The 57671-nt window shown below is 59.0% G+C and carries 44 protein-coding genes (2 of these 44 only partly in view); 10 read left to right on the top strand and 34 right to left on the bottom strand.

The features are described from left to right. The 9 genes from fdhD to G9408_RS15975 form a co-directional block, all read right to left on the bottom strand. Positions 1 to 1092, bottom strand: partial view of a formate dehydrogenase accessory sulfurtransferase FdhD gene (gene fdhD, locus G9408_RS16715; RefSeq protein WP_168454908.1) — the 5' portion only. Its footprint begins 225 nt before the window's first position; only the first 1092 of its 1317 coding nucleotides appear in the window; its start codon is at positions 1090 to 1092; the stop codon falls past the left edge of the window. Then, positions 1089 to 2600 carry an NADH-ubiquinone oxidoreductase-F iron-sulfur binding region domain-containing protein gene (locus G9408_RS16010; protein WP_168454907.1) on the bottom strand — a complete coding sequence of 504 codons (1512 nt, stop codon included), beginning with the start codon at positions 2598 to 2600 and terminating at the stop codon, positions 1089 to 1091. The genes fdhD and G9408_RS16010 overlap by 4 nt, the downstream gene beginning before the upstream one ends. After that, the gene (locus tag G9408_RS16005; protein WP_168454906.1) at positions 2597 to 3022 is read right to left on the bottom strand and encodes an NAD(P)H-dependent oxidoreductase subunit E; all 426 of its coding nucleotides are present in this window, start codon (positions 3020 to 3022) and stop codon (positions 2597 to 2599) included. Before G9408_RS16005 ends, G9408_RS16010 begins: the two co-directional genes overlap by 4 nt. Further along, the gene (gene fghA / locus G9408_RS16000; RefSeq protein ID WP_168454905.1) at positions 3019 to 3852 is read right to left on the bottom strand and encodes an S-formylglutathione hydrolase; all 834 of its coding nucleotides are present in this window, start codon (positions 3850 to 3852) and stop codon (positions 3019 to 3021) included. Before fghA ends, G9408_RS16005 begins: the two co-directional genes overlap by 4 nt. After that, the gene (locus tag G9408_RS15995; protein WP_168454904.1) at positions 3852 to 4964 is read right to left on the bottom strand and encodes an S-(hydroxymethyl)glutathione dehydrogenase/class III alcohol dehydrogenase; all 1113 of its coding nucleotides are present in this window, start codon (positions 4962 to 4964) and stop codon (positions 3852 to 3854) included. The genes fghA and G9408_RS15995 overlap by 1 nt, the downstream gene beginning before the upstream one ends. 92 nt (positions 4965 to 5056) lie before the next feature. Continuing rightward, positions 5057 to 6415 carry an MFS transporter gene (locus G9408_RS15990; RefSeq protein WP_168454903.1) on the bottom strand — a complete coding sequence of 453 codons (1359 nt, stop codon included), beginning with the start codon at positions 6413 to 6415 and terminating at the stop codon, positions 5057 to 5059. Positions 6416 to 6603: 188 nt separating this feature from the next. Continuing rightward, a complete protein-coding gene (locus G9408_RS15985) occupies positions 6604 to 7986 on the bottom strand; it encodes an alpha/beta fold hydrolase (RefSeq protein ID WP_168454902.1) in 1383 nt (460 codons plus the stop codon). Positions 7987 to 8180: 194 nt separating this feature from the next. Continuing rightward, positions 8181 to 10256 (bottom strand): CocE/NonD family hydrolase, encoded by a 2076-nt coding sequence (locus G9408_RS15980; RefSeq protein WP_168454901.1) that lies wholly within the window; start codon positions 10254 to 10256, stop codon positions 8181 to 8183. A gap of 106 nt (positions 10257 to 10362) precedes the next feature. Further along, positions 10363 to 12504 carry a CocE/NonD family hydrolase gene (locus G9408_RS15975; protein ID WP_168454900.1) on the bottom strand — a complete coding sequence of 714 codons (2142 nt, stop codon included), beginning with the start codon at positions 12502 to 12504 and terminating at the stop codon, positions 10363 to 10365. Positions 12505 to 12879: 375 nt separating this feature from the next. On the opposite strand from G9408_RS15975, the gene G9408_RS15970 reads away from it, so the two are divergent. Further along, positions 12880 to 13227, top strand: coding sequence for a hypothetical protein (locus tag G9408_RS15970; protein ID WP_168454899.1), 348 nt, complete (start codon positions 12880 to 12882; stop codon positions 13225 to 13227). Between the two features lie 23 nt (positions 13228 to 13250). On the opposite strand, the gene G9408_RS15965 is transcribed toward G9408_RS15970, so the two are convergent. The 3 genes from G9408_RS15965 to G9408_RS15955 all read right to left on the bottom strand — a co-directional run bounded on the left by G9408_RS15965 (position 13251) and on the right by G9408_RS15955 (position 18386). Next, positions 13251 to 14401, bottom strand: a protein-coding gene (locus G9408_RS15965) for an IS3 family transposase (RefSeq protein ID WP_168454898.1) whose coding sequence is annotated in 2 segments (ribosomal slippage) — positions 13251 to 14149 and positions 14149 to 14401 — 1152 coding nt in all. Because the reading frame shifts where the segments join, the coding sequence is not laid out codon by codon here. 146 nt (positions 14402 to 14547) lie between these two features. After that, positions 14548 to 15792, bottom strand: a complete 1245-nt coding sequence (locus G9408_RS15960) for a tetratricopeptide repeat-containing sulfotransferase family protein (RefSeq protein WP_168454897.1) — start codon at positions 15790 to 15792, stop codon at positions 14548 to 14550. Between the two features lie 122 nt (positions 15793 to 15914). After that, positions 15915 to 18386 (bottom strand): TonB-dependent receptor, encoded by a 2472-nt coding sequence (locus G9408_RS15955; protein ID WP_168454896.1) that lies wholly within the window; start codon positions 18384 to 18386, stop codon positions 15915 to 15917. On the opposite strand from G9408_RS15955, the gene G9408_RS15950 reads away from it, so the two are divergent. Further along, complete coding sequence (locus G9408_RS15950) at positions 18376 to 19665, top strand: aromatic ring-hydroxylating oxygenase subunit alpha (RefSeq protein WP_210423405.1); 1290 nt, start codon at positions 18376 to 18378, stop codon at positions 19663 to 19665. The genes G9408_RS15955 and G9408_RS15950 overlap by 11 nt on opposite strands. On the opposite strand, the gene G9408_RS15945 is transcribed toward G9408_RS15950, so the two are convergent. After that, positions 19659 to 20282: a TetR/AcrR family transcriptional regulator gene (locus G9408_RS15945; protein WP_168454895.1), complete on the bottom strand. Its 624-nt coding sequence runs from the start codon at positions 20280 to 20282 to the stop codon at positions 19659 to 19661. The two genes, G9408_RS15950 and G9408_RS15945, sit on opposite strands and share 7 nt — an antisense overlap. A gap of 311 nt (positions 20283 to 20593) precedes the next feature. On the opposite strand from G9408_RS15945, the gene purU reads away from it, so the two are divergent. Further along, positions 20594 to 21433 (top strand): formyltetrahydrofolate deformylase, encoded by an 840-nt coding sequence (purU, locus tag G9408_RS15940; RefSeq protein WP_408021886.1) that lies wholly within the window; start codon positions 20594 to 20596, stop codon positions 21431 to 21433. A gap of 78 nt (positions 21434 to 21511) precedes the next feature. On the opposite strand, the gene G9408_RS15935 is transcribed toward purU, so the two are convergent. The 7 genes from G9408_RS15935 to G9408_RS15905 form a co-directional block, all read right to left on the bottom strand. Further along, positions 21512 to 24241: a spermidine synthase gene (locus G9408_RS15935; protein ID WP_168454893.1), complete on the bottom strand. Its 2730-nt coding sequence runs from the start codon at positions 24239 to 24241 to the stop codon at positions 21512 to 21514. Between the two features lie 72 nt (positions 24242 to 24313). Continuing rightward, positions 24314 to 26635 carry a TonB-dependent receptor gene (locus G9408_RS15930; RefSeq protein ID WP_168454892.1) on the bottom strand — a complete coding sequence of 774 codons (2322 nt, stop codon included), beginning with the start codon at positions 26633 to 26635 and terminating at the stop codon, positions 24314 to 24316. A gap of 127 nt (positions 26636 to 26762) precedes the next feature. Further along, on the bottom strand, positions 26763 to 27227 hold the full coding sequence (locus G9408_RS15925) for a hypothetical protein (RefSeq protein ID WP_168454891.1): 465 nt from the start codon (positions 27225 to 27227) through the stop codon (positions 26763 to 26765). Next, positions 27217 to 29916 (bottom strand): 2Fe-2S iron-sulfur cluster-binding protein, encoded by a 2700-nt coding sequence (locus G9408_RS16710; protein ID WP_168454890.1) that lies wholly within the window; start codon positions 29914 to 29916, stop codon positions 27217 to 27219. The genes G9408_RS15925 and G9408_RS16710 overlap by 11 nt, the downstream gene beginning before the upstream one ends. Next, positions 29913 to 30176: a sarcosine oxidase subunit delta gene (locus tag G9408_RS15915; RefSeq protein WP_168454889.1), complete on the bottom strand. Its 264-nt coding sequence runs from the start codon at positions 30174 to 30176 to the stop codon at positions 29913 to 29915. Before G9408_RS15915 ends, G9408_RS16710 begins: the two co-directional genes overlap by 4 nt. A gap of 1 nt (position 30177) precedes the next feature. Further along, on the bottom strand, positions 30178 to 31431 hold the full coding sequence (locus G9408_RS15910) for a sarcosine oxidase subunit beta family protein (RefSeq protein WP_118074332.1): 1254 nt from the start codon (positions 31429 to 31431) through the stop codon (positions 30178 to 30180). Continuing rightward, a complete protein-coding gene (locus tag G9408_RS15905; protein WP_168454888.1) occupies positions 31428 to 33020 on the bottom strand; it encodes a phytoene desaturase family protein in 1593 nt (530 codons plus the stop codon). The genes G9408_RS15910 and G9408_RS15905 overlap by 4 nt, the downstream gene beginning before the upstream one ends. A 77-nt stretch (positions 33021 to 33097) precedes the next feature. On the opposite strand from G9408_RS15905, the gene G9408_RS15900 reads away from it, so the two are divergent. Both G9408_RS15900 and G9408_RS15895 read left to right on the top strand, forming a co-directional pair. After that, positions 33098 to 34249 carry an MFS transporter gene (locus tag G9408_RS15900; RefSeq protein WP_168454887.1) on the top strand — a complete coding sequence of 384 codons (1152 nt, stop codon included), beginning with the start codon at positions 33098 to 33100 and terminating at the stop codon, positions 34247 to 34249. A 309-nt stretch (positions 34250 to 34558) separates the two neighbouring features. Next, a complete protein-coding gene (locus G9408_RS15895; RefSeq protein ID WP_168454886.1) occupies positions 34559 to 35755 on the top strand; it encodes an MFS transporter in 1197 nt (398 codons plus the stop codon). Positions 35756 to 35811: 56 nt separating this feature from the next. Here G9408_RS15895 and G9408_RS15890 read toward each other — a convergent pair whose 3' ends face one another. Further along, positions 35812 to 36714: a LysR substrate-binding domain-containing protein gene (locus G9408_RS15890; RefSeq protein ID WP_168454885.1), complete on the bottom strand. Its 903-nt coding sequence runs from the start codon at positions 36712 to 36714 to the stop codon at positions 35812 to 35814. 198 nt (positions 36715 to 36912) lie between these two features. Between G9408_RS15890 and G9408_RS15885 the strand changes: the two genes are divergently transcribed. The 5 genes from G9408_RS15885 (at position 36913) to G9408_RS15865 (ending at position 43350) form a co-directional block, all read left to right on the top strand. After that, positions 36913 to 38268: a hydrolase gene (locus tag G9408_RS15885; protein ID WP_168454884.1), complete on the top strand. Its 1356-nt coding sequence runs from the start codon at positions 36913 to 36915 to the stop codon at positions 38266 to 38268. Positions 38269 to 38489: 221 nt separating this feature from the next. Beyond that, complete coding sequence (locus G9408_RS15880) at positions 38490 to 39701, top strand: aspartate aminotransferase family protein (RefSeq protein WP_210423404.1); 1212 nt, start codon at positions 38490 to 38492, stop codon at positions 39699 to 39701. After that, positions 39698 to 41140 (top strand): succinylglutamate-semialdehyde dehydrogenase, encoded by a 1443-nt coding sequence (gene astD, locus G9408_RS15875; protein ID WP_168454883.1) that lies wholly within the window; start codon positions 39698 to 39700, stop codon positions 41138 to 41140. The genes G9408_RS15880 and astD overlap by 4 nt, the downstream gene beginning before the upstream one ends. Beyond that, positions 41130 to 42419 (top strand): N-succinylarginine dihydrolase, encoded by a 1290-nt coding sequence (locus tag G9408_RS15870; RefSeq protein ID WP_168454882.1) that lies wholly within the window; start codon positions 41130 to 41132, stop codon positions 42417 to 42419. Before astD ends, G9408_RS15870 begins: the two co-directional genes overlap by 11 nt. Before the next feature lies 1 nt (position 42420). Beyond that, on the top strand, positions 42421 to 43350 hold the full coding sequence (locus G9408_RS15865; protein WP_168454881.1) for an arginine N-succinyltransferase: 930 nt from the start codon (positions 42421 to 42423) through the stop codon (positions 43348 to 43350). Positions 43351 to 43635: 285 nt separating this feature from the next. On the opposite strand, the gene G9408_RS15860 is transcribed toward G9408_RS15865, so the two are convergent. The 13 genes from G9408_RS15860 to G9408_RS15800 all read right to left on the bottom strand — a co-directional run. Next, positions 43636 to 44778: a hypothetical protein gene (locus G9408_RS15860; RefSeq protein ID WP_168454880.1), complete on the bottom strand. Its 1143-nt coding sequence runs from the start codon at positions 44776 to 44778 to the stop codon at positions 43636 to 43638. Continuing rightward, positions 44775 to 45926, bottom strand: a complete 1152-nt coding sequence (locus tag G9408_RS15855) for a linalool dehydratase/isomerase domain-containing protein (RefSeq protein ID WP_168454879.1) — start codon at positions 45924 to 45926, stop codon at positions 44775 to 44777. The genes G9408_RS15860 and G9408_RS15855 overlap by 4 nt, the downstream gene beginning before the upstream one ends. Positions 45927 to 46428: 502 nt before the next feature. Beyond that, positions 46429 to 47526 (bottom strand): cupin domain-containing protein, encoded by a 1098-nt coding sequence (locus G9408_RS15850; protein ID WP_168454878.1) that lies wholly within the window; start codon positions 47524 to 47526, stop codon positions 46429 to 46431. Positions 47527 to 47548: 22 nt separating this feature from the next. Further along, on the bottom strand, positions 47549 to 48196 hold the full coding sequence (gene maiA / locus G9408_RS15845; RefSeq protein ID WP_168454877.1) for a maleylacetoacetate isomerase: 648 nt from the start codon (positions 48194 to 48196) through the stop codon (positions 47549 to 47551). Further along, the gene (locus G9408_RS15840) at positions 48193 to 48891 is read right to left on the bottom strand and encodes a fumarylacetoacetate hydrolase family protein (protein ID WP_199558135.1); all 699 of its coding nucleotides are present in this window, start codon (positions 48889 to 48891) and stop codon (positions 48193 to 48195) included. The genes maiA and G9408_RS15840 overlap by 4 nt, the downstream gene beginning before the upstream one ends. Positions 48892 to 48941: 50 nt before the next feature. Then, entirely contained in the window at positions 48942 to 50141 is a 1200-nt protein-coding gene (locus G9408_RS15835) for an FAD-dependent monooxygenase (RefSeq protein WP_168454876.1), read from the bottom strand. A 79-nt stretch (positions 50142 to 50220) separates the two neighbouring features. Continuing rightward, positions 50221 to 51915, bottom strand: coding sequence for an aryl-sulfate sulfotransferase (locus tag G9408_RS15830; RefSeq protein WP_168454875.1), 1695 nt, complete (start codon positions 51913 to 51915; stop codon positions 50221 to 50223). A gap of 79 nt (positions 51916 to 51994) precedes the next feature. Next, positions 51995 to 52432: a VOC family protein gene (locus tag G9408_RS15825; protein WP_168454874.1), complete on the bottom strand. Its 438-nt coding sequence runs from the start codon at positions 52430 to 52432 to the stop codon at positions 51995 to 51997. Next, positions 52429 to 52671, bottom strand: a complete 243-nt coding sequence (locus G9408_RS15820) for a lipoyl domain-containing protein (protein WP_118074345.1) — start codon at positions 52669 to 52671, stop codon at positions 52429 to 52431. The genes G9408_RS15825 and G9408_RS15820 overlap by 4 nt, the downstream gene beginning before the upstream one ends. Then, complete coding sequence (locus tag G9408_RS15815; protein ID WP_168454873.1) at positions 52668 to 53651, bottom strand: alpha-ketoacid dehydrogenase subunit beta; 984 nt, start codon at positions 53649 to 53651, stop codon at positions 52668 to 52670. Before G9408_RS15815 ends, G9408_RS15820 begins: the two co-directional genes overlap by 4 nt. A gap of 2 nt (positions 53652 to 53653) precedes the next feature. Then, complete coding sequence (locus G9408_RS15810; RefSeq protein WP_328804488.1) at positions 53654 to 54646, bottom strand: thiamine pyrophosphate-dependent dehydrogenase E1 component subunit alpha; 993 nt, start codon at positions 54644 to 54646, stop codon at positions 53654 to 53656. Then, on the bottom strand, positions 54643 to 56034 hold the full coding sequence (locus G9408_RS15805) for an aldehyde dehydrogenase family protein (protein ID WP_328804494.1): 1392 nt from the start codon (positions 56032 to 56034) through the stop codon (positions 54643 to 54645). The genes G9408_RS15810 and G9408_RS15805 overlap by 4 nt, the downstream gene beginning before the upstream one ends. Before the next feature lie 32 nt (positions 56035 to 56066). Next, positions 56067 to 57671, bottom strand: the 3' portion of a protein-coding gene (locus G9408_RS15800; RefSeq protein ID WP_168454871.1) for a sulfatase-like hydrolase/transferase. Its footprint extends 12 nt past the window's final position; 1605 of the gene's 1617 nt are visible here — the last part of the coding sequence; its start codon lies beyond the right edge, outside the window; it ends in the stop codon at positions 56067 to 56069.

Genomic DNA, 57671 nt, shown 5'->3' with positions numbered 1-57671 from the left:
ATTGATCCGCTGCCGGGCCAAGGCGCCAAACAGCTTGTCGAGCGCATTGTGGCGCCCGACATCCTCACGCAGGCAGAGGATATAGCCCTCGCGGTCGCAGAACGCTGCGGCATGCATCGCTCCGGTGCGCAGGCCCTCGGTCTGATGGCGATCAAGCGCCAGCAAGGCCCGTTCGATAGCCGCAGGCGCGGGCGCAGGTGTCGGCGCGAGCCGAGCGAGCGGGCGCAGCACTTCCTCGAGGCTTTCGAGACCGCATAGCCCGCAGCTGCCCTCGCTGACGCGCATGCGCACCCGATCGTGCAGCGGCGCCGCGCGCTCGGGCGAGAGCGTGAGCCGCAGGATCACACCACGCTCGACGCGCGCGGTTGCCGCCTCGATGATCTCGTCCGCAGCAGTGATGAACCCTTCGGACAGCGCAAAACCCGCCGCGAAGTCCTCAAGGTCGCTCACCGATGCCATCATGACGGCATAGGCGACGCCGTTCACCTCGATCGCGACCGGCACTTCATCGGCAAGCGGCCGCAGGACCGGGCGACCGGGCATGCCGTCATAGGACACCTCAAGCGCCGCTGCCGTGCGCGAGGCAGAGGCCGCCAAGTCCTCGGGCCGGTTGATGTTGCGGATCGCCGGCACGCTGACCGGACGCGCAGCGACCGCCTCGGCGAAGGCGCGCATCGACCGGCTGCCCTCGCCCGCGACCCGTGAGGCAGCTTCCTCGGCGGCTGCGACAGGCCAAAGCCCGACAACCGGTTGCTCGGCCACATAGGCGGGCGCGGGTGCCAGACGGACGGCTATGTCGTGCGGCAAGTCGAGGCAGTCGACCCCGCAGGTAAGGACCGCAGAATAGCCCTCCTCGCGCCCGAATCGCAGCGCTGCCGCCACGCCGCCGAGCGGTCCGGCGCCCGCCTGCGGCCAGTCATCGATGTTGTGGCACTGCGCATTTGCACGCCCCACCACGATCACCGCGTCGCACTGCGCCTGCAACGCCGCGACGGCATGCTCTAGCAGGGTCGCGCCGCGGCTCATCGCCAGCGCCTTGTCGCTGCCGAAGCGCCGCGACTGCCCGCCTGCCAGCACCGCGCCAAGGATCATGTAAAATCCTCCGGCCAGTGCTTCAGCGCCGAACGGACGGGGTAAGGCGTGAAGCCGCCCAGCGCGCAGAGCGAGCCGAACTGCATCGTCTCGCACAGGTCTTCCAGCAGTTGCAGGTCTTCATCGCGGCTGCGGCGGTCCTTGCGGGCATTGTGCATCTGGGCGAGCGCCTCGACCGCATCGGCATCGCGGCCGCCCGCCCAGATCCGGTCGATCAGTTCGACGCCGCGGGTCGATCCGATCCGGCAGGGGGTGCACTTGCCGCAGCTTTCCGCCGCGCAGAACTGGAAGGCGAAGCGGGCGAGGGCACCCATGTTCGCCCGGTCGTCGAACACCACCACGCCGCCATGGCCGATCAGGGCATCGGCCCCGGCATAGGCTTCGTAATCGAAGGGCAGGTCGAACTGGCTGGGGTGGATATAGGCACCCAGCGGGCCGCCGACTTGCACCCCCTTGACCGGCCGGCCCGAAGCCGTGCCGCCACCGATATCATGGATCAATTCGTTGAGGGTGATGCCGAAGGCCGTCTCGAACAGGCCGCCGTGCCGGATATTGCCGGCCAGCTGGATCGGCATTGTGCCTTTCGAACGGTCAATACCCAGGCTGTCGTAGCGGCTCGCGCCGCCGGGCACCATGATGTGCGGTATAGCGGCCAGGGTGAGCACGTTGTGTACCACTGTAGGGCACCCGAACAGCCCTTCGTGTGCCGGTAGAGGGGGCTTGGCCCGCACCTCGCCGCGCTTGCCTTCGATCGAGTTGAGCAGGGCGGTTTCCTCACCGCAGACATAGGCCCCGGCACCTACCCGCACCTCGATCCGGAAGGGGGCAATATGCTCGCGGGCCAGTTCAATCGCGGCATTCAACTTGCTGATTGCATGCGGATATTCACTGCGGACATAGATGTAGCCCTGCTGCGCTCCGACGGCCTGGGCGGCAATCGCCATGCCTTCCAGCAACTGGAACGGATCGCCCTCCATCAGCATCCGGTCGGCAAAGGTGCCGCTATCGCCCTCGTCGGCGTTGCAAACCACGTATTTCCGGGGCCCCTGAGCCTCCAGCACGGTCCGCCACTTGATCCCCGCCGGGAACCCGGCACCCCCGCGACCGCGCAGGCCCGAGTGGGCAACCTCCGCGACAATCTCGGGCGAAGCCATTGATTTTACGCGCTTCAGCGCCGACCAGCCACCAGTGTCGGCATAGTCGTCCAGGCTCAACGGCCGCGTCTTTCCGGCGCGGGCAAAAGTCAGCCGCTGCTGCCGCTTGATGAAGGGATGGTCGGCAATCGCGCCGATCCGCTTGTCGGAAGTTCCGGCGAGCACTGCTGCAACATCCTCGGGAAACAGGGGTCCGAAGCCGATCCCATCGATCTCCGCCAGCGGCTCAAGCCAGTGCATGCCCCAGCTCGAAACCCGCTCGACCGTGCAGCTTGCCGCGACAAAGGCTGCCGCCACGGCATCCGCCCCGCAGGCCAGGGCCAGGGCGTCGTCGCTGATCCGCACCAGCGTCATGCCGATTGCACCAGCTTGACGAGCGCCGCCGTATTGAGCCGCGCATGCAGACGATCGCCGATCCGGGCCGCCGGACCAACGCTGCACAGGCCCAGGCAATAGACGGTTTTCAGCCGCACCCGCTCGCCAGCGGCAGCCTCGGCTGAAGCAACCAGTTCCTCCACCCCGCGCGCCTGACACGCTTCGGCACGGCACAGCTCGATGCAGGGGCGCGGATCGGGTTCGGCCGAAAAGTCGTGATAGAAACTGACCACGCCGTGCACTTCGGCCCGGCTGAGATTGAGTTCGTGGGCGATGACCCGCTCCGCCTCGGCATCGACGCAGCCGAATTCGCATTGGACATCATGCAGGATCAGCAGGAGCGGACCCTCGCGGCCCCGGTGGCTGACGCAGATTTCGACGATGCGCGCGGCCCGCGTCACGCCTTTAATCGCGCCGCATGCCAGCCGATGTGATCGGCCATGAAAGTGGAGATGAAGTAGTACGAATGATCGTAACCCGGCTGCATCCGGATTGTCGCCGGGATGCCGGCCTTGCGGCAGGCCATGACGAGCAGCCCGGTCTTGAGTTGTTCGTGTAGGAAATTGTCGGCATCACCCTGGTCGACCAGCAAATCGGGCAGGCGGGCGCCATCCTCGATCAGGGCGCAGGCATCGTACTCGCGCCAGGTTGACTTGTCGGGCCCCAGATAGCCGCCCAGCGCCTTTTCGCCCCAGGGGCAGTTCAGCGGGCTGACGATCGGAGAAAAGGCGCTGACCGAGCGAAAGCGATCGGGATTGCGCAAGCCGATGGTCAGCGCGCCGTGGCCACCCATCGAATGGCCGGTGATCCCCTGCCGCGCCATATCGACGGGGAAATCCCCCGCAACAAGTGCGGGCAATTCCTGCTCGATATAGCTGCGCATCCGGTAGTACGTTGCCCAAGGGCCCTGCACGGCATCGACATAGAACCCCGCGCCCTTGCCAAAGTCATAGTCTTCATCATCCGGCACCAGATCGCCGCGCGGGCTGGTATCCGGGGCCACGAAGATAACCCCGTGCTCCGCGCAGGCGGCGCGGAACTCGCCCTTTTCGGTCACATTGGCATGGGTACAGGTCAGGCCCGACAGATACCACAGCACCGGCAGCTTCTGCCCCGGTACGTGATCCGGCACGAAGACCGAAAAGGTCATCGGCGTGCCGGTCTCGGTCGACTGGTGGGTATAGACGCCCTGCGTGCCGCCATGGCTCCGCCAGGCCGCGACCTGTTCCATCAGAACACCACGACCGAGCGGATCGACTTGCCCGCGTGCATCAGGTCGAAGGCGGTGTTGATCTCTTCCAGCCCCATCACATGGGTGATCATCGGATCGATCTGGATCTTGCCCGCCATGTACATGTCGACGATCTTGGGCACATCGGTGCGGCCCTTGGCCCCGCCAAAGGCCGTGCCGCGCCAGTTACGTCCGGTCACGAGTTGGAACGGCCGGGTGGCGATTTCCTTGCCGGCCTCGGCCACGCCGATGATGATCGAGGTACCCCAGCCGCGATGGCAGGCTTCCAGCGCGGTGCGCATCACTTCGGTATTGCCGGTGGCATCGAAGGTATAGTCCGCGCCGCCATCGGTCATCAGCACGATCTTGGCGACCACGTCCTCGCGGCTCATGCCCTTGGAATTGAGGAAGTCGGTCATCCCGAACTTGCGGCCCCATTCCTCGCGGTCTGGGTTGATATCAACGCCGATGATCTTGTTCGCCCCGGCCAGCCGCGCGCCCTGGATCACGTTGAGACCGATGCCGCCGAGGCCGAAGACCACGACATTGTCACCGACCTGGACCTTGGCCGTGTTGATCACGGCGCCAACGCCGGTGGTCACTCCGCAGCCAATGTAGCACGAGGTCTGGAAGGGCGCGTCTTCGCGGATCTTGGCGACAGCGATTTCGGGCAGGACGGTGAAGTTCGAGAAGGTGCTGCAACCCATGTAGTGGAAGATGGTCTGGCCCTTGTAGCTGAACCGGCTGGTGCCATCGGGCATCAGCCCCTGGCCCTGGGTGGCGCGGATCGCGGTGCACAGGTTGGTCTTACCCGAGAGGCACGACTTACACTGGCGGCATTCGGGGGTGTAAAGCGGGATCACGTGATCGCCTGGCTTGACCGAAGTCACCCCGGCACCAACCTCACGCACCACGCCGGCGCCTTCGTGGCCCAGGATCGAGGGGAAGATCCCTTCGCTGTCGAACCCGTCGAGGGTGTAGGCATCGGTGTGGCACACCCCCGTCGCCATGATCTCGACCAGCACTTCACCAGCCTTGGGGCCTTCAAGGTCCACCTCGACAATCTCGAGCGGCTGTTTCGGCGCAAAGGCAACGGCGGCACGGGTCTTCATGTTGTACTCCTGAAACTTGAGAAGTCGAAACCAGATTGGCGGCGGCGATGATCACCATCGCGCTCGCTGTTATGCATTCCTGTCACTTACCGCTAATGCCCTGCAATAACGTCGCTTGTTTCGTGGCGTTCGCCTCTGACGAAGGTGAGTGCGACAATGCTTATCAAGGGCACAGCGGCAATTGCGAAGAAGAGGCTGCTTGGCGTCCAGTCTCGAGCCATCAGAGCACCTGTCACCAACGGACTTAAAATAGATCCGAGCCGACCGAAACTGAGAGCCCAGCCCACTCCGGTTGCACGCAATGGAGTGGGATAAAGTCCGGTCGTGTATGCGTTCAAACACAGTTGTGCAGCAAGTACGAAAACACCCGAAACGAGAGCCATCAGTAGAGCGAAGTCCGATGCTGCAAACATGCCAAGACCAGCAATGAAGACGATTGATCCGAAATTCACGGCAATCAGAACCGGGCGGGCACTCAGGCGATCACTCAGCAGGCCGAACGCAAGGCTGCCGAAGACACCACCGAGGTTGTGCAGCATCTGGGCATAGGCCCCCGTATCCTGGCTATGTCCGGCCTGTGTAAGCAGACTGGTGAGCCAACTTGCAAGGGCGAACAGGACGAACTGCGTCGCAAAGAACGTGATCCAGAGAAAGACAGTCTGCGATCCCCGATTGGCCTTGAACAGATCGGCGACGCTCCCCCGAGCCACTGCCTGTTCACCTGTCGTAAGCTGCGCGCCTGCGGTCACGCGCGCTGTCGCATTAGCCTTCGTGAGTAGTCCGATCGCACGTGCTCTGGCAGCAGTCGTGCCCTGCGCTGTGAGGTAGCGGGCGGACTCTGGAAGGAGCGCGAGGAGAGCGAAAACCAGGATTGCCGGCGCGATGCCTCCTGCGAAAAAGACACTTCGCCATCCGAAGTTGTTAATCAGGAATGGCGCCAGGAGACCGGCCAATGTGCCGCCCAGAGCGTGTCCGCTGAACATCACGACCAACAGGAAGCTGCGATGCCTTTTTGGCATGTATTCGGCAACCAGAGCAGCGCCCAGCGGGATGGTGCCGCCGATACCGAGGCCAGTCAGCAGCCGCAGTGCCTCCAACTGCTGAATATTCTTGGCGAAGGCCGAAGCGAGCGTTGCCAGGGTGACGATTACGAACATTATGATCATGACTGGTCGGCGACCAAACCGATCACCGAGCATACCCCCTATCGCCCCTCCAAGGGCCATGCCGACGAGCGAAGCCGCCAGAGCGGGCGCGAACGTCGGCAGGCTCAGGCCCCAGTCCCGTGCGACCGTCGGTGCGATCACGCCAAGTGCTGTCGTATCGAACCCGTCAACAATGGCCACTAACGTGCACAGCAGGATGAGTCCGAAATGGAAGGCGGAGAACGGCGCATTGTCTAGCACGTCGGAGACGGCTATCATTGGACGTTCGTCCTTATTGGAAGCCATTCAATCTCTCCCGGCTTGCCATCGTCGATCGCAAAAGCTGCAAGACCTCAATTCTGGTATACCAATATGCAGGCCTGCGCAATCCGCGCATTGATTCTCTGCCGATAATCGTAGGATTTTCGGCTCATAGTGCCTGCCCCCATAGGTCGTAGTATACCATGGGCCGCCTGCACCGTCTCTGCATAGACCTACTTTAGAACCCATCTGGTTTCGGGCAGCTCATCGACACATGCCCGATCCAGCGGATCAACCGGATTCTCGAAGAACTTGACGATCATACGACCTGCGCATTCGGAATGGTTCAGCAGAACGAAGTGAAAGGTCAGCGGAAACTCGACGATCCGGGCAGTGGTGAAGTTGCCTGCGGTCTCCTCGCTCTGGAACCGTGGAGTAACGAGGTCCAGTTGACCAGCAAGAAACAGAGCTGGCGTATCGGACCGGGCCACGGCAATCGTAGCAGGATCGCTCATACTGAAGCCCATTCTGGGGCAGAACCTGGCCCAATCATAGCTTTCGAACGCCGTCATCCTCGCGCCCGAAACCACTGCTGGCGCCAGTTTGCGGGTCGGGAAGGCGCCAGTGCCAGGGCGATCCATGCGGGGAAACTCGTCGCGGCAGACCGAACTCGGCCAGGTGAAGGCCGGATCCTTCCCACCGCTATTGGCTTCCGGGTTGGCGAGGCCCTGCCAAGCGAGCAGGTCGCCCTTGGCAGCGCGCTCTACCGCCAGCGGAATCTTGCCCCGCAGGTCCGGATGGGCCAGCGCCAGTCTGACCTGATCGAGGAATTCCACGTTGGAGACCTTGCGGCCCTCGATCACGCGGGGGCGGCGTTCAAGGCTGGAGGCTGCCTTGCCCAGATTGGCTTCGAACCGGGGGAATGCTGCGGCGCACTCCGGCGCGGCCGAGCATTCGTCGATCAGCTCGACAAGCGGCTGGACCACGAAGGCCTTGCCGAAGGAATTGGACTCCATGCCCGACATGCCGTCAAGCACGACGGCTCCGATGGCCTTGCCATCGATTACATTGAGGCGCTGCGCAATCGTGGTGCCATAAGAGACGCCATAGACGTTCCAGCGATCAATGCCGAGTGCAAGCCGCACGTCCCGCAGATCCTGCGCGGCCTCGTAAGCACCATAGGCATTGAGGTCCATCCGCTTGGTAAGGCTTTTGCGGCAAGTCTCGACCTTAGCCGGATCAACCTTGGGATCGGCTGCCTCCAGGCCTTCGGGGAATTCCGGGCACGACATGTCAGGCTTCCCCCACGGTGTCGATCCGCGATGATCGACATAGATCACCGCATCCTTGCGTGACAGGATTTGAGCCAAGCCCGGTTGCCTTTGCAGGTTCTTGAGGCCCGAGCCATTGCCCCCCATGACGAACAGGATCGGAGCGCGGCCCGCAACCAGCTGTTCAGGCTGGACTATGGCGAAGTGGACAGTCACCGTTCGGCCATTGGCCCTTTCCCGGTCCTCGGGAACCTCGATCTTGCCACACTGGACGCGCCCGGCAAGCGCCGGTGCGACCTCGATCGGGCAGGGAGCGGGTGCCACAGCACGCTGGGGAATAGTCATGGTCTCCGCGCTACTAAGCTGAGCGATTCCGGTTAGTGCGAGAGTCGCACCTCCGAACAACCAAGAGTTCCAGCGCAGAAAATTTCCCCTGGGCATCGACCTAAGCTCCCTATTATTTGTCGAATTGTCATGACGGTTTCACCAAAAAGGTGCCCTTCACAACCCACCGATTTCGATGAAAATATTGAATCCAGTCAGTTTCCGTTACGCGGGATACGATTGGACCATTGCCTCGCGAACAGAGCCTTATCGTTCAGCTTGGCCTCGATGCTTTCCTCGATGATAAATTCGCTGGGGGTGCTGGTCATCGTGGTTTTGACGCGTGCTTCCGTTTTCCATCCATCGCGCGACGAAGCATTCTCGGAGGTAAATGCAATGATGTAGGAATTGACATCTCCCTCCGTGATCGTGGCATCTAACGAAAGCCCTGAACCCAATTGCATTTTTATCGGCTCCAGATTTTGGAGATCCATTGGCAAGGCAACTTCCATAACCCCTTTGCGCTTCCCGGCTGCTCCCTCAATTCTTGCCAGCCTGCTCGTCGGCTTCATTTCCTGTGCAGGAGATCGTGCAGGATTGGGCAATGTCTTGATCGGCATATCCGGTTCGGTTGACCTGCCAATGCGTAGGGGCAACTCCAGATGGGTCACGCCAGTAACCAAGTGCAGCGCAACATCTTCGGGCGCGGGCCAAACAATTGGCCACTGGTTTTGGGATATCGAAAGGCGAAGCCGGGAGCCTTTTCTTATACGCCGGGAAGTATGCTTCAAAAGCACCTCGTGGGTCTGTTCGGTTCCTGGTGCAATAGGGACATAGGCTGTATGATCAGAGTTGTGCGCGAGATTGCGGAGGCCGTACGTCAACAGCCAAGATCGTCCGTCTGGCGTAACTTCGTTAAGTCGTACTGCGATCTTGGCAATGGGCTTGTCAGCGACGAAATGAAGTTTCAGTCTTGGCTGCCCAACAATATCAATGCCTTGTGTGAGCGGCGCTGTTTCGAATAGAATCGAAAAGTCGTCGTCAAATGATTGCTCGACAGGTGCCTGGGATGTCATGTCGATCGGAGACAGGACTGGTATAGCCGTACCTACAAGGACATTAGCGGGAATCTCGACTTTGCCTTTGGGCGAGCGCTTGCGGCTTAGTATTCCGCCCTGTCCCAATCGGTAAGAGGTCTTGCTGATCTGGGCAGACGGCCAGGCCTCATCCGCTACCCAACGGCCCGGAACGTCTTGGGGATAGCATTGTGCCACCGTTGCTTCGGCCACGAACGACCGCAACATCGGCTCTTTCATCAAGCCTGTGTCATGACCATTCAGCCAATGGTCCCACCAGCGCGCTTCCTCAACCGCCCAATCGAGCCGCGGTCCCGGATCGCCCTCCTGCGGCCAGTCATGACCCCATGGGCCGATTATGCCCTTCCGTGGGCAGTCAAGCCTCTCCAATATTCGAGGCACGGTATCAATGTAGGAATCCTCAAGTCCGCCGATTGCATAGACAGCGCATTTGACCTTTGAGTAATTCAAAAGAATTCTATTTCTCCAGTACTGATCAACCAGCTGGTGGCGCATCCATTCAGAAACCAGAGGAAGCTGTGCCTGCAATCGCTCAAGCCACATTGACTGCCAGACTTCGCCCACGAGCTCCGGATCGGGCGGCACCGTCATGACCTGTTTCCAGATTGTGCCCCAAACCACTTTTTCGTTGATGACGCATCCGCCCAGTGTATGGACATCGTCTGTATAGCCGTTTTCCGTGCCCATTGCGGCGATGATAGCCTTGAGCTCGGGAATATCTTTGCCTGCCGCCTGGTAGGCCGTGATCGCACCGTATGAAATGCCCCTCATCCCGACATTGCCATTGCACCAGGGCTGGCGTGCTATCCACTTTATCAAGGGTGTAACGTCAGCTTGTTCGGGCAAGTCATACTCGTTGACAATTATGCCGCCTGACTCACCAGTGCCGCGCACATCGACCCTCACTAGGGCGAAACCACGTGGGACCAACCACGATGCGGTTCGGTCGTCGACACGCCGATAATTTCTACGTTTGCCGTAACCAATATACTCGAGGATCGCTCCTACCGGGCGGGCATCAGCATCTTCGGGCAGGAAAATTCGCGCTGCCAGCTTCACCCCGTCAGGCATCTCGATCCAGGTATTCTCGATAACCTTCGGCTTGCGCGTGGCGGGTGGCACCCAGACCTGCGCATCGGCCCAGGCCGGCCGGTACCAGCCGCCAATCGCTGCCAGCGCACCGACCGCGGCCATGAAATCCCGCCTCGTTCCCCGCGTTCCCGTCATGCCCTTCTCCTCTGCCCTGTGCCTGTTCTCATTCTGCCGACGGGAATCACGCGGGTCCCCTCTCAGCGCCGGCCTACTGGAAGTCGCGCGGCACGCGTTCCTTCCATTCGCGTTCGCGCACAACCTTGCCGTCGCGCAGCAATTGCCTGAGGTGACGATAGTTGAACGCTTCCGCATCGCTGGAAATCTCGGTGGTGCCACGCCATTCGACGTCGTGGTCCTGCCACTTGGACTTCACGAACGCGCGCCCGACAAAGCGAGCTCGCGCCGGGTCGTCGTCGGCCACAGTGAACTCGACGGTCACGTCCTCGCCATTCGGGTCGCCCCATTGGAATCCCCGCGTAAGCGTAGTGGTGCGCGCTATGTCATCGCGGATGACCTGGCTCCTGACCGGGCCATTCCAGGTGCTTTCGGCACGCCCGGTCCCGGAATCCTCGGCTTCGGCAATCGAGATGTTGCGGCTGCCCATGGATGCGGCGGCCATCTGGGCAGCGGCCTGTGTCCCGGGCGTAATGACCGGGAGCGACAAGGTCGATCCGTCTTCGCCCACACCCAGCGTCATCAGCACCGGCTTGGCCGACGGCCAATAGGCCGGGAACAGCGCGTTGGAGACGGAAATGCGGATCCGGTGTCCCGGCTGGAAGATCCAGGACGTGAAGTGAAGCTTTACCTCCAGCGCGTAACTCTTGCCAGGCTCAAGCGCTTGGGGGTCGGTCGGGGAATTTCTGTAGGCGCCGTTGAGCGCCCCACCGGTAATGAGAGTGACCTTCCCATCGGGGGCGACGTCAGACAGCTTGACGAACCAGTTGGCGCGGTCGACGTCGACCGACGTCAAGAGATTGGCCAACGGCCTGCCCAGGATTTGCAATTCCTCGCCCAGCGGGGCGCTTTCGTAGACCAGCGCAGTTGCATCGCCCTCGCGCTGGTCAGGGGCGACGTCGATCCAGCCCAACCCCGCACTGACCCCGGTGCTTGCCTGCATGCGCAACTGATGGTTGGCCGATGGTCCAGCGACCGGCGCCAGAGCGCGGCTTTCGGTCAAGGCAAGGACCTGCGGCTTGATTGGCGCCTCGCTCCACCGCTCTATCGAGCGCCACTCTCCGGGAATCATCGAGCGCGTTATGTTCGGCTGATAGGGCCGTCGCATGAACACGGTAGCCTGCGGCTTTTTGAGCACGCCGTTCTTGTTGCCTTTGAGGAAGTGATCCCACCACTCGACGGTGATCCGGGCAAGTTCGGCCTTCGGTCCGGGGAAAGTGGCGCTGTGGTTCCAGGGGCCAACCACCGCGCGAACCGGGCCGCTCGATCGCTCAAGCGCCCGCAGGACCGCGTTCCTGTAGGGATCGTGCCACGCCCCGATCAGCATGGTCGGAACTTCGCCCGCGGTGGGGTTCACATCTCGGCGCAGATCGCGAAGCCAAAATTCACCATCGCGCTGCTGCCGCAGGAAAGTGAGGCTCATCGGCTGCTGGTCGAAGCGTTGCCGCAGCATCACTTCGTCGAACGGGTCCGTTCCGGGCGGCGGCTGCATCAGCATCGCGTCAGCGGCAACGGTGTAATCGTCGACGTGCATGACGCCGTCCGGAAAACGCACGTCTTCCGAATAGATGTTCTCTGTCCCCATGAAGGTCACGATTGCCTCGAGCGCCGGGGGACGCCTCGCGGCAGTCAACATCGCGGTGATACCGCTCCACGAGGTGCCGAACATGCCAATGCGGCCGGTGGACCAGGGCTGCTTTGCCAGCCAGCCAACGACCTCGTAGGCATCATCGAGTTCGATCGGGGAATATTCGCGATCAGGCATCACCCCTTCGCTCGCCCCGGTGCCACGCATGTGCAGATAGGCCACCACATAGCCCGCCTTCACATAATCCTCGTACCATTCATGGCCGAAGCTGTCGCAGGCGGTGGCGTACCCGTCCTCGGTCAAGAGTACGGGAAAGCGCTGTCCCGGGCGCGCGCCTGGAGGAGTCGCGACGCAGATTTCAAGCCTTGTGCCATCCTTCATCGCAATCTTTTGTCGCAAGATGCTAGCTTGCGGGGCATCTTTGGCACTGGCGTAGGACGTGGTAAGGATCGCAAACGCTGCCGCGAAACCTAGACTTAAACGACTCATTGTACGAGAAATGCGCGAAACCAGGCCGCCCGGTTTGATCTCGCGCTTCTGTAGCTTCTGATCGCCGTCACTTGCCCGGACAGCAATTTCTCCCGCCATTCTCCGTCCTCCACTCGGTGAGTGGCCGAATCATCCAGCCTTGACACTACCATACAGCTCTGTATTGTAATGCCAAGCGCGATGAATTCGGGTTTCGTCAATATCTCCGGGGCGCCGACCCAGAGCCTCCCACTGGCGTCAAATCTCAAAGACTCGGTGCAACGACCAAGCCACGCCCCGCAAGTACTCACCGCATCCGAAAGAGTTTGTTGAGTGCACAGAAGTTTTCGACGGGTCTCCTGCCTGATCGCCGGGGCGGTTGCTGTCTCCGTTGCTGGCGCTGCGTCGGGCGGAACCACGGCAGTTTCAGACGCCAGGCGCCTAACGTTGCAAAACGTCGGTGCTGAGAATACTGAGTATCGGGACCGCAGGGCCTTGAGACTCATCGTTTCTCCTGAAGCGGAAGCAGCTGATATCGACGCGACCTTCGCGGTGCTTCCCTATCCGCCGATCAGAGATTTTGTAATTGAGGCGGATGTAGCAGGCATGCCCGTATCCGCGGAAACCACCGCGAGAGGTTTTGTTGGTATTGCCTTCCACATCGCCGAAGATCGGAGCAGTTTCGAAGCCATCTACTTGAGGCCGACCAACGGCCGCGCCGAAGATCAGGTGCGCCGGAATCGCGCCATCCAGTACATCTCCCATCCAGACTATCCTTGGCACAGATTGAGGACTGAAGATCCGGGGCAGTTCGAGTCCTATGTGGATCTCGAGCCGGGGTGACGTGCTCCCCTGATTGTTACCAGTCAGAGGTAGAGTCCGGCTCCTTCATGATGGTTGGTTGATGGGATGGCAATGGTCCTGGGGGCATGCCCCCAGGACCATTGGCCGGCGATCTCGGCGGGGGTTTGCCCGCCCAGTTTCGAGTGCGGCCTGACGTGATTATAATCGTGCCGCCAAGCCATGAGCACGAAGCGGGCATGCGCCAGCGACGTGAACAGGGTCTCGTTGAGGCATTCGTCGCGCAGGCGGCCATTGAAGCTCTCGACGAAGCCGTTCTGCATCGGCTTCCCCGGCGCGATATAATGCCATTCGACCTGACGCTCCTGCGACCAGCGCAGGATCGCCGACGAGGTCAGTTCGGTGCCGTTGTCGCTGACGACCATGTGAGGCTTCCCCCGCAGGCCGATCAGCGTCGTCAGTTCCCGGGCAACGCGGATGCCCGACAGCGACGTATCGGCCACCAGCGCCAGACACTCCCGCGTAAAGTCATCGACGATGCACAGGATGCGGAACCGCCGACCGCACACCAGACTGTCCGATACGAAGTCGAGCGACCAGCGCTGGTTCGGACCCTGCGGCAGTGCCATTGGCGCCCGCGTGCCCAAGGCCCGCTTGCGGCCACCACGGCGGCGGACCCGCAGTCCCTCTTCGCGATAGATGCGCAGCAGCTTCTTGTGGTTCGGGCGCATGCCCTCCCGCGCCAGAAGATACCCCAGGCGGCGATAGCCGAACCGGCGGCGCTCGGCCGCCAGTTCGCGCAGGCGTTGCCGCAGAGCACCGTCATCCGGCCTCGTCGGCTCATATCTGATCACCCGGCGGCTCACGCCGACAAGGCTGCACGCCCGACGCTCGCTCAGCCCGTGATGGTCACGAGCATATGCGACGGCCTCCCGCTTGGCGCCGGGCGTCACCATTTTTTTGATGTCAGATCCTTCAGCACCGCATTGTCGAGCATCGCCTCGGCCAGAAGCTTCTTCAGCTTCGCATTCTCGTCCTCGAGCGCCCGAAGCCGCCGCGCTTCCGACACGTCCAGACCCCCGAACTTGGCCTTATACTTGCAGAATGTCGCCGAGCTGATCCCGTGCCGGCGGCATACATCCGCCGTCGGCATCCCCGCCTCATGCTCCTTCAATATCGTGATGATCTGCTCTTCGCTGAACCTGCTTCGCTTCATTCTGTCCGACTCCTTCGCGTCGGACTCTACTCAAAATCGGTCACATTTCAGGGGAGCACGTCAAAGCCGATTCCCGCTCGATCAAAGCCGCATGAGCTGACAAAAGACAGCGAGCCAACGTCCGCCACCGCCCGTTAAACGGGACGTCATTCTGTTACGAGGCCTTCTGCCAGCATCGCCTTGCGCATCGGCGCCAAATAGGGCGCAAAATCGCGCCATCCGCTCAACCCTCTCGTATGAATGGGCTCCCTGATCTGGGCCGCGCTGTGCGAGGTGTTCGCAGTTGCCCCCTTGTGTGGTGACAGGCAATCTTCATTCCAGTCGAGGCCGCAGGAAGCCACGAGTTCGCGGATGCCGGTTGTCGGATCGCGCACCAAATCGTCATAAAAAACATGGTGAATCTTGCCGGGCAGTTCGCGGCTCCAGTGGTCCATCAGCCTATGGAATGCCGCGATGTAGCGTCCAAGCTCAACCTGATCATAGGAAAAAGGATAGCCTTGTACGAACAGCGTCTTGAACATGCCCCAGCCCACCGCAAGTGGCGGCTTGTGGACATGTACGATGCGCGCACGTGGCAAAGCTTTGGCGATGAGCCCAATATAGAGATAATTGAGCGGCAGTTTGTCGATAATATGCAGTGACGGGTCCCGGCCTGCCGATGCGAGCGCGTGATAGAACTCACCCAACATGACTGGATCCAGCGTCTTGCTGAACGGGATCAAGGCATGTTTGCCGCCCCCCCGGAATCCACTCGCTTTTGCGCAATGCTCCAGCGCGCGCGCGAAGGCCGACATCTCTCCACCAGATACGACGTCGGGATGAGCTTCAAGAATGCGCTCCACCAGGGTCGTCCCCGAGCGCGGCAGGCCAAGGACAAAGATCGGCGCAGCACCGGAAAATCCCTCGCCCATCGACGCCAAGGTAGAACTAGTAAAGGTGCTGCGAATTGCCGCTAGCGCCGCGAGATCATCGTCAATGTCATAATCCAGATGGCGTCGCCGCAACTTGGTGGCTGCGTCCAGGGCAGCAAAGGCCTGGGCAACATGACCAAGGTCTTCCCACTCTTTTGCAAGCGCATAAAGTAGCCGCATTCGATGCTGCCAAGCCGGGTGATCACCGCCCAGTGCTGTCTCGATCTGTGCAATGTGATTGCGAACGCTTGTTTGGCGCCTGAGATGACTACGATTCAACCACGCTTCGCTATCTGCAGGGTCCACAGCTATGACGGCATCATAGTCCATTTCGGCAGATTCCAGCTCACCAAGAAAGCGAGCCGTCGCCGCGCGATTGAAACGCACGCCGACCAGGTTCGGCTGGCGTGTAAGCACGCTGTCGAAAAAGCGGTTGGCTAGGCGGTAGTCGCCCGCAGCGGACGCGAGATCGCCAGCCATCGCCGCAGCCTGAACATCAGCGACAAGCTCGTCGAAAGATCTCGTCAGGCAAGCTCTCGCTAGGTCGGGCCTGTTCCCGGCAACAGCGCCGCGCGCCTGCTCAAGTGCTGCCCTCGTTTTGCTCACTGTCTCAACGTCAGGCGAATTCCCACTGTCCGCGGCCGCGCAATATAGTCCCCACGGTACAAGGCTCTGATGTTCGGCGGCGCAAGGTTATTTCCGGCAGTTTTCGCTGAAATGCCATCGACGTCAAACACGTTCGTCACAAAGATCTGCATGCGCAGCGCCGAACTCCAGTCATAGGCGACCGACATGTTCGTCATGGCGAACCCATTGAGCCTAGCAAATCCCGGAGAATTTGGATCGAGGCTAGACAGTACATCGCTCCGCCAGTTCACATCGGCATGGAAGTCGATGGTCCGATCCTTGTTGCTACCCAGCGGAACCGAACTATCAATGGCGGCACCCACCTGGTGCCGCGCCGAACCGGGCAGCCGGGTACCAGAAGGTGCGATAAAGTTGCGCCCGCCGAAGGCAATCGGACCAATAACTTCGGTCGTCTTGGCATCGGTATAGGCGTAGGAAATTGATGCTGTGACCATTGAGGTCGGACGCACCTGAGCCTCAAACTCGATCCCTTGCGATCTGGCCCGGCCGCCATTGACAATTGTTGGTGTACCGGCCCTGGAGGCAATTTCGATCTGGATGTCTTGCCAGTCGATGCGAAACGCAGCAAGTGAGTAGCTGATCGCGCGGTCCAGCAACCGGCCCTTGATGCCGAACTCGTAATTGTTGGCGCTGTCCGGACCATAGTTCAGGAAGGTGCCCGGATCGCAAGCCGGACAGGATCGTGGTCCGATCGGGTAGGCGTTGGCGCCGCCCGAGCGGAAGCCTTGGCTAAAGGTGAAATAGGCCAGCTGGTCGCCGAATTCGTACGATGCGTTCCCTTTGAAAATGGCCTTAGTTTCCGAACGCGAGCCGGAACCTTGCGACGTGCCATTCGCGAGATAGGCTGGATCGCTTGACGCGCCATCACCGCCAAAAAACCCCAGGGTCGGAAATGTCTGCACTGTACTCTGGCGGAACTTCTGATTGAAGATTCGCGCTCCTCCAGTGAACGACAAGGCTGGGGTCGCATGCCAGGTAAATTCCCCGAAACCCGCCAGCTCTTCAAAACGCACCTGACGATCGAAGGTGAAGGATGTGTCGGGCGGATTGAGCGTGCCAGGCCGAACCCCTCCGAAGTAGAGGACCACGTCATTGGCATAGGTATCAAGGAAAACGCCGCTTCCCGGCAATGTCGAATAGGCAGCAAGTCCTGGCACGGTCGAGAAAGCGAAAGTGCTCTGTTTACGGTTCTGGTAATATCCCCCAATCACATATTCGAACGTGTCACTATCTTTCGAAACCAGGCGTAACTCCTGTACGAATGATCTGTCCTTGACGATGTCGTAGTTCGTGGTCGAGGCGCGCGGATAGTTTCCATAATACTGGATGAATGCGTTGGCGGTCTGGGAATTATCGTACAGGTCATCCGAACGGCTGCGGGAATAGGACGTCGCGGACGTCAGCGTCGCAAAACCGAAATCGACTGTCCCGGTAAGCGAAGCAAGATCGGTATCCGTATCAATTGGGCTCACTGGGATAAGTTGCCGGTTCTCATAACCGGAGGTGCCCGTTCGGAATGGAAAGGCGTTTGCCTCGGTGTTCTGGTGAAGATAGCTCGCCTCGATGTCCAAGGCATCGGTGGGCTGCCAGCGCAACGCGGCGCGGGCGAACCAGATTTTCGCCCAGTCAATGTCCTTGATCGCCCGGGTCACGGCCGGGCTGGTCAGGGGGCTTGCCGGATTGGCCAGCACAACCTGTGCATCCGGATTGAACCTGATATCTTTGTCATAAACATAGGCATTGGTCGCGTTGATGATCCCGGCCTGATACTCGTAGCCCCCATTTAGGCGCAGGGCTAAAGTGGAACCGATGGGGACGTTCAGCATGGCATCAGCGTCATAGCCAGCTTTGCCAGCATGTCGCGTCGTTGATGCGGCGAGATTCGCTTCATAATCGAACTTGCCAATGTCGGGGCGATTGCGGATCAACCGAATTGTACCGCCAACCGACCCCGCGCCGAACAACGTACCCTGCGGCCCGCGCAAAACTTCGACGCGGGCAATGTCGCTCAGCTTGAGGTTCGCAAAAACAGGGATGTCGTCGATATAGGTCGATGTCGCAGAACTTCCGAGCTTGGGAAACGATGTTCCACCCCCGCCAATCGCGTCAGTCGATACGCCGCGAATGATGAAGTTGTTGTTCGAGCCGTTGGCACGCGGCCCATAGTCAACCGCAATCAGACCGGGTGTGCTATTCCGCAACCCAGCAAGATCTGTGATGTTAGCCTTCTCCAGCGTATCTCCTGAGACCGCGCTGATGTTGTAAGGGATTTCGAGGACGGTCTCTGCCCGTCGGGTGGCAGTGACCACAATCTCGTCGGCCTGCGATGAGCCGCTGCGGTCAGCCTCCTGAGCGCTCGCAGATTGCGGATACATCATCACTGCGAGACTTGCAGTCTGCAGCAAAATTGACCGCTTGAATCTCATCAATCCCTCCCTTTTTGACCTCAGCATTTTAACGGCATCGAATCAAAACCATACAGAACTGTATTGTATTGAAGGCCCATTGGCAATATGGAAAGTAGCCCATTCGGATTCGCGAGAGGTCATGATGAGTCAGTTTGTATCTTCAGCCATGAAGGCGTCTTTGCCATTCCGGTGTTACACAGAACCAGCGTTCTTCGAGCGGGAGCGCAGCGCACTCTTTAGCCGGGAATGGGTATGTGTAGCGCGTTGCGAAGACGTACCAGAACCCGGCAACGCTATCGTAGTGCCGGTCCTTGGAGAGAGCGTGATTGTCGGGCGTCTCGAAGACGGCAGCCTGCGCGCCCACCAGAATATCTGCCGTCACCGCGGATCAAAACTTTGTGGTGATGATTCGAAATGGGGGGTTACCCTCAACGGGGGAATTGACCGGGGCTTCATTCGCTGCCCCTATCACCAATGGACCTACGGTTTCGACGGCGCGCTGATCAATGCACCTCACCTGACTAAATCGGACGATTTCAATGTGAAAGATTTCAGCCTGATCCCGGTTGGTATCGCAACCTGGGGCGGGTTCATCTTCTTGAAACTGCGCCCAGAGCTTGGGGAAGAGATACCCAGGGCACTTGGGGTTGCTGATATTGGTCTCGCTCCGAAACGGCTCGCGAATTACCCGCTGGACCGACTACAGACCGCGCATACCATCAAATATGAGGTCGCGGCGAACTGGAAGGTCATCGCCGAAAACTACAATGAATGTTATCACTGCAGCGGTGTCCATCCGGAACTTTGCGAGATCGTGCCGGCATTCCGTAAGAAGGGTGGTCTCGAACTCGACTGGGAAAATGGTGTACCCCATCGCGAAAGAGCCTGGACCTACACGTTTACCGGCACGACGTCCCGCAAGCCGTTCGCAGGGCTCGACGAATTCGAGTTGGTTCGGCACAAGGGCGAACTCGTCTATCCGAACATGATGCTCTCAATGAGCGCAGAACATGGTGCCGCCTTCATCCTCTGGCCTATCTCAGCCGAAAAGACGATTGTCGAATGCCGCTTTCTCTTCGATCCGGAGGAGATTTCCCAACCCAATTTCAACGGTTCCGACGCGATCGACTTCTGGGACATCACGAACCGCCAGGATTGGGCAGTCTGCGAACGCGTCCAGCAGGGTATGAGCATGGGAGCGCTCGAACATGGCTGGTATGCACCAATGGAAGACGACAGCCTCGACATCCGCAAATACCTTGCTGACAGGTTGGGGGCTGGAGCCATAAGTCAGTAGAGCAGTACCTTGTCGTAGAGCGCTCCAAGGCGCTTGCGCTCGGCGCTGCTTTCGCGGATGCCGAGGGTATAGTAGCCTACCTGATGATAATAGATGATGCGACCGCGGACCTCCGCTTCGTCCCCCGTGAAGCCATAAGATTTGAACATCTCCGCAAAGGCAGCAACTCTAATGTCGTCGATGTGGTGCACAGCGTCCGCAACGTCGGGATCGGTTCGTGCCCAGTCACGGATTGCCGAATCAAATGCCGGGTCGAATTCGGTTTCGTCGATCCACAAGCGGCCGACAGTCGCATCAAAATCCTCGCGATCGCCGCGTGCGCCGGCCGCCTTGATCGCCGCCAGCATTGGTTCGGTGTTACTTGCTTCCCACAGCTGCAGCAGTGCATCGAGCAGCGCGTCGCGATCTTCAAAATGCCAGTAAAAGCTGCCGCGAGTTACCTTCATGCGCTTTGCAAGCAAATCGACTTTTACGCCGTCAATACCGCTTTCAACCAGCATAGTTTTCGCTGCATTGATCCAGTCTTCGCGACTTAAGCGCGACGAGGTCCGGTTTGAACTGGACGTTGGGGGTTTTGTCCGCCGACGCAATGTACCGGCGCTTCCTTCGCTGCTCACCGCACCTCCCACCAGTCCGTACCCCGCTCAAAATTACGAACGATCAAACAACAGCATGCCAAATTCGCATAAAGCGGGGCAACCTGATGTCCCCACCACATAACAGAACGGCAAGAACGGGACCTTGACCACCGCAATCCCACCAAATTTGCGCAACGCGAGGATCTACGAGTCGCCAGTTGGCCTACGCGCTGGCAATAGGCTCCGCAGGAGCAGAGTTCAACGCTTGCGATTTCCATACACTGCTGTATGGTCATTGAATGACCTGAGGCTGCTGTGAAAATGGCTTCGTAATCCAGATGACAAACAAAATGTTCCTTACCATTCGCTGCACTGATCGGCCAGGACTCGTCGCGGCTGTCACAGGCTTTCTTGCCGAATCCAACTTCACAATCGTGGAGTCGCACCAGCATCAGGATGCCGACGACTTCTTCATGCGGATCGTATTCAAGCCGGTGTCAGCAGCGATACCCTCGCTGCCTGAGGTTGAATCCTCTTTCGGACCCATTGCATCACGGTTCGATATGACAGCGACCTTCACCGATGCCTCAAGGAAGCCAAAAATCCTGCTGATGGTTTCGCGCTTCGGGCATTGCCTGCATGATCTGCTTTACCGCTGGCGCGCTGGCCAACTGCCAGTGGAGATCCGAGCTGTTGTTTCGAACCACGAGGACATGCGCTCATTCACCGAGTGGAACGGCATCCCGTATCATCACCTGCCCGTCACTCCGCAGACCAAGCCAGAGCAGGAACGGGCTCTTCTCAAACTGGTAAAAGAGAATCACATCGATCTGGTTGTTCTGGCTCGGTACATGCAGATCTTGTCACCAGATCTTTGCGCAGTGCTCGCTGGGCGGTGCATCAACATTCATCACAGTTTTCTTCCAAGCTTCAAAGGTGCCAAGCCCTATCACCAGGCCCATGCCCGGGGTGTGAAGCTCATCGGTGCGACGGCTCACTACGTTACAACCGATCTCGATGAAGGCCCGATCATCGAGCAGGACACGCGGCGCGTAAGTCATTCTCGTACCGCCGAGGAACTCACGCTTATTGGTCAGGAAGTCGAGGCATCAGTCCTCTCGCGTGCCGTCCGCTGGCATGTCGAGCAGCGTGTCATACTGAACGGATCCCGAACGATTGTGTTTGATTGAACGGAATGAGCTCAGCAGGTTGACGACTTGTTGCGGCTGTCCAATGCCACGTTTGTCAAGCCCCGCGTAACAGTTTCCTTATCTTTGCGCAACGCCGTCAAGTGCGGCAATAGCGCGCTGGCGGATCGGTGACGACTCCAGCCTCTCAAGGGCGGCCTTCAGCGCCTCCGAACGGCGCGCTTCGAGAATCCCGCCCCGCGACTGGCGAGCCACGACGGCAAAAGCGAGCGCAGTTTCCACCAGCATCGCATGATCGCCGATCACTTGCGCAAGAGTCGCGCGCTGGATCAGCAGATCGGTGGTTGCCTCGACGCGCAGCGCGGCATCAACGATAGTCAGCGTTTCCTGGGCCATGGCTGCACGCTGCCGGGGATCGACGGAAGCAATCCGTTCAAGGCGCCAGGCCGAGCGTAGCTGGTTTGCGGCTGCATACCCCGGTTCAACAGGTGTCACGGACGCAAGTTGCCGATCCATCCCCGCCAGCGCCGCATAATCACCAGCTGCGCCTTTCGCTCTGGCCAGCGCCACCAGCCCACTTTCCGTAACCGGCGTGAATGGTAGCAGGCCTGCCTGCGCCAGCCGCAGGCGGGAATAGTCGCTACCGGCCCGCGCGCCCGCAGGTCTTTGGGTAAAGGCATCGAGTCCCGTCCGTGTCAGGATTCCCCGCCCCGGCCCTGTTTCAAAAGCCATTGAATTCCTGTCGTCGCTGATCGGAAAGGCCCCTGTAATAGCCCGTCGCACTGCTCCCTCATCAAGGAGGAGCGACCAGGCGAAATCGTCCGCATCCAGGATGCCCGCTCGATCGAGCAGCCGGACATCGGCCGACCCGACTACAGCAAGCCCGCTCTCTGGCAATATGGGAGCATCCGAAGCCATGACGATCAAGTTGAACGGAACCGGTTCGTATACCCGGACATTGGGGAACTCAGATGCAAGCGTCGCGAGGAAAGATCGGAGTAGCCGTGGATCAACAAAGGACGCGTTCATCCATTGGACAAACACTCCATGATCGGCGAGGCGCGCCTTGGCGAGCGCAACAAACTGTCGCGTATATAGATTCGAGGAACCCGCCGTCCAAGGATGCGACGGCTGTGACACAATGATGTCGTAGCGTTTGCCAGTGCGCAGCATTGCGTTACGTGCATCATTGTGGACGATCTTGACCCGGGCGTCAGATAGCGGATCCACCGCACGCTGCGACGCAATCCTGCGATTGGCCTCGATGATACGTTCTTCGATTTCGACAACATCTATGGTGCTGATCCACGAAGGGACCGGTTCCAGGCTGACGCCTCCGCCAAGACCGATCACCATCATTGATCTGGCCTGCGGTCGTGCGAGCGATGGAAGAATAGTCAGCCAGTGTTGATCATTCAGGGCTGGTGGCGTACCCGCCCGCGGCACCAGTGCTTCCGGCAGCCCATCACTTCGAATAAGTACACCGTCATCACGGTCGCGCACTTCGACTGTTGCAACGCGCCCCACATTGAGCGAAACCAGATCACCGGATGTGTCTCTGTCTACGACACCGGCCTTGAGCAGCGAGTAGGGTTCCGGCACTCCAACTACGAGCCCGCCGATACTCACAAGCGCGCCTGCTGCGAATGCATAAGTTTGTTTTGATAAGTGAGAAACGGCCGCAGCAGCTAAGAAAAGTAGCGTTACTGCAACAAGCAGCGTTCCGCCGAAGCCGTACGATTCCAGCAGATAATGGCCAGCCAACATAGCGCCTGCTACCGCCCCCGCAGTATTTGAGGCATAGACCACAGCCGCGCTTTTCGCAGGGTCTCCGCCTGCCGCCTCGACGAAGCGCGGATAGGCCATGCCGAAGGCAATGGCTCCCGGAAACAGAGCCAGAACCGCGGATTTCTCAGCAGCTCCCGTAACAAGGATTGCGAGATAGCCCAGCGAGGACAAGATTGCGCCGAACGTGAGCGCCATGGCTGCACTTCCCGGCTTCCGCGCAGCATAGAGTCCACCGAGCGCAAGTCCCGTCAGCCATAGGCCCAGCATGAACGCAAAGCCTTGAGTCGTCCCCCCAAAGGGAATTGCCAGCAGCCTTGTCCAGAATACCTCAAGTGCGAAAGTAGCGATCCCGGACAGAAACGCCGCAACCAGCACCCGTTGAACAGGCGAAGCAGCGGTTCCCGCATCGTGCTTCTTTTCGGGGCCGTTGGAGCGCAGGTAGCGCCAAGCCAAGACAGCGGCCACAATATTCGCCGCTGCAGCCAACTGGCTGGCCACAGTCAGTCCCAAAGACGGTAGCAGTAGGAAGCCTGCCAGCATGGCTCCTGCCGCTGCGCCGAACGTATTCAGCGCATAGAGGCCAGCGACATCGTCCACACCGCAGCGCACCGCGCGCACCAGAATTGGCAGCGTGGCTCCCATGGCGATGGTCGGTGGTGCAAAGGCCGCTGCAACGATCGTAAGATAGACCCAGAACTGGGCCCAACCTGCATCAGGCGGCAAATGCGCTCCGCTCGACAACAGTCCGATCAGCAGCGTCTGCAACAGAGGAAATAGCAGAGGAACGGCGATGGCCCAGACCGCAATAAACAGCTCTAAAAACGCGTAGCGTCTGCCTGCATCGACGCCAGAATTGAGCCAGCGCGCGGCCATCCAACCACCAAGCGCAAGACCGCCGAGAAAGCTGGCCAGCATGATCGCGACGGCGCTTTGTGCCGTTCCAATCGCCACCGCCATCTTGTGGGTCCAGACGACCTGGTAAACCAGCGCTGCCATGCCAGACAACGCCATGCAGATAGCGGCGACGACGTACTTCGGATTTCTCTTTCTTGCGATGCTCATTCCAGCCCCGTCAGGCCATGAACTGGCAGAGCCGGGCAGAAATTGCCACCCATGCTCTGCCAGTTCGCGTGATCAGAACCGGTAGCGTGCCTGAATAGTGAAAGTCCGCGGCGGTTCGGTGAACGCTGAAATCGAGTTAAATCCGCCCGGGATCGTGTTCTTGAAGGCAGCGGTGCGCTTATCGGTAAGATTGCGAACGGCCAGCGACAGGTCCCAGCCACTTTCACTCGACAGGCCGACCCTGGCGTTAAGCTTGGCAAATTTCTCCTGGAAGGAGTTCGGGTTGATGTCGGCCAAGGTCGCGAACCGGCTCGTGAAATAGAGGTCGCTACCTGCCCGGAGCGTAAGCCCACTCCCGATTTCCTGGGACCAGTCCGCTGAAATGTTGCCCGACCACTTCGGCGCATAGGGGGTCGTAACGCCCGAGAGATTCTGGGTGTTGTTCGCCGCATTGCAGCCAAGAGCGGCCGTCTGGCCAGCGAAGCACTGCGCGGTGGTAAAGTCCTTGTAGGTTGCGTCTAGATAAGTGACGTTAGTCGAAAGCCTGAAGTTTCTTGTCACCGCGAACTGGAGTTCCGCTTCCACACCTTGAGTCCGCGCGGATGCGGCATTGGTTGTCTGGAAGAGAGCGGTTGCGGGATCGAAGGAAGAAACCTGCAGGTCCTTGTAATCGCTCCGGAACGCCGTGAGATTTAGCAGGACTCGTCGGTCGAAGAAGCGGCTCTTCAAGCCGATCTCATAAGCGTTTGCATTCTCCGGATTAAACGGCCCGCCATCCGTTCCGGAGAAGCCCCCAGACTTGAAGCCCTTCTTGAAGCTGGAATAGATCATCACGTCTTCAGCCGGACGATACTCAAGCGTGATGGCGGGCTGGAGCTTCTCATCCTTTCGGCTAGCGGTCAGGATTGGAAGTGGAGTGCAGCCCGAATAGGGAGTGGATTCACACCCGGCAAATGCGAGATCCTTCTTGACCTCTTCGTAGCGCACTCCGCCGCGGATCGTCAGCGGACCGAAGGCATAGCTCGCCTCCCCGAACATCGCCCATGATGAGGCATCTTCGACGCTGTCCTGAACGCTACCGATAATCCGAGCGTTCACAAATGCCGGAGTTCGGTTAGTCGAGCCTGCCGGAGGCGGAACCACAAGCGGCAGAAGATTACGCGCATCGTTGTCCGAGGTGCTGACAACATCGTTGTTGTTCTTGTCGACATAGGCTCCCAGGAACCATTTGAACGCACCGTCCTTGGGCGAAACCAGACGGATTTCCTGACTGAACTGATCATAGCGTTCAGTGAAAGTGGCCGTGGAATAATTAGCCACGCCTTGATCGGTATCGATAAACTGGTAGTTCTTGTACTTGTAATAGCCCGTTACCGAGCTCAGCGTCACTCCATTGCCAAATTCATAATCCAGCAAAAGTGTGCCGCCGCCCGAGCGCAGGCGGTTATAGAATGAACCACCATTATCGTCAGTATAGAGGTCTGGCCGCGCTGCTTCTGCCGCTGATGGGATCAGTCCACTCGAGGCCTTGAAGCGATCGAACAGACAAGGCTCACGAACTGCGTCGGAAATGTCACGGCGGAAATTGGGCTGACAGATGATCGACTGGTTATTGCGCCCTCGGTCGTCATTGTTCCCAAAGTAGCCGATGGCCGTCAATTTGAGCCTGTCTGCCAATTCTCCTGTGATCGTCATACGACCCAGAAGATCTTCAATCTCGGGCTCCTTGCGACCGGTTACTGTGTTTGTCAGATAACCATCAGACTTTCGGTAGCGCAAGGCGACACGGGTGGACCAGTTCTGTCCAAGAGGGATGTCGACCGCACCAAATGCAGCCCTTTCATTGGTGACCGGCTCATAGCTGAACTCGAGCTCGCCGCCAAACTTATCGCCGGGCCGCCGCGTGGCCACGTTAATGGCGCCCGCAATCGCATTCTTGCCCAGAAACGTTGGTTGCGGCCCCTTCAGGAACTCGATCCGGTCGATGTCAAGAAAACCAAGGCGCTGGGTTCGGGCCCGGCCATAATACACCCCGTCGATGTACATTGGCGCCGACTGCTCGAAGCCCAAATTCTGCCCCGAGCCGATCCCGCGCACGGTAATGGTATCGGCCATGCCGCCTCGCGACACGCGCAGACCCGGGACTTGGACATCCTCGAAGTTCTGAACTGCACCACTTCTCAGAAGGTCGCCGGTGACAGCCTGTACCGAGATTGGCACGTCCTGCAGGCGCTCAGGCCGCTTAGTCGCCGTAACGACGATCTCTCCAAGTGCCGGCTGCTCGTCGCTCTTTTCGGCGGACTGCGCGAACGCAGGCGAAGCGAGCGGCAGCGCTAGCATAGATGCGGCCATTAGCCGGCCGAAGGAATTGATTCTTCCCAGTGCGTCTGTCACGAAAAACCTCCCCAAGGGATACCGACAGTGTGGGGCTATGCCTCATAGAGGCGGTTGTCAACTAGGAAATCTCCCTTTGGTATACCATGATGCCGGGGCGGCTTCTGCAACACCCCACAGCGCAGCCTCATTGCGAGTCACGAGGTAGATCCTGCCAACATGGTGCACCGCGATATGAGCGGGGTATCAAAAGGGTCACTAGGCCATTCTGACAAAACGCCATGACATCGACTTGGCCAATCTGCATTGGCCTGGCCTCTTCTCCCCGCAGCAACACAGCAGAATGCGTCGCCAGCTGCACGCTATCGACATTGTGAACGGCAACGAAGCTGTCGGAGACATCGGTGATGATTGCGGGTGCCCCGGCAAGCTGCAGCTTCATCGCAGCAGCACGATCGGCCATACCGGATGCAGAGCCCAGCAGTAACCAGTCACACCGGCTGGTGCGCAGCCCCAGACAGGTGGACGTGTCGCCATGCAGGTCGCCGAAATCGGGCAACTGGCAGTTGAAGCAGCCTTCTATCGGGCTTTTCAACTCCGGATGATGAGCCAGATCAACCGACAAACGAATAATTGAGAGGTCAAGTGTCAAGCCGACCTCCTTCGCGGTCATAGGCGACCGTCTCTGAAATCCTGGCCTGCCACCTCTTCCCCAGCGAGACGATTTCGACGATTTCACCAAGGCGCCGCTGCCCCTGCTCGACCAATCCCAAGGCAACGCCCCGTCCCAGCACGGGGCTGAACTGGCTGCTCGTAACGAATCCTCCGCTCTGCCCACTGGGAGCCCGCACATGACCACCTACCGGCAATATCCCGCCGCAAAGCGAGGTCAGGCCCACCAGTTGCTTACGATTTGGCGATAAGGATGAGCGGCGCGTCAGCGCTCGCCGCCCAAGGAAATCGCTCTGCTTTTTGGCGATGGCTCCGCCAAAACCGATATCACCGGGCTGGGTCTCGCTGTCGGTATCAGTTCCAACATGAATGTAGCCCTTTTCGATACGCAAGATTTCGAGTGCCTCGATCCCATAGGGCACCAATCCATAGGGCTTGCCAGCCGCCATCAGCGCATCGCCCATCTGCACCGCCTGCCCCGCTGGCACCTGGATCTCGTAGCTCAACTCACCAGAAAAGCTCACGCGCTGAATACGTACTTCCGATCCGTCGAGTTGTCCCTCTCGGACGGACAAGTGTGGAAAACGCTCACTTGAGAGAACAAAACTGGGCTGCAATGCCTCGAGCACATTTCGTGCGTTCGGGCCCGCAACAGTCCAGACAGCATATTGCTCAGTCACGTCTTGAACGACAACATCCATCGGCCATTCGCATTGAAGCAGATCCTCCAGCAGGCGGACCATCCGGTCAGCGAAGGCACTGGACGGGCTGAGCAGGAAACTCCCGTCTTGGAGACGAGCATAGACCCCGTCATCCAGGATCGTACCGTTCTCGTTGAGGACAAGCCCGTACCGGATTCGCCCGGGCTTGAGCGTCGAGGGGGTGCCAACATAGACCCGGTCGAGGAACGCTGCAGCTTCGGGGCCGGCCACGAGAATTTTGCCAAGCGGCGAACCGTCAAAAAGACCAACGCCACTTCGGACCGCTGCGGCTTCACGCTCAGCTGCCGCCTGGATGTCTTCCCCGCCAACCGGATATGCCGCCGGCCTTTCCCATCCAAAATCCTCGAACACAGCACCTTCGCGTACATGCCATTCGTGTGCGGGCAGATACCGACGGGGTCGGAAGCGTTCACCGCGTAGATCAGCACCGATCAGACCAAAGGCTGTAGGAACGAAGGGCGGACGAACCTTGCTTGCGGACAGCGTTCCGGGTTCCGCGCCGATGGTCTCCGCCAGGATCATGGCGCCGGGGACCGAGCTCAGCTTTCCTTGGTCGACGCCCATTCCCAACACAGTGTAGCGCTTGAGATGCTCAACGCTTCGATAGTTTTCGCGGGCCGCCAGCTTGATGTCTGCCACGGTCACATCGGTCTGAAAATCGACGAACATGGTCTTTTCATCCCCGCCGTGGACAGTCCAGATGGGCTCCGCCTCAATCGGTTCGGGGCCTGCCCATTCGACATTGGCAACCAACCCATCCGGCTGGAAACTCTGACTGCGCTCGTTGAACTTCGTCTGACCGCCAGCCATGGTCCACAGTTGGGAAGCAGGGTTCCAGCCTCCCGAGACCCCGACAAAGTCGCACGCGAGACGACTCAGGCCATCCGGCTTCTCTATGGTGACGCCGGTGACGCGTCCGCGCCCATGGGCCGACCGGACTAATGACGAAAAGAATAGATCGATTCCGTGCGCACGAGCGCGATGGGCAAGTTCGGGCAGCACCTGCGGCCTTGCATCGACAATGGCGCGCACCCCTACACCACACTGCGCAGCTTCAATAGCGGACCGCCAGCCCAGATCGTTGTTAACGAAGAAAATGCCGGATCGACCCGGCGCCACCGCATAGTCCGCGACATATCTGCCGATCGCACCGGCGAGCATGATGCCGGGCAAGTCGTTGTTCGCAAATGCGATGCCGCGCTCTTGCTTGCCCGTCGCGAGAATGATCTGCTCAGCCCGGATGCGGTGGATTACCCGACCTTCCGATGCGGCCAGCACAAAACCATGATCCCAGATTCCAAGAGCTGCAGTCTTTTCAAAGGTCCGGACACCTTCAAGGCTTGGAAGACCCTGATCCAGATCGACAAGCAATACCGATTTGCCGTCTCGCGCTGCCTGTGCCGCAGCGGCCAACCCCCTTCTGCCTCCACCTATCACTAGCAGATCACATTCCACATGACGCGCTTCGTAGCGCTGCGGATCGGGCACGACCGGCACCTTGCCAAGTCCGGCGGCGCGCCGAATCAGCCATTCGAACCAGTGCCAGTCCGGCCACATGAATGTCTTGTAGTAGAATCCGGCAGAGAACAGTCCGCGGAGACGATCATTCACGCCAGCAATGTCCCAGGTCAGTGAAGGCCAGGCATTGATGCTCCGGGCAACCAGCCCTTCCTCCAGAGCGATCATGGTGGCCTGCACGTTGGGAATGGAGGATATGCCGTGCTCAAGTTGAACCAGTGCGTTGGTTTCCTCGCAGCCGGCTCCCACGATACCGCGTGGTCGATGGAGCTTGAAGCTCCGTCCGACAAGCTGCACGCCGTTGGCGAGCAATGCCGACGCCAGTGTATCGCCCGCAAGGCCTGCATAGCGCTTGCCATTGAACGAAAAGTCGATGGACTGGCCGCGATCGATCCTGCCGCCGCCATGGGAAAGTCGGTAACCGGTCACGGCCGCGCAACTCCCATTACGTAAACCGCTACGACCTCGTGAGTTTCAGTATGCCGGATCAGATTGAACCAGACCCCGCAACCGTGCACATGGACCCATCGCTCGGCATGCTCGCCCTTGGGGTTAGCGCGCAGGAAGAGATACTCCTCCCAAGCCTGGTCGTCGCAGTCCAGCTCTGGTCGGTCGAGATGGGCTTCGCCGCCATAGGCATATTCGCGCTCGTCGCGCAGGCCACAGTTCGGGCAGGCAATCCGCATCATGTCAGTGTTCAATCCCGGCTGCCGCAGCTTCGTCGATGAGCGCGCCATCCCTGAAACGCTGGAGTCCGAAGGCGGTGGTTAGCGGATGGGGCTCATCCTTCGCGATCAAGTGCGCAAAAGCCTCACCGCCGGCAGGGATCGCCTTGAACCCGCCTCCGCCCCAGCCGACGTTCAGATAAATCCCCGGTACCGGACTGCGGTCAATGATCGGCGAGCTATCGGCCGTGTAGTCAACGATTCCAGCCCATTGGCGCAGGAGGCGCAGACTACTGAAGGTCGGAACAAGCTGGACGATGCCGGCAAGCACTTTTTCCATTGTCGCTGCGCTTCCGCGCTGGGCAAAGGACGGATAGGGATCGATGCCGCCACCGCACACAATGCCGCCCTTGTCCGACTGGCTGCAATAGCTTCCGATCACGGCTGAACCGATCACGGTGTGCAGGACGGGCTTGACCGGTTCGGAGACAAAGGCTTGGAGCCCATAGCTGGCGACAGGCAATCGGAAACCGGCCATCTGCGCGACCACTGACGAATGACCGGCCGTGGCGATCCCCACCTTGGTCGCACCAATGAAGCCTTTACTTGTTTCGACGCCCTGCACGCCGCCGCTGATGTCCCGACGGAACCCGGTGACTTCGGTATTCTGAAGGATGTCGACACCCAGGGCATCGGCTGCCCGTGCATAGCCCCAGGCTACCGCGTCATGCCGGACAGTCCCTCCTCGTTTCTGGCGCATGGCCCCGTAAATGGGAAACCTTGCATTAGGATCGCCATTCAGGACAGGACAGAATTTGAGCACTTCCTCCCGTCCGAGCAGTTCGGCATCGATCCCGTTCAACTGCATCGCGTTCACAATTCGGCGCTGAAAATCGACCTCGTGCCGGCTGTGCGCGAGATTAAGGATTCCGCGGGCGGAATACATGATGTTGAAATTGAGCTCCTGCGAAAGGCTGGCATAGAGACGGAGCGAATGGTCGTAGAAGTCGGCGCTTTCCTTGTAGAAATAGTCCGAGCGCACGATGGTCGTGTTGCGGCCGGTGTTACCGCCGCCGAGCCACCCCTTATCAATCACAGCAATGCGTCCAGGCCTGTAGTGCTTGGCCAGATGGTAGGCGGTCGCAAGGCCGTGGCCGCCAGCTCCGATGATAATCACATCGTAGCTGCTCGCCGGTTCGGGGGAGCGCCAGACCGGATCCCAATCCGTATTTCCACCAAGCCAGTTCCTGAGAAGCGCGAACGCCGAATATCGGCTCATCGGCGCAAATCCTTCAGAATGACTTGTGCTGAATTCCGGCCAGGAGCTCCCGTCACGCCCCCACCGGGGTGCGTGCCCGCGCCGCACAGATACAAACCGGCCACAGGCGTGCGGTAGCCCGACCAATCGGGGTGCGGGCGCATGAAGAACAACTGGGCGAGATTGAGATCCCCGTGGAAGATGTTGCCTTCGGTCAGTCCGTAGGTGCGCTCCAAATCCAGCGGTGTGATGACTTTACGTGCGACGATGCTGCCAGGGACGTTGGGCGCGACCCGGCCAATCTGTTGCACCACCTGATCGCCGAGGGCTTCACGTCGCGAGTCCCAGTCCCCCTCTCGCAGCCGAAAAGGAACATACTGGACAAAGCAAGTGAGCATGGTGCGGTCCGACGGGCAGAGCGTGGGATCGACCAAACTTGGAACCACGCAATCGACCCACAGCTCGTCTGCCACTTCGCCGAACTTTGAGGCATCATAGCAGCGCTGCATAGCCTCCATGCTGCCCATGACCGAAAAGACCGCGCGTTCCGCCGGAGTGGCGTCGAGCGACATGCCCCTGATCGAAGGTGGCTCGCTCAGGACCATGTTCACCTTGGCCGAAGGACCGGCCATTTTGATGGCGGCGATGTCCGATCGAAATGTCGGGTCGAGATGTTCCGCGTCGACCAACCCAAGGAACGTTCGCTTTGGGTCCGCATTCGACACGACCGCCTTGGCGTGAAACACTCGGCCATCGACCAGCTCGACGCCGGATGCCCGCCCGCCCTTTACGTAGATCCGCGCAACCTCTGCATTCGTGATGATTTCGGCGCCAAAGCCCCGGGCAGCGTTGGCCAGCGCATCGCTGACTGATCCCATCCCCCCGATAACATGGCCGCTGAAGCCCTGGATGCTATTATCACCACCGCCCAACAGGTGGAACAACAAGCCTAGGGTCGAGCCCGGATCATATGGCCCCCCATGCTTGCCGTAAACGTTGTTGGCCAGAAAGAGCCGGTGCGTCTCCTCGCTTTCGAAGTGTCGCTCGAGAAATTCGGCGAGGGAACCGGTCAGAAACCGCGTCATCGATGCAATTTCATCTCGCGAGATTCCCCAGAATTGGCGGGCCATTGATGCCAATTCCCCGAGCCGGTCGACCAAGCTCCCGCTCAGAGCCGGCGGAGGCTTGAGAAAGAACGGCTGCAGGTAGCGAGCGAGCGCCTTGAGTTGATGCTCGACCGCTACGAAGTTGTCGGCATCCTTCTGACTGTAGGTCCGAAGGCTTGCCGCAGTCCGCAACGGATCGGACCAAAGCGTCACGAGGCCCTCATCGGATGTCGGCACGTTTAGCGCAGGGTCGCATGCGACCATTCTCAGGCCATGGTCGGCGAGTCCCAGCTCCTTGACCACGGCGGGGGTAAGCATGCTAGCGATATACGAGCAAAATGACACACGGCACCCCGGCATCACTTCTTCGGTCACGGCAGCCCCGCCCACAATTTGGCGACGCTCGAGGACAAGAACTCGCGCACCCGAACGGGCAAGATATGCGGCCGCCGTCAGACCATTGTGACCACCGCCTACCACAATTGCATCGAAAAAATCGGTCACGTGACTCGCCTGCCCTCTGGACTCTCGGAACAACCCGTCTACCATACACTAGTGTTTGGAGTTCGGAAGGTCAAAATTTGCTTGGACGTTTCGCCACGATTTCGGGAATGCTCGCAGGATCGCTGATTGCCGAGATCGGCGGCTATACGATGCCTTTTGTGGTTGGCGGCATAGTCAGGGCCTACGCGATACCTGAGGGCTGGATCGGCTTCATCATTGCGGGGCAGATTGCCTGTGCATCGCTGGTATCGATTGGACTAGCCCCGTACCTGTTACATCTTGACCGAAGAAAGCTAGCTTTCGCCGGTGCGCTTCTGGTTTTGGCTGGCTATGCTGGCTCAGCTTCGAGCCATGGCGCGGAATTCCTTGTTGTATCACGCTTGATCGGGGGCATCGGCGAGGGCCTGCTCTATGCAGCAATCGCCGCAACGGCTGCGGAAACTGCCAATGCGGATCGAACGTTTGCTCTGATCTGGGTCGCCGTCGTCGGATTAGCCGTTATACTTTTTGTCACGTTGCCACTCTTGCCTGATTGGGCTGGTCCACGCGGGACCTTCGTTGCTTTGGGCATTGTTGTATTGCTCCTCATCCCCTTGCTCCGCAACATCCCTCCGCGAGCACAAATGGTCGACTTGGCGGCGACGAGACGAATTGCTTCCATCGAAGCCCGCACGGTTACGCTGGGCTTTGTCGCTGCACTTCTCGCTATTCTGGCAAACGGGTATTATTACTTTGTCGAAGGTATCGCCCAATCTATCGGTGTGACCGAAGCTCAAGCCGGCTATGCAATGGCTATCTCTGCTACTTGCGCTCTAGCCGGACCTGCCTTGGCGCATCGGCTTGGCACCCGGTTCGGAAGGACACCACCGTTGGTGCTTGGGTACCTGATAACTGGCTTAGGCGCCTATGCGGTTACCCATTCGGGCGACCAGACAATGCTTACAATTGCCATGTGCGTGTCCGGCACTGCCTATGTCTTCACTCTGCCATATCTTCTCGGCCTTGCTGCCGCCTCGGGTGGAGCGCCGCTCGCCGCGGTTGCGCGTGGAGGTCAGGGAATCGGAAGCGCATCAGCACCTGCGATTTCAGGGCTGATCCTGCTGAACGGAGGAACGTATCAGCAAATCGGAGCCTTGGCGCTTGGCTGTGCTGTATTGGCTCTGCTCCCCCTACTTCTCTTCAGCAGGTCAATTGCCTCCAATTCCATTGCAGCTGGAGGCGACAGATAAGCCCAGGCTTTTTGGCTAAGCCGATCCATCAATCTGCAACGGGCTTCGGGCCGACTGTGTCGGCAAATCCGAGAGTGAGACGGAATTGCAGAACATGTCCGAAGGAACTGGACGCAGGGTCCCTGACGGAATGGCGGAAGGCATTGCGGCAATGGGTATTTTGAGAATCAGAAGAACTTGCTGTCGGCTTACCAAAGTGATTTCACCAAGTGCATTCGGACACGAGGACATCGCGAAACGCTCCCGTTCTGAACACTCTGCTTACTGACATGCAAGATACGGGGGGCAGGCTTGCGCAGGTCAATCACAATGCTGGTATTGGGCAGCGCAGGTACCACGCTGTTTCTGTTCCCGTTCCTGCATGAAATCTATTACGATCCCCTGCGTCTCGCTCTCGGCCAAACGAATGTGCAGATCGGCAGTCTTTCGTCGGCATATGGCCTGGCATCACTAATCGGCTACGTCCCGGGAGGCTGGCTTGCTGACAGGTTCAAGCCTCGCACTCTGCTTCCGATCGGGTTGATCGGAACCGGCATAGGTGGAGCGTTTTTCGCTTCGTTTCCGTCCTATCCATTCACCCTTCTCCTCTACGTGCTTTGGGGCGCCATGACCGTTGTGTGCTGGAGCACAATGATCCGCGCAACACGCGAATGGGCGGTCGCCGGGAGCCAGGGCCGCGCCTTTGGCCTGCTCGAAAGTGTCCGCGGCGTTACAGAAGGCGCTATTGGAGCGGCCGGAGTCGCGGTGTTTGCTTGGGCGGGAAGCACAAGCGGCGCGCTCGGCACGGTCATCATCGGCTTTGCCGTTCTGAACATCGCACTTGGGATCATCGCGTTTTTCACGCTCGACCGCGCAGCACCGAGCGGCGCGAAATTGCAGGCAGCATCTTACAGCGGATGGCGGGAATTGCTCCCAAATCCAGACCTATGGCTGATCTCGCTGATCGTCTTGAGCAGCTACACTGCCTACACGGCGCTCTATTATTTCACGCCCTATAGTTCGAGCATGCTGGAACTGTCGGTTGCGGCGGCAGGTGCCATTGCGGTTGGGAAGATTTGGCTCAAGCCAGTTGCAGCCATGGCGGCCGGCTTTGCAGCCGACCGTTGGGGAGTTTGGCAGACGGTGGTGTTCGCCTTCGCCATCCTCGTTGCAAGCATGATGATCTTTGCGATATCTCCGGGAACCGCAAAAAATGCCCCCATCATGATCGCAAACCTTGCATGCGCATCGCTGGCTGTCTTCGCGATCCGAGGGGTCTATTTCGCGCTGATCGAGGAGTGCCGGATTCCCGAATCGAGCACTGGCTCAGCAACCGGTCTGATTTCGTTGGTCGGCTTTACGCCCGACATCTTCGTGCCCCCAGTTGCAGGTTTTCTCCTGGACAGTTTCCCAGGCGAGAGCGGCTACCGGATGCTCTTCGGAATCGTCGCATTGGCATGCGCGATGGGCTTGGCGACAACCGCTATGATCGGTCGGCGAGTTCGCTCGCGTACCCAGCAGGCGTAGCATGCGATGGGAAACCACACATAATGGGTATAGGCTTCAGGAGCGGCGGACCGACACTAGGCCTGATGACCGCTGGCCTCTCCGCAAATGAAATCCCGGACCTGTCTGACGGCCTGCTTCTCCAGATTTTCCTTGGGGTAGACCAAGTAGTAGCTGCGGTCCTCGTCCAACGGGATGTCGAAAGGAACAACCAGACTGCCAGATTGAAGCTCGGCCTCGATCAAAAAAGTTGGCAACAAGGCCGCGCCGGCTCCCGCAGCAACAGCCTGGGCTAACATCAAAAAGTGGGCCACACTGGTGGTGCTGGGAGGCTCCTCGTAAGGGACGGAAACAATTTCGAACCAGCGCTTCCAAGCATCCTTACGTCGCGACTGGACGAGCAGAGGGATGTTTCGGAGGTCACTCGGCGAGCGGATTGCGCGATCACGGACGAGCGCTGGAGCCACCACAGGTACGACACGTTCGCTGAAAAGGAGGTCATGTTGGGCATTCGGCCAGTCTGCTTGGCCGACATGGACAGCCAGATCGAAAGGCTCGACAGCAAAGTCGAATTCTTCAGATCGCGCGGAGATGTTTACCGTGAGGTCAGGGTGGAGAGCAGATAGCCGACTCCAGCGCGGCGCGAGCCAACGCATGCCAAAACTGGGCAAGGTTGCAATTTCGACGATCCGCCCCCCAGGCGTGCTCATCAACTTGCCCGTTGCCCGTGCGATACGCCGGAGGGCAGGTTCGATTTCGCCCAGATAGGTCGTTCCCGCAGCATTCAGCACAACATTGCGTCCAACCCTGTCGAACAACTCACAACCGACCCAGCCCTCGAGCGAGGCAATCTGCCGGCTTACCGCGCCCTGTGTGAGGCCAGTTTCCCTTGCCGCTTGAGAAATCGTGCCGTGCCTCGCTGCAACAACGAACCCCAGTAGCATGGGGAGAGGTGGAAGATGCTTGCGAGTCGATTCCATTCACAAACCCCATATATCAACGAAACGAAGTCGCTTGTGTTCTGGCTCCTGATTGCCGATCTCAATCAAAGGTTCAATCGCGGAGCCATAGCCCTTGATTTGACATCCATGCTTGGGACTGAAGTGCGACTCACTGAGCGGCGTTACCTGACCAATCATGTGGGGGCCGCATAAGGGAGGAAAAGCATTGCGGGCGCCATGTTGCAACAAAGCCGCCCCATAACGGCAAAGGCAAGTTGGAGATTGATTGTGGAGCAATGGCCATCCTGCACTCGACGGTTCCAGATCAGCGATGCCGATCAAGCAGTCCTGGATGCTGTCGCGAAGACAGGGCCGAACTTGGTTGTTCGTGCGATCGAGTGGTCGGAGATAAACAGCGGGAGTTCCAACCTGCTGGGGCTGGCCACAATGGCTGATTGCCTATTCGAAGTCCTAAGTGCCTTTGATGGTGATCTTGAAGCCATTTCGCTTGACGAAGCACTGCAGATAAACACGCGAGGCGAGGTTTGCGCTACACCGGCAGGGCAATCCCTCCTACTCCGATTGCGCCCCGAAGCACCCGTTCAGGTCGCGTTGACCGGACATTACGACACGGTCTTTCCCGCTGACAGTCCGTTTCAGGCAGTTCGACCGCTTGCCGATGGTCGCATCAACGGCCCCGGAATCGCCGACATGAAAGGCGGCATCAGTGTCATGCTGGGTGCGCTCGCCGCATTCGAGCGCCACCCGCTAGCTTCGCAGCTGGGCTTCCAGATGCTTCTGTCCCCTGACGAAGAGACGGGCTCGATGGGCTCAGCCGCCTGGCTAGCCGAACTTGGTCGGAACTGCCACATAGGGCTTACCTACGAACCTACACTTGCAGATGGCTCCCTTGCTTCGGCAAGAAAGGGGTCGGGGAACTACCACATCGCAGTCTTTGGGCTGGCCGCGCACGCCGGTCGTGATTTTGCCAGCGGTCGAAACGCGCTGGTCGCAGCTGCGCGTATTGCTACGAAGCTCGCAGATCTCAACGGAGTCCGGGACGGCGTCACCATCAATGTAGGTCGCATCGATGGGGGTGGTGCGCTGAATGCGGTCCCGGACCGTGCCGTGCTGCGACTGGACGTGCGAGTCCCTGACAAGGCGGGTGCGATCTGGATCGACGAGCAGGTGCGCATTGTGACCGGCGCAATGGAAGGAGGCGGCATTTCCGTTCAAGTCCATGGCGGGGTGCATCGTCCGGCAAAGCCATTCTTCAACGCCCAGGAGGTCCTGTTTAGCCAGGTTCGCGAGTTGGGCGCACTACTTGACCTGTCAATCGGCTGGAAGCCATCAGGTGGCGTCTGCGAAGGCAACAATCTGCTTGCGCAGGGGCTCCCGGGAATCGACACACTAGGCGTTCGGGGTGGCGACATTCATAGTGAACAGGAGTTCGCCTGGCCTGAAAGTTTCGCAGAGCAGGCCCGGCTTTCGGCACTGATACTCTGCAAGCTTGCATCCGCCGAGATCGATGCACCCGCCTTGCGTGCACAACTGATCTCCGAGCAGGAAAATGATGGACTGTCAGCCGACTGACTGGAGGACTGCACCATCTCGTCGTGTGACCAGGCAGGGTAACGCCGCTGATCACTTGTTTGCTTGCCGAGCCTCGTCAGTAACGCAACGTCAGCAAGCGAACCACCTCCGAGAGACGGTCCAAACATTCCCTTTGGTAATTAATGCCAGCCTCTTTTTCGCTATTATCCAGCGAATGTTGGCATATTCTCATTACCTCAACTCGGTAAGGGGCTGCGAATATGATCTCTTCGGTGATGCCGGTCTATGCACCCGCGCCTATTGCACCCGTAAGGGGTTTCGGAAGCTGGTTGTTCGATGAGAATGGTTCAGAATGGCTCGACTGCATCGGGGGGGTCGCCGTCAACGCCTTGGGTCATTGCCATCCTGCACTTGTGGATGCATTGCAACGCCAGTCGGAACGCCTTTGGCATGTTGGCAACGGCTTGCAAATTCCCGGACAATCCCAGCTGGCAGAGCGCCTGATCGCCGCCACATTTGCAGATACGGCCTTTTTCGCCAACACTGGTACCGAGGCGATCGAATGCGCGATCAAGACTGCGCGCCGCCATTTTTCGGTCAAGGGCAATCATGAACGCGTCGACATCGTCGGCTTCCAAGGTTCGTTTCACGGCCGCACTTTCGCCGCGTTGAACGCTGCCGGCAATGCGGCCTATCTCGACGGCTTCGGCCCGCCAATGCAGGGCTTTTGTCATGCTGCCTTCGACGAAGTCGCTGCCTGGGAGAAACTGGTAGCATCGCCCAGCACAGCGGCCGTGATCGTCGAACCCGTGCAGGGCGAAGGAGGCGCGCGAGCGCTCGATCCCGAGAAGTTGCGACACCTTCGCCGAGTCTGCTCGCGCAATGGCGTACTGCTTATCTTTGACGAAGTGCAGTGTGGAATGGGGCGCACCGGTCGTCTTTTTGCTCATCAGTGGATCAAGGACTGCGAGCCAGACATCATGGCTATTGCCAAGGCCCTTGGCGCAGGCTTTCCAGTCTCTGCCTGCCTCGCAACTGCGCAGGCCGCGATCGGTATGACTATTGGATCACATGGTTCGACATTTGGCGGTAATCCGCTTGCGATGGCCGTCGCGATCGCGGCCTTCGATGAGATAAGCAACGCGGAAACTCTCGATACCGTGAACCAGCGCGCTAAAGAATTCCGTGCCGGCCTTGAATCCATAACCGCTCGCTATCCGCACATAGTGCGCGAGATCCGTGGGCTCGGCCTCCTGATTGGTGTGCAGCTAGCAGTCGTCAATCGGGAGTTCATCAATCTTGCGCGCCAACAGAGACTCTTGATCACGGGTGGCGGAGACAATGTCGTGCGCCTCTTGCCGGCTCTCACCATTTCAGCACAGGAAGTGCGCGAGGTCCTCATTCGGTTCGAGCAGACCTGTGAGAAGGCAAGCGAACTACTTGCTGTTGACGCATTGCAGGTCGCAGTATGACTAATTTCCGATCAGTGTGCCCGGCGACGGGAGAAACAGTTTGGGAAGGAAGGTCGGCGGGCCCGAAGGAAGTCGCTCTGGCCGTCGAACGTGCGAGGCGATCCTTCGATGGCTGGTCCGCTACGCCACTTTTCGAGCGAATTCGGCTCGTCGAGCGATACCGGCAGATGATATCGGATCACGCAGAACGGCTTGCTGCGGCAATCGGCCGTGAGACCGGAAAGCCTTTGTGGGAAGGCCGCCAAGAAGTCGCATCCATGGCCAACAAGGTCGCGATTTCGATCCAGTCCCTTAGCGAGCGCGCTGACGAGTCCGAGCGGGAGGCCGCATTCGGCCGGTCGGTGCTGCGCCACAGGCCGTATGGTGTAATGGCCGTCTACGGCCCATACAACTTTCCTGGCCATCTTCCCAACGGGCACTTCGTTCCGGCGCTCCTTGCGGGAAACACAATTGTCTTCAAGCCGTCGGAGGAAGCGCCCCTCGTTGGCGAAATCATTGATGGTCTGTTGCAAGAGGCTGGCCTGCCGGATGGTGTTTTCAACATTGTGCAGGGCGGGCGCGACACCGGCATCGCCCTCGCCGAATCCCGGATCGATGGCCTACTCTTTACTGGTTCGGCCGCTACCGGCGCACACCTTCGGCGCCAGTTCGTTGATCGTCCAGAAGTCATTCTTGCGCTCGAGCTCGGCGGCAACAATCCCCTGATCGCTTGGGACGGGATGCCGGACGCGGCAGCCTCAATCGTCGTGAGCTCCGCTTTCATCTCGGCCGGGCAACGCTGCTCGTGTGCGCGTCGCCTCATTATCCCGAAGGGTAGCGTCGGTGACGCAACGCTTGCAGCTGTCGTCGACTACGCGCAGCGTTTGTCGATCGGCAGCTGGGACGAAGCTCCGGAGCCAGCAATGGGACCGCTGGTATCCGCTCACGCTGCCGATCGTGTGCGCGCCGCCTATGATGCGCTGGTGGCATCCGGGGCGCGCGTGGTTTTGCCCTTGCTATCCCCGCCGGATCGTTCGGGTGCATTTTTGCCTCCCGCAATCGTCGACGTAACGGACATGGAAGTCCCTGACCGGGAAATCTTCGGCCCACTTCTCCAGGTCATGCGAGTGCCTGACTTCGACACCGCTATCCGCGTCGCCAACAATACCGCCTTCGGACTGGCGGGGGGGCTGATCTCTTCAGATCAATCCTTGTGGGATCGCTATGCGCTTCGCGCACGCGTCGGTGTGTGCAACTGGAACAGGCCCACGACCGGCGCCGCCGCGACGATGCCGTTCGGCGGGCTGGGTGCCTCGGGCAATCACCGGCCAAGCGCCTTTTACGCGGCTGATTATTGCGCCTATCCGGTCGCCAGCTTCGAAGCAGAAGCGGTGATCGACCAAACCAGCGACATTCGCGGCCTGCGATCAGCCCGAAGGGATCATTCCAATGGTGCGTGAAGTCAATTTTGACGGTCTGGTCGGCCCGAGCCACAATTATGCGGGCCTCTCGTTCGGAAATGTCGCTTCTGCGCGGAATGCCGGCGTGGTCTCAAGCCCTCGAAAAGCGGCCATCCAAGGGATTGGCAAGATGCGGCGAATGCTCGGGCTTGGCCTAACACAAGGCCTGCTGCTGCCGCATGACCGCCCTTTCGCTCCGTGGCTACGAGATCTTGGTTTCGCAGGCAGCGACGATGACGTCTACTCCGCCGCCTGGGCAAGCGATCCGGCATTGCTGACGAGTGTGTTCTCCGCATCCCCGATGTGGACCGCAAATGCAGCGACCGTCTCGCCCGCCCCCGACACGCGCGACGGGCGTTGCCACCTGACAGTCGCAAACCTTTCGTCGATGCTCCATCGCAGCATCGAGGCACAACAGACTGTGCGACAACTTCGGCTGGCATTTCCCGATAAGCGTCTGTTCGCCGTACATGACCCGCTTCCCGCAAGACTAACAGACGAAGGAGCCGCCAATGCAATGCGGCTAACAGCCAGTCATGGCGAACACGGCCTCGAGATCTTCGTTTACGGTGTTTCAAGCGGCAGGTACCCCGCCCGGCAGAATCGGATCGCGGGGGAAGCCGTGGCTCGGCGCCATGGCCTGAGCGCCGAGGGGCAACTCCACGTCCAACAAAGTGCTGCGGCGATAGAAGCCGGTGCCTTCCACAATGACGTGGTGGCGGTCGCGAACGAGAATGTCTTGTTGACACACCAACAGGCCTTCGAGGATCGCGACCAAGTCCTCGAAACCATCCGCATGCGAGTACCTTCGGTCCAGATTATCGAGGCGCCTTCGGATCGAGTATCACTTGCAGATGCGGTGGGTTCCTATCTGTTCAACTCGCAACTGGTCACACTGCCTTGCGGCGGAATGGCCCTGGTCGTACCGGGCGAATGCCGAGAGAACTCTGCTGTGTGGAAATGGTTGAACGATAGCGTGGTGGGCCAAGGCGTCATCACACGATTGGAAATCGTCGAGGTTCGCGAATCCATGCGTAATGGAGGAGGCCCTGCTTGTTTGCGCCTACGGGTTGCCATGAGCGAGGGCACGCTGGCTGCCGTCGACAAGAGGTTCCTCGTTGACGAAAGGATCTGTGACAGGCTCGAGAGAGCCATAGAAGAACATTGGCCGGAGAGAATTGCCGAGTCCGACCTGGCGGACGCCGAACTCTGGGCAGAATGCCGTGCTGCACGCGGAGCACTGCTGAAAATGCTCGGCTTTGGAATTGGGGAACTCTGATATGACGCACCAAGTGCGCATGGCATGCAAGAATGACGTGGATGCATTGCTGGAACTGGCGGCATTGACCGCGGGCGGCCTCACCAACTTTCCTCATGACCGGGGTGTACTGGCGGAACGAGTAGCGTGGAGCGAGCAATCCTGCGGCGTCATTATCGATTCACCGCAGGATGAATTCTATCTGTTCGTCCTTGAAGACACTGAGACGGGCCGAATTGTTAGAACCTCGAGCATTTACTCGAAGATCGGGGTCCGATGGCCATTCTACAGCTACAAGCTGAGCCGAATATCCCATGTTTCCAATGGCACTGGCCGACATTTCTCGACTCATATTCTAACACTGGTCAATGATTTCGATGGCGCTTCGGAAGTGGGCGGGCTATTTTTGGCGCCACAAGCCCGATCCGCGGGGCTGGGACAACTTCTCTCGCGCAGCCGCTACCTCTTTATTTCTCAACACAGGGAGAGATTTGGAAGCACTATAGTTGCTGAAATGCGCGGCTGGCTAGATGGAGCCATCTCACCATTCTGGGAGGCCGTTGGCCGAAAATTCTTTGACAGTGAATTTCATGCTGCCGACCTATACAATGCGACCCAAGGCAATCAGTTCATTGCCGATCTCATGCCTAAATTTCCCATATATACTGCGCTCTTGCCACTCGATGCGCAGTCTGCGATCGGGCGTCCTCACGTAGACGCAGTTCCGGCAAAGGCAATGCTTGAAGCCGAAGGATTTGTTTACGACGGCTATGTCGACATCTTCGATGCAGGTCCCACGCTTCATGCCCGCATTGACCAGTTGCGTACGATTACCGAATGCCGCCTCGCAGGCGACGGCCTGGAATTACCGCTACCTGGCCGCAATCAGCGCCTGCGTGCCAGAAATTCTGGTCCCGAATTCACGGTAAGCCTCGAAGCGCTGGAATCGTAGCGCAACTGTTCAACCCCTTGTGCAATGCACCAGGTGATCGCCTTCGAAGGGATTGGCAGAACGCGGCAAGGCGTCCGATACTCAATCCCTTCGTTGTCCGATCTTGGGATGCTGGAGTCAGGACCTACGAATCTGGCGTCTGGTCTGCATCTGCTGCGAAGCCTTCACATCAAGCATCGTCTCATACCAGCGTGCTGGGATGGTGACGCATCACACGCTGGAAATGCTCAAGCGCCGCACGGGCTTAAGCAGAATGCGATGAGTCAGGCTCATCGCATTCTGGTATCAGCGGACCACATTATAGTCTTTGTGGTAGCTCTGCGCCCAATCTTTTTCAACAAGCTGCTTCCAGCCGACATGGCACTGGGCCAGAAGGTTAAAGTATGAAACCAATGGTCCGCCCTCCCCCAGCTGATCATAAAATATCTTAGCCTCTATACGCTTCGGCTCTAAAACTTCATAAGTGCGATTATTCAGTAAATTGAAAAATTTGACATCTTGCATCTCTTTAGCCAACCAAAGAGCTGCAAAAATATCCTCTAGTTGAAAACCAAGAGGTGTTACGAAAGACTGTCCAGACTTCCCTTTCAACGCCCCTAAATTGATCCGCATCAATTCGTCAGAAAATGCAAACTTGAACTGCTCCCAAAGCGCTTCCGCTTCCTGCGGCCTGAAATAATGCATCAGGTTAAGTGCCAATGCATTGGATCTTGGTCGAATATTTCTAGAGATCCAAAATGACTCTCTATTCAATTCCTGCTTATCGAAACCAAAACTGCCAGTTTGCAGTGATTCGAAGAACAGTCCTGATTGATCATCGCGTAACAGAACGCCTATACCGTCCAAAATTTTGTCATTATCGTAAGAATAAGTTGTCCCATGAATCTTATCATGAATTTCAAATGCAAGCATCGTCAGTAGATTTGGAAACATTTCGAACCTACCGGTCACAGTTTCAAGCGCGAAAATATTTTGCGCAGATTGGTAATTGTTAATGATCTTTCCTTGTATTGCTTCGATGAATGCGCGAGATTTTTCATCGAATTGCCCCCTTCCGCTGACCAATCGGTAGAATTCATACGACAGGGCGCTCAGGACGACGCGGACATTTTCAGAATCGTACATATTCAATGGGTTGGAAAGATTTGGATTACAGATATTTTTTGCGGTCAGGTTAAGATTATACTCAACCTCTCTGGTTCTGAACGGGTCAATATAGGCTACAGATGGCAAAGTCAGGGCCATGAAGCCCATGGCCTTGTAAAAAGCGACCCCCGAACCAGGAACGTGACAGACGTGGCAATTATTGTAGCAAGCCAGGTCCAGGTCGAACAGAAGCGTCCTGTAATGCGCCTCAACTTGATCTGTGAACCGCCCGTCTTCAACCATCGCCCAGATGTCTTGGCGCGAAGCCTCTGCACCGATCATGACAACACCGCCCGATGCCGGGCCCTCAGCGCGCTCCAATCATGCTGAAAGACCGCGTTCCACGATTCGTGAAGGGCGCCCCATAGGATGTAGCTGTTGGCGTGATGCTCTTCCCCATTTGTCACTTCGACGAGGCGGACCCTTCCGTCGACATACGCAATACCAGACGTCTTACCCAGGTACTTCATAAAACCAGCCCAAAGGTCAGGGTCCTGATACTCCCTCGCCAAGCCGAGCGCATATAGAAGCCCGAAACTCTCCTCCAGCCCCATGGCGGGATCGGAGGCATGGACACATTCCTTGAGGTAGAGCGCGCCATCCGGTTGCTGCGCAACGAGCAGACGCTTGAAGTTCTCATAGCCGGTCTGCATGTCTGCCGGATTGGTATAATGCAATTGGGTCAGTCCCCAGGTGTTGCAAGCGCCGGACAGATAGGCTTCAGCCTGGTCATGGGAGGGATGATACTTGTACAGTATCATCTTGGTCACTGGATCACTGATCCTGTCTGCAATGAAATCAGCAACTCTTTTTCCATATTCATTGTAGTAATTTGTTCCAAAAATTAAGTCATGTATCGACATGCCGATGACTATCTGGGAATTACATACAGGAAAATATTGATCATCTTCGCAAACTATACCTTCAAATCCCTCATTTTCTCTATTTTCATTCAACTCATTTTTCATTATAGCTGTTAGCTGAATGTATTCCCTCTCAAATTCCTGCGATCCGGTAATGAGCTGATACAAGCCGTACATGACGTGCAGATGCGCCTTGTACATGATATTCCGGCAGCATATCGGATCTGGCCCATGGCCGTACTTGACCCATTCGTCCCAGATCGGCGTATCTTTGAACAGTAGTATTGATTTCCTCAGACAGATTGAAGCTTCCGCGTACCGGGCTTCCTCAACCATGATCACCGAGGGGATCGAGTATGTCGCGAATGCCAGCGGGTATTTCCACCACCCATGCATGTTGCGGTCCCACGGAAATGCGGCATTGTCCCAACCACCCTCGAACGTGGCATCGATCCGGTCCCGGTGGAAGTTCCAGATCATCTCGGCGAAATGGCTGAGTTTTCCAGCCCGCTTTTGCAAAAAGATATCCGCAGCAATGCTGTCGAAATCTGTGATTTTCTCAGCCATATTAAATCACCAATCCAATAAGTTGGGAGGACTTGCAGGGACAACGAAAACCGTCCTCGACTGCGAATCCATGGAATGGAACAACATTGTGAAAAGGCGAACTATGACCACGCAGCTGTCGATCACCGAAGCGCTGGTTTGGGTCGCCACCTCAACAGCGCGTCCTTTCCGCCAACCAACCTTTCCAAACACTGGTGTATGGTAGCACCATGGCACCAAGAGTCCAGTAGGATCAGGATGCCTTCTTGCACTTTGGCATATCAGGATCAGGCGCAGACTGGTCATTCGGACCTACTTTGAAGAACGGCAATGATGCTCGAAGCATTCCGCTTGAGGATTGCTGCCGCCTCTCAATACTGCTCACGTTCCGGCGACATCGAGCCTTGCCCGCTTTGCCCCGAGAGCGGCACAGCTGCTCGGGTGAGAAGTCGGATCGATGGTCTTGTGGATCAAACGCGCAACCGTTCGATACCGTGTCGTTGCTCGAGCGAAAATGCCAAGCTCACGCGTCGACCCAACTTCGCATAAAGCCCAGCTTTTCCATGATGGGAGCATCCGAAAAGCGGAACAGATCGAAGCCTGTCTCGGCCCGCAACGACCAGGGGATCCACGACGGGACGACAAACATGTCCCCTTTTTCCACACTGTGCGTTTCGCCATCCATAACAACCGCGCCGTTGCCTTCGAAGACTTGGAAGACGGTCGAACCGACGTCACGTCTCATTTTTGTCTCGGTGCCCTCGCGCAAACGGTGAAATTCAAGGCGGATTGTGGGCATAACGTCTCCGCCCGTAGTTGGATTGATGTAACGAATTGCGGCATGGCCTGGGGCAACCGTGGCCGCATACCCCTCCGCCTCGAGCGCGAGTTGCTGCGTCAAGGCTGCGTCGGTATGCGCCCACCGGTAGGCACCGATAGGCGAGCTGACACTGTCCTTGAGCTGCGAAAGCGGGCGCAGTCCAGGATGACACCAGAGACGCTCGCCCCGGCTGAATTCTGGTGTTTCGAGGCACGTAAGTTTGTCTGAACCAAATTCGAAAAAGCCAACGTCCATCTGCTGGCTGAACGGGATGTCGAGCCCATCGATCCAGGCCATAGACTTATCGGTGACGTTCTGGTGGCCGTGAAAGTTGCCGCCGGGCGTTAACAGCAAGTCGCCTCTGCTCATTCGTACTGGATCGCCATTGACCACGGTCCAGACCCCTTCTCCTTCGACAACGAAGCGGAAGGCGTTCTGGCTGTGACGGTGCTCAGGTGCGACTTCACGTGGGCCTAGATACTGGATCGCTGCCCATAATGTAGGGCTGATATAGGCATGGGGAGCAAGGCCCGGATTACTCAGCCCGATCGCGCGGCGTTCGCCTCCCCGCCCAACGGGTACCAGTTCGCCCGAACGTTCAGCCAGTGGGAGCAGTTTTGACCATTTCCAGACGTGCGGCACCGCTCTGGACTTGGGATGAACCGGCATGAGGTCGCCAAGCTGGGTCCACAGGGGTAACAGGCTCTGCTTTTCGAACCCGCGATATAGCTCGCGCAGCTCGGGCGTGTCATCCGGCTGCATAGCATGGTCGACTGTGCTGTGATCGAGCGCTTCACTCATGATCTTGCTCCTGCAATTTTGGTCATTCGGCATCGGGCTGGTTGGGTGGCGCCGCATTGCGAAAGGCTGGGAGGCCGTCTAAGTCCGAAAAAATTCGTGCAATTGTCGGCCAGGTTTCAATCGGAATCGAAAAGCGCTGATTATTCCAGATTTGGCTGTAAAGGCAGATGTCAGCGAGCGTTGGAGCATCGCCATGGCAGAACTGGCCCGTCTCCCGACTGCCGGCCAGCATGGCTTCCAGCGGCTCGAACGTCGCCGTTACCCAATGGACGAACCATTGCGCCACCGCATCGTCGTCAGCGTCGAACTGCGTGCCTAGCCGGTTCAGAACGCGCAGGTTGTTGAGCGGGTGGATCTCGAAAGCCACCATATAGGCCAATGACCGGACCCGCGCCCGCCCGAGCGGGTCGGTCGGGAGCAGGGGGGGATCGGGGTAGGTTTCGTCGAGCCATTCGATGATGGCCAGCGACTGGGTCAGAACCGTGCCATCTTCCAATTCAAGCGCCGGCACGAGCCCTGCTGGATTTAGTGCCAGATATTCTGGGCTCCGGTGTTGATTCTTGCGCAGGACATAGGCCACATAATCATATTCCAGCCCCTTGAGGTTGAGAGCCACGCGCAAGCGGGTCGAGGTGGACGACCTGAAGAAGTTGTGCAGGCGAAGTGTCATTCGCGTGGGCCAATCTTGGTGATCAGGTCTCCAAGGCCCTCAATCGAGACGGTGCAAACATCTCCCGGGACAAGCGGGCCAACCCCCGCAGGCGTACCGGTCATGATCAAGTCGCCGGGCTTTATCGTCACCGAGTGCGACAGGATCGAGACGATTTCTGGCACTGACCATATGAGTTCGGCAAGGTTTGCATCCTGCTTGACCGCGCCATTCACCGTCAGCCGAATCGACCCGCTGTCCGGATGGCCCACTTCGTCAACCGGATGGATGGGACCAATGACGGCCGAATTGTCAAATGCCTTACCCCAATCCCAAGGACGCCCCTTCTCGCGCGCCTGGATCTGAAGGTCGCGACGCGTCAGGTCGTTGCCCACGGCATAGCCCCAAATATGTAGCGGGCTCGCCTCCACTGACAGGTTGCGCCCTTCTGTGCCAATCGCGACGACCAACTCAGCCTCATAGTGGAAATTCTCCGTCAACGGCGGATAGGCAATCGTGGCACCATCTTGGACGACTGCATCGGCCGGTTTGGTGAAGAAAAAGGGGGCCTCGCGGTTCGGATCGAAGCCCATCTCTCGCGCATGTTCGGCATAATTGCGTCCTACGCAAAAAATACGGCGGACGGGAAAAACCTGCCGCGATCCGGCGATGGGAACGAAGCTGGATGGTTGGGGCGGAAAGGAATAGTCGATCATGGAATTCCCCAAAATGGTTTGTCGGTGGTGGCAACGCGCGGCAAGAATAGTCACGCCGTTTCGGCACCGATCGGCACGGTGAGCGGATTGTAGTTGTAGAGCCACAAGCCACGGTCTCTTGCCGGATCCTTCCGCGCGAAGGCCTCGCGAAATTCGTCGTGGGTCTGAAAATGGAAAAGCCGCGCGTGTTCGGTGCTTTCATTGACTATCCGCGCGGTGCGCTCGATACGGGCCTTCTCATAGCCTCGCAGGGCCTCGGCCAGGTCGTCGAATTCGTTCAACGCGCGCATCAAAACGGCCGCGTCCTCGATCGCCATCACCGCTCCCTGCGCCATGTATGGTAGCGTCGGGTGCGCGCTATCTCCAAGCAGGGTGACCCGTTCGGTGCTCCAGAATTCCAGGCGAGGCCTGTTGTTAAGCGCCCAGCAGAAGCAATTATCCTTGTCCGCTGCGTCGATCATTGTCTGCACATCTTGATGGAACCCGACAAAATCGGCCTTCAGGTCGTCCCAGGGTGCCTTGATTGCCCAGCCCTCCTGCGTCCATTCAGGTTTTTCGACACAACCGACGAAATTGAGCAGCTTGCCGCCGTGGACCCAATATACAACCATGTGCTTGTCTGGCCCCATCCAGTTTACAAAAATAGGTGGCTGGAAATCAGGCGGCAGCTTCTCGACGGGTACCATGACCCGCCACGCGACGTTACCGGTATAGCGGGCCGGTTCGAGGCCATGCATCTGTGCCCGCACAACCGACTTGATGCCATCCGCACCGATCAGCAAGTCGCCGCTCGCCATAGTGCCGTCAGCAAAGTAGAGGGTCACGTTGTCAGAGCCTTCCTCATAGCGCTCAAGCGCCTTGCCAAGATGGATTGCAGAGGGCGCCAGTTCACGGACTCTGGCTTCCAGGATGCCTAGGATATCGGGCCGGTAGACATGAAGATATGGAGCACCGAACCGTTCTTCGTGACTGTCGCCCAGCAGGATCTGGCTGACAATCTCCGCCGTGTCGTGCAGGCGGAACTCCGTTCTGAGCGGTCGCACGGACACAGATGCAAGCCGCTCGAGTACGCCTAAGTGGCGCAGAACATGTGTGGCATTGGCACTAACCTGAATGCCGGCTCCGACTTCGCCAAGTTCGAGCGCCTGCTCGAAGACCTGGACGTCATGTCCAGCAAGGAGAAGCAGCCCAGCGGCCGTAAGTCCGCCGATGCCACCGCCCACAATAAGTACTCTGCGTCGCTCGCTCATCAGATGGTCCTCGGTAGAAATGTTGCCATGATAGCTCGTGACATTGCCGCCCGGTCGTCCGGCATGACCGACGCCACACTCAGTTCGCTGCCCCGGCCTTGCCGTCCCAGTAGATCGACGGCGCGTGAAAGCCTCCGTAGAGCTGCCACTGGAGAATCTCGTTGGGGTCGTCGAAACGCGTTTGGGAAAGCCGCGTCCCAGGCGAAGTGCGCGAGTATTCCTCGACCCGGCCGGCATACGGCACATCATCTACGAAGCGCTGCGTAAGATCATACTCGTTCTGATCGTTGAGCTTGTCAGTGATCGGCGGGCAGAAGCTGCGAATGACTAACATGTTGTTCGTGGTGGGCAGCCTGTGAGCATCGCCCATCGCCCAGTTTATGCAACTGTCGGGCTTCTGCTCCTTTTCCGAAGTCCAGAGTTCGGACACGGTCATCGCGCGGGGGTCGACCTTTATCTCGACTGCCCGGCTGTAGCTCTCGTGGAAGGGCACGATCCGTCGGCCGTCGAACGGCCGAGCCTGGAACATGCCGTTGTCAAAATAGACGATGGTTCCCCAAGGCGTGACGTGAGGGTGGTGTTGCGACCATGGAAAACGTGTGAGGCCATCGGGTTTGAGTATCCGTGATTGAAATCTCTCCGGCCAGCCCTGCGGGTCACTGAAAATCCATCGGATCTCCTTCGTCTTGCGGTCGATGGCGACCAGAGCATCCAGATGCTTGAAAGAGGCGATGACGAGATTGTTCTTTTCATCGAACGTGATCCCATTACCATGCGTCCAATCCGCATAGCCAGGGTAACCCCTTACGGCCCAATAGGGCTGGAACGTGTGATAGTGCAGCATCTTGGGATCGAGATGGTCGAACGTATCCCACTCCCAGACTATTTTCCCATCCGCATCGAATTCGACGATCTTGTCGCCCATAACCATGGTCGGCTTGCGCGGGGCCTGCGGATCGGTGACACTCGTAGGATAGTCCGCGATCTCGCGGCCGTTCGCCGACATCGAGATATAGGTGCCCCACGGCGTGAGCGACGGTTCATGGTGCAGTGTCTGCAGTCCGGTAATCTGCGTTCCGCCCTGCACCGGACCAAGCCGGCGCATCTCGGGATACCATTGACGCAGGATGTTGCCGAGCATGTCGATCTTGACGACACGCTGGTCCTCGGTGGTGAAGATGAGTGTCCCATCGGGTGACGGCTTGATCCCTGCAACGCGCCGCTGGCTGATATAGTACCAGCGCACCTCCCCCCGGGCATCGAGTGCCAGGATCAGGCCCCAGCCCCGCGAGAATTGCTGCTGCGCCCTTGTCTGGAAGTCCTGCCGACCTGGCGCGCGCCGCCGCACACTGATGAAGCGCAGGCCGGGTTCAAGCACTGCGCTGTCGGCGAGGGTCGTCGTCAGGGTCGGCCAGGAAAGCCCCGGTGCCGGGAGCGCCGGTGTGCGCAGGGACAATGATCCGGGCGCATCAACCGCGCCCGTCTTGTCGCTGATGCGAACGCGCAAGCGGATGTCCTTGCCCGCGCCCAGGTCGACCAGCGGTAGGCCTTTGGCGGGATCATGGCGCGGCCCGAACTGGACCTGCCACTGCCTAGATCCATCGTCGAGGCTGACCGTGGTGGTCACCGGACCGCTAGTTCTGAAGCTGAGCACCGCGGCCAGCGGAACGGCAGGATTGGGATTGGCCCTTACACTGGGCGCTTCGAGGAATGCCGGTTCCGCGAGCGCGGGCTGGCAGACAAAGACGGCGAGAGGCAACAGGCGGCGGATCATGATCCTTCTCCAGGCTTGCGGGAGTCGCGGGAAAGCTGCTTGTCGACCGTAACCGGTCGAGTACGAGTATACTCAGACATCATTCCCCACCCGGCTTCTCGATCAGTTCGACGGTCAGACCATCAGGTCCGTAGACATAGGTCGCCCTTTGACCCTTGGCCGGCCCTCGTTGGACGCGATGGGGAGGAGCGCAGGAACCAAGCTGGGCCTGGACGGCATCGAGATCGTCGACATGCAATGCAAAATGGAAATAGCCTGTATCGCATGGTTGACGCAGGCCGATCGCGCGCTCGGGAGCTTCGTACTCGAGCAATTCGAAATGATATGCGTCACGCGCAACATAGGCGATCTCGCGAACTTTGGCCCCATCCAGTCGAGTGATTCCAGCCACAGCACCCGGATCGAACGGCGTGAAGCGAGACTGCGTTACGAAGCCGAGAATCGTCAGAAAGTCGAGGGCCCGCTCCATGTCGGCGACTGTAACGCCGATGTGTTCGAGGCGTCCGGTATTGCTCACTGATCGACCTCGACCACGCATACCACATCCCCGACCTGCGCTTCCTCGCCTTCGGGAACGCAAATCTCGACCAGCCTGCCATCGGCGCTAGCCTCGAACGCCTGGGTCACTTTTTCGGTCTCGAATTCGTATAGCGCCTCACCATTGGCGAAGGTTTCGCCGGGCAACTTATGCCAGGCAACAATCGTTGCTTCTTCCATGTTCATGCCGACGCGCGGCAGTTTGAGCTTAATCTTCATCGGTAGTCCCTGCAGTTCAACAGTTCGCGCACCACATCAGCAATGCGCTCCGCATTCGGATAGACGCTGCGCTCGAGCACAGGCGCATAGGGCATGCAGACATCCGGCACGGTGACGCGGCGCACCGGCCCCTTCAACATGGCAAACCCGCGATCTGCCGCGACGGCCGCGATCTGGCTCGCGGCACTGCAGCGATCACGCGCCTCGTCGACAACCACCAAGCGGCCTGTCCTCGACAGCGAGGCGAGGATGCCGTCCTCGTCGAGCGGGACCAACGTGCGGGGGTCCAGGATTTCGGCTTCGATCCCGTCCTGAGCAAGCTGCTTCGCCGCCTGTTCGGCAAGCTTCACCATCGCTGATATCGCAACGATCGTGACATCGCTGCCTGAACGCCGCACTGATGCTCTGCCGAACGGAACCAGATGGTCACCGTCGGGCACTTCGCCCATTTCCCCACCGCGCCCGCCCGGCTCGAGGAAGATCACGGGATCGTCGCTGCGCACGGCTGACTTGAACAGTCCCTTGGCGTCGCCGGCATTGGATGGAACAGCCACATGGACTCCGCCCAAATTCATGAACAGCGGATATGGGCAATCCGAATGCTGTGCTGCGGTTGATCGACCCCCACCGAACCCAGCCATGATCGTGATAGGAAGCTTCATCTGCCCGCCAGTCATAAGGCGAAGCTTCGCCATCTGATTGGCGATGGCGTCAAAGCCCGTGTACATGAAATTGGCGAACATCATGTGCAACACGGGTCGCCAGCCGGCCGCTGCCATGCCCACTGCCATTCCCGTCAGCAGCGCCTCGCAGATCGGCGTGTCCCGAACGCGATCAGGACCAAAGCGCTCGCGAAGCCCCTTGGTATCGCCGAACATGGAAATCTCGACGTCCTCGCCAAACAGGACGATCCGCGGATCGCGCTCCATTTCTTCGAACATCGCATCGTTGATCGCCTGGATCATCCGCCGCTTCGCCATGATCAGGCCTCCGCTGCCGAAAACATCATTGAACGAACCCGCGCAGGATCAGGATCAGCCGCAGATCTGGCCCTCTTGGCCATTTCCGCGATCGACGCCTTCACACGCGCACGGATTGCGGAAATCTCCTCTTCTGCGATACCTCCTTGGGCCAGAAGAGCGGCGCCGCGCTCTATTGGATCCTTTGCTACCCAGCTAGCGACCTCCTCCTCGCTGCGGTAGGGCTGCGACAGAAAATTGACTTCCGCCTCGACATGGCCGCGCGTGCGATAGGTGTAGGTCACCAGCAATGCGGGGCCTTCGCCTGAGCGAACGCTCTCCAACGCACGGCCCGATACGCGCCATACGTCCGCCACGTCGTTGCCATCGGCTTCGAACCCCGGAATATTGAAGGGGCTTGCCCGGTCAATGATCCGGCCGCTCGTCGCCACTTCGGATCGAGTGAATTCGGACCAGCCATTGTGCTCACACACCAGCAGAAGCGGCAGCTTCCACAGCGAGGCTACATTCATTGCTTCCATGAAGGTGCCCTGGTTGGCCGCACCGTCGCCGAAGAAGCAGACGGCTACCTTGCCATTTCCTTCCAGCTTGGCCGCAAAGGCAGCGCCTGTGGCAATGCCAAGCCCGCCACCAACAATGCCATTCGCTCCCAGAATTCCACGCGACACATCGGCGACGTGCATGGTTCCGCCGAACCCCCCGCAGATGCCATCAGATTTGGCATGGATTTCGGCGATCATCGCATAAGGATCGCCGCCTTTTGCCAGGAAATGCCCGTGCCCGCGATGGGTGCTCGTAATCCAGTCTTCGTCTCCCAGGTGCGCACAGATGCCTACGCCGGATGCTTCCTGCCCGATATAGAGATGCACCCCGGCAGGCAGTTCGCCCGCTCTAAACTGGGCCCCGAGATATTCCTCGGTCTCACGGATGACCAGCATCCGTTCGAACATGGCGACCAGCTTCTCGGGATCGGGATTATGATAGTCGTTCCTCACAAGCTCACCACCGTTGTTGTCACCTGGGAAAAGAAATCGAGAGACTCGCGTCCGCCCTGAGCACCGATCCCCGAACGACCAAGACCTTGCAGGGGGGTCAGAAAATCGCGGACCTGCCAGCAGTTCACCCAGTTGATCCCTGCCCGCAGCCGTGCAGACATACGGTGCCCTCGCGACAGGTCGCGGGTCCAGACCATGGATGCGAGGCCATATGGGGTGTCGTTCGCACGACTGACCGCCTCGTCCTCATGATCGAACGGGGAGACATGAATGACAGGGCCAAAGGTTTCCTCGCGCAACAAGGGCGAGTTATCGGAAAGGCCCGTTAGCACGGTGGCCGGATAGAAAGCGCCTTCACCAGGCGGAATGACTCCGCCAGCATGAAGCCGCGCCCCGCCTGCCATTGCTTGTTCGACAGCTGCATGGACCTTCGCGCGATGGGATTGCGAGATCAGCGGTCCCAGTTTCTGCCTTCCCGCCAGTTCGGCCAGTCTTGCAACGAACCCATCGAAAACAGGACGCTCGACAAAGAGCCGCTCGATAGACAGGCAGACCTGACCACTGTTGGCAAAGGCTGCGAGAGCGCTAGCTTCGACCGCCCGGTCGAGATCAGAATCGGCAAAAACCAACCCGGCATTCTTGCCGCCCAGTTCAAACAGCACGGGCCGAAGGCCCGCTGCAGCGGCAGTCATGATCTGGGTCGCGGCGCGCCCTTCGCCGGTGAAGGCGATGCCATCAACACCCGGATTTGATACAAGAGCGGCTCCCGTCGAATTGGCGCCGAAACCATGTACCAGGTTGAACACCCCCGGTGGCAGGCCGGCATCATGAAGGATTTCAGCCAGTAGTGCTGCAGAGCAAGGCGACTCCTCTGATGGCTTTGCGACAATGCAATTGCCTGCCGCCAGAGCCGGCACCAGGTTCAGTGCTAGAAGCAGGAGCGGGACGTTCCATGGAGCGATGACTGCCACCACCCCAAGCGCACGTCGGCTTGTATAGGCGATGGTCCTGGGAGCCGCTTCAGTCGCCATGTTCGGAGATGCAGCCCGGCCATGCCAAGCCTGTTCCGACCAGGTGCGCAAAAGGCTGGCATAAAGCCGAAATACCTCGATCGTGCGCCCAACATGTGCGCCCATCACCTGCGCGCGGGGCCGGCCAGTGTCAGCGGTCTCGGCGTCGGCAAGGTCATCCGCTCTGGCTGCCACCGCACCCGCCAGGCTTTCGAACAGGTCTGCGCGCTCGATTCGATCAAGAGCCTCCCAATCAGGTTGGGCCGCCCGCGCCGCGAGCACGGCGCAGTTTACAAGTTCCGCATCGGCTTCGTGTACCTTCGCAATCAATTGGCCGTCCACCGGCGACCGCTTTTCGAAACACCGCCATCCGTCCACCGGAGCACCAGCTATAAAGGATCGGATCTGCCTCACGCTTGCGCCTCTTCCCGCAAAGCAACATCAAGTTCTTCTGAATTGCGGATGCCGAGCTTGATGCCCCGCGTCACTTGCGTATCGGTGCGTCGCTCAATGCTGGCTGCACTCTCGGTCACCCGGCGCGGACGCAAGGCCCAATCGCGCAGGGCAGCTTCCAGTTCGGCGCGCACCTCCGCGCAACCCGGATCGCCCGCGCGATCGGTGAGTTCGTGGGGATCGTTTATAAGGTCGAACAACAACGGCTCAAAGCCAGGGCAGGCAATTAACTTCCATTGCGCGCCTACCACGGCAACGATACCGGTCTGATCAATCGCCTGCCCCAGTTCGCGCCGAAAACGCATTGTCGCATAATCAAATTCGCAGAAGCTGTATTCGCGAGTTCCCTCTTGTCCGTCGAGCAGCGTTAGTAGGGAATGACCTTCCAGCCGGGGATGCCCTGGGTCGCCTCCGCCCGCTTCGACGAACGTCGGCAGCAAGTCGATCGCCTCGACCAGGGCGTCGCAAGCCAGTCCGCGCGTAGCGTCAGCTGGTTCGCGCGGATCGACGACGATCATCGGCACACGGATCGAAGGTTCGTGCAGGAACTCCTTCTCACCCAGCCAGTGGTCGCCCAGATAATCACCATGGTCTGAAGTGAAAACAATCAGAGTGTTTTCCATCAACCCGCGCTCTTTGAGCGCGCCGAACAGCACTCCCAACTGGTCATCCAGTTGCTTAACCAGGCCCATGTAGGCCGCCACAACCGGTGTGCGCACAGCATCATCTGAGAAGCTCTGGCTGACCCGTCGTCGCTGGAAGCCAGCAAAGACAGAATGCGAGGTTACGCGCTCCTCCGGAGTACGGATTGCCGGGAGAACATCGTTTTCAGAGTAGGTCGCATGATAAGGGGCAGGCGCAACATATGGCCAGTGTGGTTTGATGTAACTGAGATGCAGGCACCAGGGGTCGCTTCCCAACGCATCAATGCACTCAATGGCGCGCCGCGTGAGATAGGGCGTTTCACTGTCTTCTTCTTGGACGCGGGCAGGATAGGGAGCCGTCTCCAACAACCATCCGGAGACCGGTACTCCATCGATCTCGACTGAGTTGACCCACTCGTGCCAAGGGTTCTCGCCGTCATAGCCCCGCTCGCGCAAGTATCTGTTGTAATCAGCCCCGAACCGCTTCTCTGCCGGCCAATGGTCGAGGTAAATCCCTTCTTCGCGCGAGTAGGTTTCGAAGCCGGCCTCAGAGATCAGAAGCCCCGAGGGAGATGCCGGATCGATCCCCCGCTTTTCCATGCCATCGACGTCAGCGCGCATATGGGTTTTGCCGACAAGCACGGTGCGATACCCGAGTGGTCGCAAGAAATCACCGATTGTCCATTCGTCCTGTCGCAATGGCGTATCGTTAAGGGTTGATCCATGCGAGAGCACGTATCGTCCAGTGTAGACGCTCATGCGCGCTGGACCGCATACAGCCGATTGCGCATATGCCCGATTGAAGCGCACGCCGCGTGACGCAAGCCAATCAAGATTTGGTGTTTCCAATGTCGGGTGTCCGTAACAGGACAGATAGTCCGCGCGAAGCTGATCCGCCATGATGAACAAGATATTCGG

The sequence above is a fragment of the Sphingopyxis microcysteis genome (assembly GCF_012274265.1).
GTDB lineage: Bacteria > Pseudomonadota > Alphaproteobacteria > Sphingomonadales > Sphingomonadaceae > Sphingopyxis > Sphingopyxis microcysteis.
Note: the sequence above shows the minus strand (reverse complement) of the source record. Positions and strands in the feature narration are given on the sequence as shown.

Bases quoted from the DNA above. Each gene is read 5' to 3' on its own strand.
- G9408_RS15865 (WP_168454881.1), top strand. From the start codon at position 42,421: ATGACGCACCAAGTGCGCATGGCATGCAAGAATGACGTGGATGCATTG.
- G9408_RS15975 (WP_168454900.1), bottom strand. From the start codon at position 12,504: ATGGCGGGAGAAATTGCTGTCCGGGCAAGTGACGGCGATCAGAAGCTA.
- G9408_RS15840 (WP_199558135.1), bottom strand. From the start codon at position 48,891: ATGATCGACTATTCCTTTCCGCCCCAACCATCCAGCTTCGTTCCCATC.
- G9408_RS15860 (WP_168454880.1), bottom strand. From the start codon at position 44,778: ATGATCGGTGCAGAGGCTTCGCGCCAAGACATCTGGGCGATGGTTGAA.
- G9408_RS15885 (WP_168454884.1), top strand. From the start codon at position 36,913: ATGTTGCAACAAAGCCGCCCCATAACGGCAAAGGCAAGTTGGAGATTG.
- G9408_RS15960 (WP_168454897.1), bottom strand. From the start codon at position 15,792: ATGGCTGGCGATCTCGCGTCCGCTGCGGGCGACTACCGCCTAGCCAAC.
- G9408_RS15880 (WP_210423404.1), top strand. From the start codon at position 38,490: ATGATCTCTTCGGTGATGCCGGTCTATGCACCCGCGCCTATTGCACCC.
- G9408_RS15850 (WP_168454878.1), bottom strand. From the start codon at position 47,526: ATGAGTGAAGCGCTCGATCACAGCACAGTCGACCATGCTATGCAGCCG.
- G9408_RS15915 (WP_168454889.1), bottom strand. From the start codon at position 30,176: ATGATGCGGATTGCCTGCCCGAACTGTGGCCTGCGCGACGAGCGCGAA.
- G9408_RS15830 (WP_168454875.1), bottom strand. From the start codon at position 51,915: ATGATCCGCCGCCTGTTGCCTCTCGCCGTCTTTGTCTGCCAGCCCGCG.
- G9408_RS15995 (WP_168454904.1), bottom strand. From the start codon at position 4,964: ATGAAGACCCGTGCCGCCGTTGCCTTTGCGCCGAAACAGCCGCTCGAG.
- astD (WP_168454883.1), top strand. From the start codon at position 39,698: ATGACTAATTTCCGATCAGTGTGCCCGGCGACGGGAGAAACAGTTTGG.
- maiA (WP_168454877.1), bottom strand. From the start codon at position 48,196: ATGACACTTCGCCTGCACAACTTCTTCAGGTCGTCCACCTCGACCCGC.
- G9408_RS15815 (WP_168454873.1), bottom strand. From the start codon at position 53,651: ATGGCGAAGCGGCGGATGATCCAGGCGATCAACGATGCGATGTTCGAA.
- G9408_RS15890 (WP_168454885.1), bottom strand. From the start codon at position 36,714: ATGGAATCGACTCGCAAGCATCTTCCACCTCTCCCCATGCTACTGGGG.
- fghA (WP_168454905.1), bottom strand. From the start codon at position 3,852: ATGGAACAGGTCGCGGCCTGGCGGAGCCATGGCGGCACGCAGGGCGTC.
- G9408_RS15985 (WP_168454902.1), bottom strand. From the start codon at position 7,986: ATGACTATTCCCCAGCGTGCTGTGGCACCCGCTCCCTGCCCGATCGAG.
- G9408_RS15855 (WP_168454879.1), bottom strand. From the start codon at position 45,926: ATGGCTGAGAAAATCACAGATTTCGACAGCATTGCTGCGGATATCTTT.
- G9408_RS15895 (WP_168454886.1), top strand. From the start codon at position 34,559: ATGCTGGTATTGGGCAGCGCAGGTACCACGCTGTTTCTGTTCCCGTTC.
- G9408_RS15870 (WP_168454882.1), top strand. From the start codon at position 41,130: ATGGTGCGTGAAGTCAATTTTGACGGTCTGGTCGGCCCGAGCCACAAT.
- G9408_RS15910 (WP_118074332.1), bottom strand. From the start codon at position 31,431: ATGAGCCGATATTCGGCGTTCGCGCTTCTCAGGAACTGGCTTGGTGGA.
- G9408_RS15820 (WP_118074345.1), bottom strand. From the start codon at position 52,671: ATGAAGATTAAGCTCAAACTGCCGCGCGTCGGCATGAACATGGAAGAA.
- G9408_RS15955 (WP_168454896.1), bottom strand. From the start codon at position 18,386: ATGAGATTCAAGCGGTCAATTTTGCTGCAGACTGCAAGTCTCGCAGTG.
- G9408_RS16010 (WP_168454907.1), bottom strand. From the start codon at position 2,600: ATGACGCTGGTGCGGATCAGCGACGACGCCCTGGCCCTGGCCTGCGGG.
- G9408_RS15935 (WP_168454893.1), bottom strand. From the start codon at position 24,241: ATGAGCATCGCAAGAAAGAGAAATCCGAAGTACGTCGTCGCCGCTATC.
- G9408_RS15990 (WP_168454903.1), bottom strand. From the start codon at position 6,415: ATGGCTTCCAATAAGGACGAACGTCCAATGATAGCCGTCTCCGACGTG.
- G9408_RS15980 (WP_168454901.1), bottom strand. From the start codon at position 10,256: ATGGCCGCGGTCGGTGCGCTGGCAGCGATTGGCGGCTGGTACCGGCCG.
- G9408_RS15835 (WP_168454876.1), bottom strand. From the start codon at position 50,141: ATGAGCGAGCGACGCAGAGTACTTATTGTGGGCGGTGGCATCGGCGGA.
- purU (WP_408021886.1), top strand. From the start codon at position 20,594: ATGTTCCTTACCATTCGCTGCACTGATCGGCCAGGACTCGTCGCGGCT.